Below are 56,800 nucleotides of genomic sequence, written 5' to 3'. Positions count from 1 at the left end.
CAACTCCGGGTGGTGATGTGCATTTAGCCTTAGCATTTAACCCATCTCACCTTGAGATTGTAAATCCAGTAGTTATCGGCTCTGTTCGTGCTCGTCAAGATCGCCTAGGCGACAAAGACGGCAGCATGGTACTGCCAATTACCATTCACGGTGACTCAGCGATTGCGGGTCAAGGTGTTGTGCAAGAGACTTTCAACATGTCTCAGGCGCGCGGCTTTAAAGTGGGTGGTACGATTCGAATCGTGGTCAACAACCAAGTTGGTTTTACTACCTCCAACCCACGCGATACCCGTTCAACCATGTACTGTACTGACATCGCTAAGATGGTACAGGCTCCGATTTTCCACGTGAATGCTGATGATCCAGAAGCGGTCGCGCTTGTAACGCAAATTGCGCTCGATTTCCGTAACGAGTTTGGTAAAGATGTGGTGATTGATCTGGTTTGTTATCGCCGTCATGGTCACAACGAAGCGGATGAGCCCAATGCGACTCAGCCATTGATGTACCAGAAAATCAAAAAACACCCAACGCCTCGCAAACTGTACGCGGATGTCTTGATTGAGCGTGACGAAAGCGATATTGAAACCGCTACGCAGATGATCAATGAGTATCGTGACGCGTTAGACCGCGGTGAAGTGGTGTGTAAAGAGTGGCGCCCAATGGCACTGCACTCAGTAGACTGGTCTCCATACCTCGGTCGCGATTGGGATGAAGAGTGGGGTGGCCAGGTTGGTACTGAGCGTCTTGTAGGTCTCGGTAACAAACTTGGACAGTACCCAGACAGTCATAAACTTCAAAGTCGTGTAAACAAGCTGTACAACGATCGTGCCGCAATGATGAGCGGCGAGAAAATGATCGATTGGGGCATGGCAGAAACGCTGGCTTACGCAACCCTTCTTGATGACGGTAAGCGTATCCGTATCTCGGGACAGGACTCTGGCCGTGGTACTTTCTTCCACCGTCACTCAGTACTGCACAACCAAGAAGATGCGAGTACCTATATTCCGCTTTGTAACCTTCACGACAAACAAGGTCCATTCCAGGTCTTTGATTCGGTGTTGTCAGAAGAAGCGGTACTGGCATTTGAATATGGCTATGCGACTGCAGAGCCTAGTGGTTTGACTTTGTGGGAAGCGCAGTTCGGTGACTTTGCTAACGGTGCTCAAGTTGTTATTGACCAGTTCATCTCTTCTGGTGAACAAAAGTGGGGTCGTCTGTGCGGTTTAACGATGCTGTTGCCACATGGCTATGAAGGTCAAGGGCCAGAGCACTCATCAGCGCGTCTAGAGCGTTACCTGCAGCTTTGTGCTGAACAAAACATGCAAGTGGTGATTCCATCGACGCCTGCTCAGGTCTATCACATGATTCGTCGTCAGGTGGTTCGTCCAATGCGTCGCCCATTGATCGTGATGTCTCCTAAATCACTGTTAAGACATCCGCTGTGTGTGTCCAGCATTGAAGACTTAGCAGAAGGCACATTTGAGCCGGCGATTGGTGAGATTGATGATATCAAGCCAGAAAACGTCAAACGTGTTGTGTTCTGTTCAGGTAAGGTGTATTTCGACCTGCTCGAACAGCGTCGCAACAACGAGCAAGACGACGTCGCGATTGTGCGTATTGAACAGTTGTACCCATTCCCACTGGATGATGTAAAAGCCAAGATTGCCGCCTACACCAATGCTCAAGATTTCGTTTGGTGTCAGGAAGAGCCTCAGAACCAAGGCGCTTGGTATTCGAGTCAACATAACTTCCGCGCAGCTATCCCTGCGGGCGCTGACTTGAAATACGCTGGTCGACCAGCATCTGCATCTCCGGCCGTTGGTTATATGTCGGTACACTTGAAACAACAGAAAGCGTTAATTTCTGACGCGTTGACCCTAGATTAAGAACTAGAAGAAAAAAGGAAGAAACAGATATGACTATTGAAATTCTGGTTCCAGACTTACCTGAATCAGTTGCAGACGCGACCGTCGCAACGTGGCACAAGAAACCAGGCGAAGCGGTAGCGCGTGATGAAGTTATCGTTGATATCGAAACCGATAAAGTAGTTCTTGAAGTACCAGCGCCAGAAGAGGGCGTTCTTGAAGAAATTATCGAAGAAGAAGGTGCAACAGTACTGTCTAAGCAGCTGATTGCTAAGCTTAAGCCAGGTGCAGTTGCTGGTGAACCGACGACGGACACCACTGAGTCTACTGAAGCATCTCCAGATAAACGTCATAAAGCTGCGCTAACGGAAGAGTCGAACGACGCTCTGAGCCCTGCGGTTCGCCGTTTGCTGGCTGAGAACGATCTTCAAGCATCAGACGTGAAAGGTACTGGCGTTGGCGGTCGAATCACTCGTGAAGACATCGAAGCGCACCTAGCAGCAGCGAAGGCAGCACCACAAGCTGAAGCACAGGCGCCAGAGGCTCCAGTACTGGCTCGCAGCCAGAAGCGTGTGCCAATGACTCGTCTACGTAAACGTGTTGCAGAGCGTCTACTTGAAGCGAAGAACAGCACAGCGATGCTAACGACGTTTAACGAAGTGAACATGAAGCCAATCATGGATCTTCGTAAGCAATACAAAGACCAGTTCGAAGAGCGTCATGGCATTCGCCTTGGTTTTATGTCTTTCTACGTGAAAGCTGTTACTGAAGCGCTAAAACGCTACCCAGAAGTGAACGCGTCTATCGACGGTGATGACATTGTTTACCACAACTACTTTGATATCAGCATGGCGGTATCTACGCCGCGTGGCCTAGTGACACCAGTACTAAAAGACTGTGACTCGCTAGGTTTTGCTGACGTTGAAAAAGGTATTAAAGAGCTGGCAATCAAAGGTCGTGACGGCAAGCTAACCGTTGAAGAGCTGACAGGTGGTAACTTCACCATCACTAACGGCGGTGTGTTTGGTTCATTGATGTCTACGCCAATCATCAACCCACCACAAGCGGCTATCTTGGGAATGCATAAGATCCAAGAGCGTCCAATGGCGGTAGATGGCAAAGTAGAAATCCTACCTATGATGTACCTAGCTCTATCTTATGACCACCGTTTGATCGATGGTCGTGAGTCAGTAGGCTTCTTGGTGACAATCAAAGAACTACTGGAAGATCCAGCACGTCTGCTACTAGATGTGTAACCAAGCGTTGTTTTTTATTTTGGATGTATAGACGTCCAAAATAAATGGAGCTAGACTGGCTCAACGTCTAGCTCCTTAGTAAGCCCACAAGAGGCGACTCTAACGAGTACTCCTACAGACGTACCGACAATCGGTATATGGAAATAAAAAATCCCTCAGGGATATAACAAATGGAATCGCACAATGAATTTGCATGAATATCAAGCCAAACAGCTGTTTGCAGAATTCGGATTGCCTGTACCAGAAGGCTACGCATGTGACACCCCACAGGAAGCGTTCGAAGCTGCTGGTCGTATCAGTACTGAAAAGAAAGTAGTTAAATGTCAGGTTCACGCTGGTGGCCGCGGTAAAGCGGGCGGCGTGGAACTTCACGACACCAAAGATGGTGTTAAAGAATTTGCTCAGAAGTGGCTAGGTAAAAACCTAGTGACTTACCAAACAGATGCGAACGGTCAACCAGTGACTAAAATTCTAGTTGAAGAAGCATCTAACATCGCTAATGAGCTGTACCTTGGTGCAGTGGTTGACCGCGCAACACGTCGCATCGTGTTTATGGCATCAACAGAAGGCGGTGTTGAAATTGAAAAAGTGGCGGAAGAGACACCGGAACTGATTCACAAAGCGGCGATCGATCCGCTCGTTGGCCCACAAGCTTACCAAGGCCGCGAGCTTGCGTTCAAACTTGGTCTTGAAGGCGACCAAATCAAGCAGTTCGTAAAAATCTTTATGGGTCTAGGCAACATGTTTGCTCAGTACGACCTTGCGCTGCTAGAAATCAACCCACTGGTTATCACTGGCGAAGGCAACCTTTTATGTCTCGATGGCAAGATCAACATCGACTCAAATGCACTTTACCGTCAGCCAAAACTTCGTGAAATGCACGATCCTTCGCAAGAAGATGAGCGTGAAGCGCACGCGGCTCAGTGGGAACTTAACTATGTAGCACTAGATGGTAACATCGGCTGTATGGTTAACGGCGCAGGCCTTGCAATGGGTACGATGGACATCGTAAACCTACACGGCGGTCAGCCAGCTAACTTCCTTGATGTAGGTGGCGGCGCAACCAAAGAGCGTGTAACAGAAGCGTTTAAGATCATCCTATCTGACAGCAACGTGAAAGCGGTACTGGTTAACATCTTCGGTGGTATCGTACGTTGTGACCTAATCGCTGACGGCATCATTGGTGCGGTTGAAGAAGTAGGTGTTGAAGTACCAGTTGTTGTTCGTCTAGAAGGTAACAATGCACCTCTAGGTTCACAAAAACTCGCGGAAAGTGGTCTGAATATCATTGCTGCAAGCTCGCTAACAGAAGCAGCGGAAAAAGTAGTTGCTGCAGCGGAGGGCAAATAATGTCTGTACTAATTAATAAAGATACAAAAGTTATCTGCCAAGGCTTCACTGGTGGTCAAGGTACGTTCCACTCAGAGCAAGCTATTGCTTACGGCACGCAAATGGTTGGCGGTGTTTCTCCGGGTAAAGGTGGTCAAACGCACCTAGGCTTACCGGTATTCAATACAGTACGTGAAGCGGTTGAAGTGACGGGTGCAACGGCGTCAGTTATCTATGTACCAGCTCCTTTCTGTAAAGATGCGATTCTTGAAGCGATTGATGCAGGTATCAAGCTTATCGTAACTATCACAGAAGGTATTCCTACACTTGATCTTCTAGACGTTAAAGTACGCCTAGATGAAGCAGGTGTTGTGATGATTGGTCCAAACTGTCCAGGCGTTATCACTCCTGATGAGTGTAAGATCGGTATCATGCCAGGCCATATCCACAAGAAAGGTAAAGTGGGCATCGTATCTCGTTCAGGTACGCTTACGTACGAAGCGGTTAAGCAGACAACAGATGAAGGTTTTGGTCAGTCTACATGTGTAGGTATTGGTGGTGACCCAATCCCAGGTTCAAACTTCATCGATATCCTGAAGCTGTTCGAACAAGATCCAGAGACTGAAGCTATCGTTATGATCGGTGAGATCGGCGGTACAGCGGAAGAAGAAGCGGCAGCATTCATCAAAGAAAACGTCACTAAGCCGGTTGTCTCTTACATTGCAGGTGTTACAGCGCCTCCAGGTAAACGTATGGGTCACGCTGGTGCAATCATCTCTGGCGGTAAAGGTACAGCGGAAGACAAGTTCGCTGCGCTTGAGGCGGCTGGTGTTAAGACGGTTAAGAGCCTTGCTGACATCGGTAAAGGTCTACGTGAAATTACCGGTTGGTAATGGCTCACATTAACTCTTGGTTTGAAATAATAGAGTTAAAAACAAAATGAAAAAGCTCCGGTCTTACGATCGGAGCTTTTTGTTTGTGTTTATGAATAAATTCGGCTTTAGTCTCTAGAAGGCACAAGCTGAGCAAGTAAGAAAAAGCCAGCAGCGCTAATCACTACTGATGGTCCCGCTGGTGTGTCGTAAAACCAAGATAGACTGAGTCCACAAAACACCGACACAATACCAATCGCGGAGGCGGTGAAGGCCATTTGTTCAGGAGTGGTGGTGAACTTGCGAGCAGTGGCTGCCGGAATGATAAGCAGTGAAGTCATAATCAGCGCACCGACAAACTTCATACCAATGGCGATGACCAGGCCGACCATCAACATAATAACCAAGCGCATTAGGTCAACATTCACGCCCTCTACAGCCGCCAGATCTTCGTTTACTGTCGTAGAAAGTAGTGGTCGCCAAAATACGAATAGCAAAGCGCCGATGAGAGTCACGCCAGCGTAGATGTAAATAAGATCAGTTGGTGAGACTGCCAGAAGATCGCCAAACAAATAGCTCATTAAGTCAACGCGGACGTTATCGAGAAAACTGACAGCGACCAAACCTAGTGACAGTGCACTATGCGCAAGGATACCGAGCAGTGTGTCCGTCGCCACGAGCTGCTGCTTTTGCAGCGTGACCAGAATAACGGCTAATGCCATACAGCAAATAACCAGTGCAAAGTACAGGTTGATATCAAACAAGAAACCAAGCGCAAGCCCCATTAAAGAAGCATGGGCAAGTGTATCGCCAAAGTAGGCCATTCTTCGCCAAACAACAAACGAGCCCAGTGGACCCGCGATCAAAGCGATTCCAATGCCAGCGATAATGGATGGAAGCAAAAACTCAATCATGATGAGAGTGCCCATGTTTATGATGTGAACATTGTGAAGCACTACCTTCAACAGGATCACCTGCCAAATCATGATGGTGATGGACGTGCTGATGTTGATAGAAAGCCAGTGTTTCTTGGGTTGCACTGCCAAACAGCGCTATGTATGAAGGGTGACGACTGACAGTTTGCGGTGTTCCTTGGCAGCAAATATGGTGATGAAGACAAATCACGTTGTCAGATTTTGCCATAACTAGATGCAAGTCGTGGGATACCATAAATACCGCACAGTTGAAACGATGCCTAAGTGCATCAATAAGTTCGTACAGATCGATTTGGCCTTGAACATCTACTCCTTGTGCTGGTTCATCAAGAACCAAAATATCAGGGCGATGCAATAGAGCGCGTGCCAGGAGCACTCGCTGGGTTTCCCCACCGGATAATTGATGCATGTTGCTGGAGATTAGATGCTCAGCGCCGACAAGCTTCAGCGCGTCTAATCGCTCCTGTGCACTGTATTTTCCCGCAAGTGCGAGAAAGCGCTCAACGTTCAGTGGCAAGGAATCGTTAAGTTTTAGTTTTTGCGGTACATAGCCAATTTTGAGCTTGTTAGCGCGGCGAATCGAACCTTTATAGCGCTTTTGTAACCCAAGAATGACTTTGACTAAGGTCGATTTACCAGCACCATTAGGACCTATGAGGGTTAAAATTTCCCCTCGGCTAATGGTTAAGCTAATGTTATCTAGAACCTTTCGTTTACTGAACTCGACAGAGACTTGGTCGAGTGTAATCAGTTCGGACATGAATAGAACTCATTTGCAATTACGTCTTGTTATAATGTAACATTCTGAGCTATTGCAAGCCAGAAGGATTTTAAGCCCTATGTATCGTTACATTCCAGTTGTAGCACTTACTTCACTGCTTTCGTTTCAAGCGCAAGCACTGCAAGTGCTGAATAGTATAAAGCCTTTTGAGATGATCTCCCATGAGTTGATCATCGAAGGGCAGTCTACCTCGTCGATTCTTAACGCGAACGCATCCCCTCACGACTATGCACTTAAGCCATCGGATGTGAAAAAAATCCGCGATAGTGAGGTTGTTGTTTGGTTTGGCGGAGATCTTGAAACCTTTTTAGCTAAGTCAGTAGAAGGCAACGCAAACTCACTTGCAGTACAAAACATCGAAGGTCTGTCCTTTCGAGAGTATGGCGGTGATGGTCACGATCATGGTCACGAAGGTCATGATCACGGTAGTTTTGACCCTCATGTTTGGCTCGGTCCAGAGCAAAGTCGTCAAGTTGCGCGTGCTATTTCAGTCAAGCTTCAATCTATTGACCCGGAAAACAAAGCAGCGTACCAAGAAAAGCTGGCCGCTTTCGAACGCACCTTGGATAAAACCATTGAAGAGATCCACGTTAAGCTTGAGCCAATACAAGACCAAGGTTATTACGTGTTTCATGATGCCTATGGTTACTATGAAGAATTCTTTAAAATGAACAACCTTGGCCACTTCACGGTAAGCCCAGAACGTAAACCAGGTGCCAAAACGTTAATCTCCATTAAAACCACATTGCGTGAACAACAAGTAAAGTGTGTTTTTGCCGAACCACAATTTACACCAGCCGTAGTGAACTCGGTGACCCGAGGCACTGGCACAAAAGTTGGACAACTTGATCCACTAGGTAGTGATATTCCGGTTGAAGATGGTAGCTACTTTGTATTCCTGAAGTCGATGGCAAATAGCTTTAGTCGCTGTTTAGCACAGTAGGTATCAGCCAAGCAAAGCTCAGCCTGAACAACAAGGTTTTATGTGTGTTTGGTTGAGTTTTGCTTGTGACCAATGAGCCATTTAGATGGTTTACGTGACCTTTTTTCTTTCATAACCCGCACAAATCCAGTAAATTTACGATATTTATCGATGCAAATTAACTGGGCTTCTTTTGATTTTTTCTGCTTCCTTATCACGCTGTTTTGATTTTGCTGTTGGCCATATAACGACCAGCATGCTCTCACGCGTGCGTAAGATCCTGAGCTGTGCCCCGTTATTGTTCACGTTATCGCTGCTGATCGCTCCGCTAGCGAGTGTCAGTAAACCGCTGCCTCCCGTGTTTTATCCACTTTCACTGCAAGCCAATGGTCAGTTTTTAGCCGCTAAGCAATTGTTTCCTGGTGTAGAAGGTGGACTATGGTCTATCGATGTACATAATCGCGTCCGTTTTTATGACGGTACCCGTTTTATCGAGCTCGACAACCTGGCGTTTGATAATAACGACGTGACTTTTTTTCGAGGACAATTTTGGTATGCCAAAGCGAATAAACTGTTTTCGCAGCAGCCACTTGGGGAAGTTAATCAAGTATTTACAACAAAATTAACTGAACACATTCAATCTCTTGGTCATGCTGGAGAGTACGTTTGGTTTTCAACTGACAGTCAGGTGTATCTCGGAAATGAGCATCCATCGAGGTTTGAAATTATCTCAATGGATGACTTTGAGCGTTTTTACGGTGGAGTCGGGGTGAAAATTACTGCCGCGATAGAAACCCGGGGAGCATGGTACATCGGCACCAATGTCGGTTTATACCGATGGCATTATGGAGAGTTAGAGTATGTTGGGACCGTGCATCGTGGCGCAATTTCTACATTGTTGCTTGAGCCAGAATCAAATCGTCTAGTGATAGGTTATCACTCTGGCGTTGAGGTATATCCCATTGATGAACCGATGCTTCGCTCCTTCTTCCCCCTTGGTCAGCATGTCCTCTCTTTAGAAAGTACAGAGAGTCATTTTTGGATAGGTACTGAGCAAGGCTTGTATTGGCTTGAACGCAGCACACTTGCTCTTGAACAGGTCGAGTTCAACCCTCTTGATGAGTTTGGTTTAGCCGGAGACAAGATCTATGCATTAGTTGCAGATGGTGCACTTGGGATGTGGATTGCCACAAACAACGGTGTTCGCTATTTCTCAGAGTATGGCAAGTTCTTTGAGCGTATTTCGGTCTCGATTGACGAAAACCTTAATCGCCTTGAGCCTAAGCTTGAGGTGATGGACAATCCGCTCGGAGGATATTGGGTTATCACAAGCAGCGCACTCTATGCCGTCGATGACGAGGGCGAGTCTACAATGATTTATTGGGGGAAAGTCTCTTCGCTGGCACAACAAGAGCAGCAGCTCTGGATAGCGACAGAGCGAGGCTTAATGCACCTTGACCTCAATGCTTATCAAATCACCGCCATGAGGCAAAAAGTCGATAAAATGCCCGCACAAGTAGAACACATTTCTCTTGGTAGTGGGAATACACTTTGGCTTAGCGACGGACTCCGGTTACTCAGTTTTAATATTGAAACTGAACGAGTCAATGACTATGGCGATAACTGGATCGTCAGTGAGCACTTACCGGCTAAAGTAACCGAAATATATGCGTTGAGCGAGAATAAAACGCTTATCGGTACTGACCACGGCTTATATATCATCGATGAAGGGCGCAGCCGTTATATCGGCGCCAGTGCACCATTTGGTAGTGTCACAGAGTTGGTCGCCGATGAGAATCGAATTTGGGCTGCGAGTAGTTACGGCGCGTTTTTGTATGATGATCAAGATAAGTTGTTCACAAGATTGGATTTGTTTCAAGATAGTACCCGCCCGGTATGTGTTACTCAAAGCGACGGTGTTTTCTGGTTAGTGAGCTCTGCCGGTCTTACCTCGTACACGGGCACGGGTGAGATTGTCAGCCACTTGGGCGCTCCATACGGCGTTATCAGTAACGAGTTTATCAACGGTAGTTGTGCGTACAGTGAGCAGAGTCAATCTATTGTAATAGGTTCACGCTATGGCATTGTAGAGTTTGATCCAAAGCGTATCCTTGATAACCCCGTGCCAACGCCTAGCGTATTGATATCTCAAGTGTCGGTGAGCAATACCGCCCGTCATCTTGGGGATGTTCAAGATACTATTCCTAATGTTGGTTATGGCGATTCGGTAGCGATTCAGTTTAGTTTATGGCCTTCAGCTCAAGCGCACAGTCTCGTGTATCGAACCCGAGATGGTAGCTGGCAAGACATGCAAGGCTTTCAGCTCAATATCGATAAACCCACTCCCGGGCTACACACTATAGAAGTTGCCGTAAAAGGGTATACCAATTCCGGAGCGGGGATTCCGTTTAGTTATCAGGTTAGTACCCCTTGGTATATGACAGGTATGTTCTACTTGTTGATAGCGATTACCAGTCTAATATTGGTCGGTGCGGTGATTTATTGGCGCTCGCGACGGATTCGTTTTATGAACCGCTCGCTTAAAACACAAGTCGCGTTGAAGACTGAACAGCTACAGCATCAAAGTCGTGTGTTAGTGGGTAATAATCAGCAATTACGTAAAGCGTTTAAAATTCGACAGCAATTGATACAAGAGTTGGTTGAGCAAGCAGCGCAGCATAGCGCCAACTTTAAACTTGAATCCTTGTCTAGCTTGAGTTCAAACTCCGTAGCGAGCTTTGATGGTTTAGACAACGTAAAAGCCATTTTTGATGAGCAAAGCTCCTATCCATTGGTGTGTTCAGTGTCCAGTGTGCTCAATTTCACTGTCGACGCTTGGAGAAAAGAGCTAGATAGTTACGGGATAAAAGTAGATCTAAAGCTGTTGGCAAGCAGTGACAATGTGGTATTGGATACCTGTAATCTCGACATCATTTTCAACTCTATCATCGCTAATGCATTGCGTAGAATGGTACGCGGGCAAGTGATCAGCATCACCGTAGATGATGATGGCAGTAAGCTAAATGTTACTTTTGAGGATAATGGGCTACCATTGCCCAACTTTAACTCCCAGAGCGCAACTCAATCATTTGATGTGAAAGAAAGTCAGCTCGATTTCAGTCCTTCGAGCCTACCATCCCACATTCATCGTTCTGGCGGAGAGCTTCAACCGGTTGAACGTGGAAACGCTAATCGTCTCACTTTGCGCTGGATGTTGTCTATTCAGCAGTCAACAGAAAAAATGCCTTCACAATCAATAAAGGCGCCTCTTGAAACCGAGAAATCATTGGTGAGTTTGGCTAATGAAAAAGAGAGTCATGTAGTCAAGCTGGACAAACATGAACAGTGGAAACGGCAAGTCACCCAGCTGGTGGCGGAGCAGTATCATGATGCCGAGTTTAGTACCGCATCAGCAGCCAGAGCGTTATTTATATCTGAGCGGAGCTTCCAAAGACGTTTCAAGTCTAAGTTTGAGAGTACCTTTACCGACTACCTCACTGATGTCCGGATGGAAAAAGCGTGTGAGATGCTACTTCAAGGGGAAAAAGTTTCAGAAGTTGCTTTTGCTTGCGGCTTTAACGATCCTTCCTATTTCTCTCAGCGCTTTAAAGTCTATTTTGGCGTACCACCGTCCAAATTTGCCATGATGGACATGACTGAGAGCGACTAGATATGAAATCTAAAGCTCAAAGTAGCGATAGAATGCCTGTTGCTTCAAACGTTCGAGAGCCAAGGTGCTGAGTTTAAAGCGAAGTTTCTCCCCTGGTCTTAGCTGCGCGGCTTTTGATAGGTCACGAAAGGCAACCACGCCTAGCTTTTGATAGCCACCTAAGGTTTGATGATCGCTAAGCATAATAATAGGGTTGCCATCTGGTGGTATTTGCACTGAGCCGGATATGATCCCTTCTGAAATCAATGAGGGCTGCGCTTGAGCTAGATGAATAGATTTACTATTACTGGACTCGAGCCTTACCCCCATCCGGTTACTCTGCGCAGATACGGTATAAACTTGGTCTAATAGAGCATCTCTTAGCGCGTTGTCAAAATTTTGAAACTGGAAACAGGGGAGTAAGTGCAAGGTTCTTACGCCTACATAACTCGGAAGCGCGCTTCTGGGAATAAGAGGTTCAGCGTGATGTTGAAGGTCGGTTAAGTTTTCAGATAAGCATGTTTTTTCAGATAAACATAGATTGATGGCTAAGCTGTCACCGCACGCGAGTGGTTGTCCTGGATTCAAACCTCCTACACCGTCACGTTCTACTGTTGAAGTACTGCCGAGGAAAGGCTCAATCGCGAAACCTCCTAATGCAGATAGGTAACTTCGACAGCCGCTGCGGGGCACTTTAAGGTGTAGTTCTTGGCCCTTCTTCAAACTAAAAGGGCGCCAACTTTGAATCAGATCAGCAACAATGTGTTGTGGCGAATGACGTTCTGCCAGACAATCTGCCCCTGTCAGTACCAAGGTTAAGTCTTGGTTGGCGCGAAACTTAACCCGACCTAAAACAATTTCTAGGCTGGTTGCGTTCATTGGATTGCCCAGTAACTTTTGCCCCCAACAATGCGCATGCCAATCCGCAGCGCCGCCTTGAGTCAATCCGTAGTGAGAGGCATTAGTGCGCCCTAAATCTTGTGTGGTGACGTGGTGTCGCGTGTTCATTACGACGAGTGCACTCATTGCTTACCTCCAAGGCTCAAGAATGTACCGTGGTCAATTGGCTCGAACCGCACTTTGTCACCAACACTCAGCAATGACTGCTCTGGCGAGGTTTTGTTAAATAAAGTTAGTGGGCAGTTACCGATGATTTGCCAGCCTCCGGGAGTATCACTGGGATAAACTGCCGTCTGATTGTTGGCAATACCAACACTCCCTTTGCGCACCCGAGTGCGTGGTGTTTGATGTCTTGGCATATGCAGTGCTTTTGGCAGCTCTGCGAGAAAAGCAAAACCAGGCGTAAAACCAATAGCACAGACTGTATATGTGGACCCGGTGTGCAGAGATATGACCTCATCGAGGCTTAGAGAGCAGTGCCGAGCAAGTGACGCCAAATCAGGTGCCACCTCGGTAGCGTAATAAGTAGGGAGGGTTTTGGTGTTCACATTACCTAAAGGCGGCTTATCAGTAAGATTAAGGCTTTGAATATAGTGGGTAAGTGCTTCTGCTGTACAGTATATAGGATGAAACTCGATCAGCAGGCTTGTGTAAGAAGGGGTACAGTTGACGAGTGTACTTGCAAAGGCTTGTTTTATCATGACAGTGTACTGCCCAATGAGATAAGGCAAATCAAGGTCAATCTTGTGACCAAAATCAAGCAGAATGGCCGATTCACCCACCGGAGATATCGAAGGCTTGCTCACTGTTTACCTCCACCTACTGCTTGAGCGCTATCAATACGGATACGCAGCGCCCTTGCCACATCAATTGATGCTTGGTTATCACCATGAACGCATAGTGTGTCGATGGCGAGAGTGAGTGGTTCCCCATCGAGAGTCTTAATGGGTTTACGGGTAATAAATGCATCGGCTTGTGTCAAAATCTGATCTTGCTGATGCAGAACAGCATTTTCCATACTTCGCGGTGCCAAAAGGCCTGAGGTCAAGTAATTGCGGTCAGCAAAACCCTCTAAGATAAGCGATACTCCATAATCTGCTGCAAGCGCTTGATGACGCACATGCTCCGTGGTTGCTAAGATCATTAGCGGTAAACTGAGTGATTGTGCTGCTGACAAGAGAGCTTCAAACACCTTGGCGGAGGACATCATGTCGTTATAGAGCGCGCCATGAGGTTTGATGTAGTTCACTGTCCCTTCTTGATGCTCGGCTATCGCCTTAAGCGCACCAACTTGATACAGCACCGATTGGGTGAGTGAATTGCTCTCCATCGTCATTGAGCGACGGCCAAACCCTTGTAAGTCGGGATAGCCGGGATGCGCGCCGATAGTGACTTTGTGTTTGAGACACAATGCAACGGTCTTAGACATGTGCTCTGGATCGGAGGCGTGAAAACCACAAGCGATGTTTGCCATATTCAGTAGAGGGATGAGATTGACATCATCACCCATACCCCAATGGCCAAAACTTTCTCCGACATCCCCATTTAACGTCAACATAAGGTCGCATCCTTGTTCCGCGTTTAGCTGAAATTTAAGGTTATTTAGTAAAAGATTATGTCTTTAGGGGAGGGGATTTACAATTTGTCAGCAGAGGATTTGTGAGGCAGTTTGGAGCATGCAAAAAAAATCGCGGCATAGCCGGGGGACCATACCGCGGGTGTCAATGACACCTTCGCTTGCTGCCGGAGTGATGTGGTCGCCCACATCACCTCTGGAATTTCGATTAACAGGAGCAGGTTGCTCTGTTGGGATTAACTATAAGTAATTCGACTTAATTTCCTTATAAAAAAAACGGCAACTTATCATGAGAATCCCGACATTTTAATTTTTTATACATAACGCGTTGTATTTTATGAGTTTTATATTTATTCAGGTTCGATTTGTGTCATTGTTTTGTCACGAGGATGAAGTTTTTGTCGATATTTTGACGTAATTGACGGACATGTTTTGACAAATAATACGTTTGCAATCCGGTTTAAATTGACATAGCGCAATGCGGAGAATAAGGTTACGCCTTTAAAATTACTGTTAATGTTAATATTTCTCATTACCAATTATAGTTTGGGTGAATAAGATGAAGCTTGCTGATTTGAACATAGGAAGCAGTGGAAAGATCACTGCGTTGACGGGACTATCGAGTGATGTCCGTAAAAAATTGATGGTAATGGGATTATTGCCGAATACAGAAGTAACAGTGATTCGACGCGCACCAATGGGCGACCCATTACAAATTGAAGTGCGTGGTGTCTCGTTGGCCGTTCGCCAAGCGATTGCACAATCAATCGAAGTGGAGCCTGCATAATGAACTACACCATTCTTACTGTAGGTAATCCAAATAGCGGCAAAACAACCTTGTTCAATGGATTGACTGGTGCCAAGCAGCAGGTGGGCAACTGGGCAGGTGTAACGGTTGAAAAGAAAACCGGTCAATACACGCATGCCGGAGATCAGTTCGAACTGACTGATCTGCCGGGTATCTATGCCCTAGACAGCGGCAACGATGGTAACAGTATCGATGAATCGATTGCGTCAAGAGCGGTTCTTACTCATCCAGCAGATCTGCTCATCAACGTGGTCGATGCGACGAGTCTAGAGCGCAGCCTTTATATGACCCTTCAGCTTCGCGAGCTTGGCCGCCCAATGGTCGTTGTGCTCAACAAGATGGATGCGCTAAAAAGAGAACGTATTAAGTTGGACATTGCAGGGCTTGAGAAAGCGCTGGGTTGTCCAGTGATGACATTATCTGCTACTGACAAAGATCAGGTTCGCGCACTAAAAGAGCGTTTGCACAAAACCGTTGTTCAAGGGCTGACTCTTGATGCACTCAGTATCAATTACGGTGCTGAGATGGAGCAGGCGATTGCTCAAGTAGAGCCTATCTTTGCTTCGGAATCCGTAAGCCCACGCGCGCTGGCGATTCGCGGCCTAGAAAATGACGTGATGGTGCTTAATGCACTATCGTCAGAGCAAAGAGATGAAATCGCGCTAGCGGGCAATCAAACTGGTGTGGATATTGACCTGCAAGTGGCTGATACCAAATATACTTATTTACACGAGCAGTGTAAGAAACTGCGTCGCAGCGAAGGCAAGCTGAGCCGTAGCTTTACGGAAAAAGTGGATGGCTTCATTCTCAATAAGTATGTCGGCGTTCCTTTCTTCTTCGTGGTCATGTATCTCATGTTCATGTTCTCTATCAACATAGGCAGTGCTTTCATCGATTTCTTCGATATCGGTGTCGGTGCGTTATTGGTTGATGGTGGACACTACCTTCTTGATGACCATTTACCAGTTTGGTTAGTGACGCTTATTGCTGATGGTGTTGGCGGTGGTATCCAAACGGTAGCGACATTCATTCCTGTAATCGCAGCACTGTATTTGTTCCTAGCAGTACTAGAGAGCTCTGGTTACATGTCACGCGCAGCGTTTGTGCTTGATAAAGTGATGCAAAAAATCGGCCTTCCGGGTAAAGCGTTTGTACCGCTGGTTCTTGGTTTCGGCTGTAACGTGCCTTCGATTATGGCGACACGTACACTAGACCAAGAGCGTGAGCGTAAACTCGCTGCGTCTATGGCGCCGTTTATGTCTTGTGGCGCTAGACTGCCAGTATACGCACTGTTTGCAGCGGCGTTTTTCCCAGAAAGTGGCCAGAATGTCGTGTTTGCACTTTACCTACTTGGTATTGTTGCCGCTGTTTTCACAGGCTTAGTGCTCAAGCACACCATTTACCCAGGCTCGAGTGACAGCCTAGTGATGGAGATGCCTGACTATGAATTGCCGACATTCCAAAACGTGATGATCAAAACATGGCAAAAGCTAAAGCGCTTTGTATTGGGCGCGGGTAAAACCATTGTTTTGGTCGTGACCATTCTAAGTTTCCTAAACTCAGTGGGTACTGATGGCTCATTTGGTAACGAAGACAGCGAAAACTCTGTTTTATCGAAAGCAGCTCAAGTAGTAACGCCAGTGTTTGCGCCTATGGGTGTTCAGCAAGACAACTGGCCTGCAACCGTGGGTATTATTACCGGTATTTTTGCGAAAGAAGCAGTAGTGGGTACATTAAATAGCCTTTACACCTCAAGCGAAGGTGAAGAGGGTGAATACGATTTATTTGCAAGCCTTCAAGAAGCGGTCGAGTCAATTCCAGCGAACCTAGCAGACCTCAGCTACTCTGATCCGCTAGGTGTTGATGTCGGTGACTTGTCTGACTCATCTGCAGTAGCGGAAGATCAAGAAGTCGATAGCTCTATTTTTGGTAACTTGAAAGGTTACTTTGTCACGAGTAATGCCGCGTTTGCTTACCTTATCTTCATCTTGCTGTACACGCCATGTGTCGCAGCGATGGGGGCTTACGTTAAAGAATTTGGTCAAAAGTACGCGCGCTTTATTGCAGTGTGGACTATGGGTCTAGCCTACGGCGGTGCAACGCTGTACTACCAAGTGACTCACTTTGCTCAGCACCCAATGACCAGTGCAGCATGGATTGCCGCTATCTTAGCTATTTGTGCCATCGTCTGGAAATTGCTTAAAAGCCAAGGTAAGAAACAGACCGAGCTGGAGATCCAAGTGGTATGATCCTGTTCCAGTTGAAAGCACACATTGAAGAAAACCCAGGCGTAAGTCGTCAGGACTTAGCAAAGCAGTTTGCTCTTAGTGAGGATGGTGTGGATGCGATGCTGGCGGTCTGGATTCGAAAAGGAAAGCTTTCAAGGACGGAAGACTGTGATAAGAAAGGTCAGGTGGTTCGTGTGAGGTATCATGTGAATCAGACAGATAGCCTCTCTTTGAACGTAACCATGTAGCGTTAAAAAGGTAATAGCAAAAAGCTCCGACACTGTCGGAGCTTTTTATTGGGTGATGTTTAAGTACGTCTGAACAATTACGCCTTTTTGAACAGCTCACTATTCAAAAGTTGTGCTTGGATGCGTTCAGCCAAACCTTGTTGCTCGTCATTGCTGCGATACTCACCTTTTGCATTACCCCAAAGTGGCCCAGGCCACGCCAAGTCATCTTTATATCTTACAATATGGTGAACATGCAGTTGCGGTACCATATTTCCCAGCGCGCCGAAATTGAGTTTGTCTGGAGTGAACAGTGCCTCTAGCGCCAAGTTAACTACTTCTGACTCAATCAAGAATTGCTGCTGCTCTTGCATTGGCAGGTGATGCAGTTCAGTTAGGTCTGCTTTTTTCGGGACGAGGATAACCCAAGGTACGGAGTTGTCACGGTGCAGTAGCGCCAGACTCAATGGAAATTCACCAAGTAGGGTGGTGTCTTTTTTTAGTTGCGGGTGCAGTTCAAAGCTCATTGCAGTTGCTCACATTAAACGGGATACAAAAAAGGCGAGCTGCTTACGCATCTCGCCTTCTATTATGAACGGTAATTCAACAAATTACATTCTTTCTAGTGTCTCGATACCCAGTAGCTCAAGACCTTGTTTGATCGTCTTAGCAGTCAGTGCAGCTAGACGTAGACGGCTTTGCTTAACCGCTTCGTCTTCTGCAACTAGGATTGGACATGCTTCGTAGAAGCTAGAGAATTGACCTGCTAGTTCGAATAGGTAGCTACACATGATGTGAGGCTGACCTTCACGAGCCACAGACTCAACCGCTTCTTCAAATTGCAGAAGCTTAGCAACCAGTGCTTTCTCTTTTTCGTCAGTGATCTTGATGTCGCCAGTAAGCTCATCCATAGATACACCAGCTTTAGCAAATACAGAGGCTACACGCGTGTAAGCGTACTGCATGTATGGTGCTGTGTTACCTTCGAACGCAAGCATGTTGTCCCAGTCGAACACGTAGTCCGTGGTACGGTGCTTAGAAAGGTCTGCGTATTTAACCGCTGCCATAGCAACTGTGTTCGCGATGTTTGCTTTCTCTTCGCTAGCAAGTTCCGGGTTCTTCGACTCGATAAGCGCGTTTGCACGCTCGATAGCTTCATCTAGAAGATCCGCAAGACGAACAGTGCCGCCAGCACGTGTTTTAAATGGACGACCATCTTTACCTAGCATCATACCGAACGCATGGTGCTCAAGCGTCGTTGACTCTGGCACGTAGCCGGCTTTGCGAACGATAGTCCACGCTTGCTGAAGGTGCTGATGCTGACGTGAATCGATAAAGTAAAGTACGCGATCAGCGCCTAGCTGTTCGTAACGGTACTTAGCACATGCGATATCAGTGGTGGTGTATAGGAAGCCGCCATCGCGTTTTTGGATGATAACGCCCATTGGCTCACCATCTTTGTTTTTGTATTCATCTAGGAATACAACTTGTGCGCCGTCATCTTCAACCGCTAGGCCTTTTTCTTGAAGATCTTTTACGATAGCTGGAAGCATGTCGTTGTACATGCTCTCGCCCATAACGTCTTCACGAGTGAGTGATACGTTTAGACGGTCGTAGTTACGCTGGTTTTGAATCATAGTGATATCAACCAGTTTCTTCCACATCTCAGCGCAGAACTCATCACCACTTTGCAGTTTAACTACGTAGTTACGAGCGCGTACTGCGAACTCTTCGTCTTCATCGTAAAGCTTTTTAGATTCACGGTAGAAGGCCTCTAGATCAGAAAGTTCCATTGAAACTTCACCAGACTCTTTTTGAACGCGCTCTAGGTTTGCGATAAGCATACCGAACTGAGTACCCCAGTCACCGATGTGGTTTGCACGAACAACCTTGTGGCCAAGGAACTCAAGAGTACGAACAACCGCATCACCGATGATGGTTGAACGCAGGTGACCAACGTGCATTTCTTTAGCTACGTTTGGTGCAGAGTAGTCAGCAACGATGGTTTGTTGAGCTTGTGTCGCGACACCTAGGCGAGCGTCTGCAAGTGCTTCATCAGCTTGCTGAGCGAGAAACTCTTCGCTTAGGAAGATGTTGATAAAACCAGGACCTGCAATTTCAGTTTTGCTAGCAATTCCATCTAGGTCCAAAACGTCCAGAACTTTTTGCGCGAATTCTCGTGGATTAGTGCCCAACTTCTTAGCAACGCCCATGACACCGTTTGCTTGGTAGTCACCAAACTGTGGTTTTGCTGATTGGCGAACAGCCGCAGGACTGCCTGCAGGTGCGCCAGCGGCTTCAAGAGCCTGAGATACTTTGTCGTTGATCAGTGCTTGGATATTCACACGCATTTCCTTCAAAACTTGGCTTCAATTCTTGGAATTGGATTTAATCTAGTAAATTGGCGCACATAATAGCAACTTTAGCGCCGCTCACCTAGGGGGAAAGTTTGTATTTTTTCTGATTCTAGCTCAATCCTGCTACTATTTGGCGTTTGATGACCAAAGTGAGCACGAAAAAATGCAACAAACCCTTTTAGAAAAAGGTCTAGTGCCTTCTGCAATGTTGAATAAAATCGATGATTTTCTGGATAATATTCAGGCTTTGTGCAGCCTATTAGCTATCGATTTATCTGCTTATCAAGCCGATCACATTGCGCTGCGTATCAACGATGGTGAGTTGGCAAAAGCGGCGCATTATGCATGGCTCGACTATGGCAAAGTGATCTCTGAGGCTCAAATTAATGGCCGCCCAATTATTGTACTGGAGTTTGATAATCCAATAGTAACCCGCTGTTGGACGATTGAGTGTTTAGAGTTGCCTTACCCAGCCGTTGGTAAAACACATCCGGTTGAAGACTGGGAGCATGTCGAGTTTGTGGTGCCATCGAAGGCGCAGACAGCAGACGTATTTTTGCAAGACTTGTATGCGAAGTTCCCTGATCTTGAAAGCCAGCTTGAGAAGGCAAAAGCGCAAGGTGTGAAAGTGAAGTTATCGAGCCCGAAAGGCGAAGGGGAGCGATTGGCCAACCCAACAGTTGCGTTTAAATTCAATAACATCTGTATCAAGTTACACCCACACAGTTTGAAAAATATCGTGGCTTCTGAGCAAGATTAGATCGTTACCGAAAGCAATGAGTACTAAAAAGCCCTTTACACATGCAGTGACAAGGGCTTTTTAACAGGAATAATTCTATAAGCTAGCGCTAAAGGATCACGGTCTTGTTGCCGTAAACGAACACGTGATCGTTAATCACTTTGTTGAGTGCTTTCGACAATACGTTTTTCTCAACGTCGCGACCTGCTTGCGCCATATCGGCGGCACTAAAGTTGTGGTCTACTGGAATCACGTCCTGCTTGATGATCGGCCCCTCGTCTAGGTCGTTGGTCACAAAGTGCGCCGTTGCACCAATGATTTTTACACCGCGGTCATAAGCTTGCTGATAAGGTTTCGCGCCGATAAAGGCTGGTAAGAAACTGTGGTGAATATTGATGATCTTATGGTGATACTTTTCAACGAAGGTTGGCGTAAGCACACGCATGTATTTGGCAAGCACTAGATAGTCAGCATCGTATTGGTCGATGGCTTCGAGCATTTTCGTTTCATGTTCTTCGCGGCTAAGACCTTCGTGAGAGACGCAGTGGTATGGGATATCAAACTTCTCTGTTAAGCCTTGAAGAATGTCATAGTTACCAATGACAGCGGCAATGTCGACATTTAGGCTGCCATCAAAGTTTTTCATTAAGATATCACCAAGACAATGTGCTTCTTTGGTGACTAGAATCACGACGCGTTTACGAGATGAGTCGACAAGCTTACGCTTGGTGCCTTTTGGAAGAGCGTGGTCTAGGTCAGCAAGGAAGGTCTCATCGTTGAAGTAGCCCTCAAGCTCAGTGCGCATAAAGAAATGACCGCTGGTGTTATCCACAAACTCATTGTTATGGATGATGTTGAGCTGGTGCTTGTAACAGATGTTGGTGATCTTTGAGATCAGTCCAGGCGCATCGCTGCAATGCGTAAGAAGGGTTTTCTTTTCCATGATTTACTGCTTCCGTGAAAATATTGTCGTTACCTCATGATGGTGAGTGGCTGCCAAGTCTTATGCTTAGGCGAACACAAACATTGAGTTGTGTTGGGCTCACATGAGGATTTAATTTGGGTGCGATCTATGAAGGTTGTACGCAATCTAACCGACATTATTAATCTATTCTGTGCAAGGTTTCAACAAAAGATGTGACCTAAACTGTTTTGTTGCCAGGCGCCAGAAGACAATTCGCTTTTCAGAGCCGCTTTTGAACGAGTGGATTTCAGTTTTTGAACTGCAAAGGGTTTGGGTATACTAGGCCAATTGTTTGCAATCAGCGGTGCCAAATGGGTTCACGTACAATCAACAAAGCTTTTGCCTCCGATGGAGCGCTGGGCTCAGTTATTCCGGGTTTTCAGCCTCGTCAACCTCAGCTTGATATGGCGAACGCCGTCGAGCAAGCGATTGCACATCAAACCCAATTGGTGGTTGAAGCAGGAACGGGGACGGGTAAAACATTTGCTTATTTGGTTCCGGCGCTGCTTAGCGGGAAGAAAACCATCATCAGTACTGGCTCAAAGAATCTTCAAGAGCAGTTGTTCCACCGTGATTTACCCTTAATGGTCGAAGCACTTGGTTTTCATGGACAAGTCTCACTGCTAAAAGGACGTTCTAACTATTTGTGCCTCGATAGACTGAGCCGCCAAATGGTCGAGAGCCACACCACCGAAACCCAGACTGATTTGCTGTCACAGTTGGTTAAAGTGCGTTCGTGGTCATCGGAAACCAAATCCGGAGATTTGGGTGAGTGTGACGCCATTGCTGAAGACAGCCCGATCATTCCAACCATCACTTCAACCAATGACAATTGCCTAGGCAAAGAGTGCCCAAGCTACGAAGATTGCTTTGTGCTTAAAGCAAGGCGACGCGCGCTCGATTCCGACGTTGTGGTAGTGAACCATCATCTGTTTATGGCCGATTTAGCTATCAAAGAGACCGGATTTGGCGAGCTTATTCCTGAAGCTGACGTATTCATCTTCGACGAAGCGCATCAGATCCCAGACATCGCCAGTCAATACTTCGGTCAGTCCATATCGAGTCGCCAAATTCAGGATTTGTGTAAAGATATCGAGATAGGTTATCGCACCGAAGCGCGTGACATGCGTCAGCTACAAAAAGCGGGAGAGCGCCTATCACAAGCCGCTATGGAGATGCGAATCATCCTCGGTGATACCGGATTTCGAGGCAACTGGCGAGATGCCATTGCATCGCCGAACATTAAGCGAGAAATGGAGCGCTTGATGGATGCACTAGAGTTTGTCATTGAGGTACTAAAGTTGGCATTGGGCCGTAGCCAACTCCTGGATACCGCGTTCGAACGTGCCAACTTAATCAAAGGGCGTCTAGAGCGTGTTTGTGATGTGACTATCATCGGTTATTCCTATTGGTACGACACCTCTCCGCGACATTTTAGCCTACATATCACGCCGCTCACCGTCGCAGACAAGTTCCATGAGCAGGTCGAAATGAAAGGCGGAGCTTGGATATTCACCTCGGCAACTCTCGCGGTTTCCGATGACTTTGGGCATTTCACGTCGCGTCTAGGCTTAGTGCCTAAGCAGCAGTTTTCTCTGCCGAGTCCGTTTGATTATCCCAAGCAAGCAAGGCTTTGTGTGCCGCGTTATTTACCGGAGCCAAACAGTCCGGGACTCGCCAATAAGTTGGTGAGCATGCTGGCGCCTGTGATTGAACAAAACCAAGGACGATGCTTCTTTTTATGTACCTCACACAGCATGATGCGTGAGCTGGGGGAGAAGTTTCGTGAAACCTTGTCACTGCCTGTCTTACTCCAAGGAGAGACCAGTAAACAAAAAACGTTGGCAGAGTTTATGGAGCTTGGCAACGCGCTGCTGGTGGCGACAGGCGCTTTTTGGGAAGGAATAGATGTTAGAGGTGACACCTTGAGCTGTGTTATCATCGACAAATTACCGTTTACCGCACCCGATGATCCCTTGCTTAAAGCTCGGATTGAAGATTGTAAACTGCAGGGCGGCGACCCGTTCCAGCAGGTACAAATACCGGATGCGGTGATTACCCTGAAACAGGGCGTGGGGCGTTTGATTCGCGATCAGAAAGACCAGGGGGCACTCATTATCTGCGATAACCGATTGGTGACGCGTGATTACGGTGCAACCTTTTTATCCAGTTTGCCGCCTATTCCACGCACTCGAGATCTTGGTGTAATAAAACAGTTTTTAGCTCAGGACATGGCGCCTGAAGCGACAGAAGAACAAATTGAGAAATAAATGACTTACAAAATACTCGCGATCGATACCGCAACCGAAAATTGCTCCGTGGCTTTGCTGGTGGGTGACACGACATACTCACGCAGTGAACTTGCTCCGCGTGACCACACTAAAAAAGTGCTGCCAATGGTGGATGAGCTACTTAAAGAAGCGGGCCTGACCTTGGCTGAGCTTGACGCTTTAGCGTTTGCTCGTGGCCCTGGTAGTTTTACTGGCGTACGTATTTGTATTGGTATCGCGCAAGGCTTGGGCTTTGGTGCTGATTTACCAATGGTTGGTATTTCGACGCTAAAAGCAATGGCGCAAGGCGCGTATCGTGTTGGCGGCGCAACAACGGTTGCAAGTGCGATTGATGCGCGCATGAGTGAGGTGTATTGGGGACGCTTTGAGCGTCTTGAGTCTGGTGATTGGCAGGATGTTGATCAAGAGCAAGTCGTACCGCCGAGTGTATTAGCTGAGAACTTAGTGAAAGACGAACACACTTGGGCAACAGCTGGCACAGGCTGGGAAGCATACGTAGAAACGCTATCAACCCTAGCTATCGACACTCAAGCCTCACAGGTTCAGTTCCCAGAAGCGCAAGATATCGCTTATCTTGCTCAGTTTGAGCTGGCAAAGGGCAATACTGTTCCAGCAGAAGAAGCGAGTCCAGTGTACCTACGTGATACTGTCGCTTGGAAAAAGCTGCCGGGCAGAGAGTAATCAAGGAGAGGGCTAGCTGGTACATCGCTAGCCCGACTAGACTATGGTTTCGATAAACGGCTTACCTTTCATACCCAACCAGCGTAAGACACAAAAAGCCAATGCAAAAAAGGCAGTGTCGAAGCCTTCCACGTCTCAATCTTCGCAACCAACAAGCCAATCTACTCAGGTTACCAAAGTCGCTCAAGCGGTAGCGCACTCGGTCAAACACCTATCCGACGCTGACCTGGCCAAGGCTCAGGTTCAGTATGATCTTCCAGAAGGCCGATCGAAGAAGGCTCTGGAAGAGTATATGAATGTCATGAATCGAGCTAAGCGCGAGGAACTCCAACAGTTGCTTGGTGTCGATATCTATATATGATAATAAGAGTCATTTGCTTTAAAGTGGATTTGCTTTAGAGCCAACTTGCTTTAATTAGGGTAAACCCAGTTATGAAAACACTTCTGAAACTCAGCAGTATTTTGGCATTAAGTGCCATTTTGAGTGCATGTGGCAGCCTTCCCGATACCTTAGCGACCACGAATGACAATGTAGTGGCGACCTATAAAGGCGTCATGGATACCAGCGATAACACTGAAGTCCGCCTGGGCGGTGTTATTGATACGGTAAAAAATCTCGCTGATCGAACGCGTATCGAGGTGGTCAACCTTCCGATTGATGAGTATGGAAAGCCCGACATCAGTGAAGAGCCTAATGGCCGTTTTATCGCCTACGTCGACGGTTTTGTTGACCCGATTACTTATGCTCAAGGACGTTTAGTCACAGTCGGTGGTTATAAAGAGGGGCTTGAGCGTGGCAAAATTGGTGAATATGAAGGCGATTTTCCTGTTATCAAAGCGTATGGCAATTACTTGTGGCGCGTTGAAGAGCGCTTAATTATCAACAGAGATTTTGGCGGTTATAGTTCTTGTTGGGGCTATTACTGTGATGGCTTCTACTATCATGGCGGCCCGAGTACCGGCAGAGTCATCAAAGAGGTGAAGTAGGATTGGACTCTAGCTTCAAAGAACAGTCGGTCAAGATAGATGACAGAATGGTTGCCTATCTTGAGCGCTCAGCGACAAAAACGGCCGCAAAGACGGTCGTTTTTATTCATGGTTGGATGGATAACGCAGCCAGCTTCCACGCACTATTTCCACTGGTTGAGCAGTATGCTCCCAACTGGCGAGTTATCGCGATTGATTTACCTGGTCATGGTCACTCGAGCCATAAGAGTGAGCATCACTTTTATAACTTTCATGACTACATTGACGATCTTCACCGCATTTTGGTTAAACTTCACGCGGTTGATGTGTGCTTGGTGGGTCATTCACTTGGTGCATTGATTGCGAGTTGCTATAGTGCAGCCTTTCCAGAAAAAGTGTCTTGTTTAGTTCAAATCGAAGCGCATATCCCACTTTCGGAATCACCGCAGCTGAGCCCTGAGCGTTTGAGAAAAGGCATCGAAAGCCGAGAGCGCTGGCGCAATAAAACCGCCAAATCCATCCCTTCAAAACAAGATGCGATTGCGATGCGTAAACGCGCGACCAAACTCCCAACCGAAGCGGTACTGCCGATTGTCGAGCGCGATCTCAGGCAATTGGGAGATAAGTGGGTTTGGCGACATGACAGTAAGCTCAAATGCGAGTCGGTCTATCGGATGAGTGAGCCGCAAGCCTTGGCGATTATGGAGGCAGTCACGGTGCCTCACCTGATCATACTTGGCCAGCGTGGGTACGCTTATTTACAGCGCCAAGAGTGTTTGCCGCCGCTTCGCAACGCGCAGATTGAGATGGTAGAGGGTGATCACCATTGCCATTTGGAATCACCTGAGCAGGTATTTGAACTAATACTTGGACGAGTTAACAAAAATTAAACAAGTGTTTGAGTCTTTCGTGCGCTAACTGGTCTGCTGTGTTGTAATGGCAGGAATAATAAAACATTCATAGTCCCATAAAGTGTTAACAATATTTTAAAGCAACACTGAAATCTGCCTATGAAACGAAAGAGTGACCTTACACGCAAGGAGTAGAATTGTGGATAAACCTTGGCTTTCTCGATACCCAAGCGATGTGCCTGAGCAAATCAATCCAGATCAGTACCCCTCTCTAGTCGAAATGTTCGAACAGTCGATTCACAAATATGCAGACCAACCTGCGTTTGTGAATATGGGTTCGGTAATGACATTCCGCAAACTGGAAGAGCGTAGCCGAGCGTTTGCAGCGTACTTGCAAAATGAGCTAAAACTGCAAAAAGGCGATCGCGTTGCGATCATGATGCCAAACTTGCTGCAATACCCAATCGCGCTATTTGGTGTACTGCGTGCCGGTCTTATTGCCGTGAACGTGAACCCTCTCTACACACCACGTGAGCTTGAGCACCAATTGAATGATGCCGATGCGAAAGCCATCGTTATCGTTTCAAACTTTGCCAGTACGCTTGAGCAAGTCGTTGATAAAACGCCAATCAAGCACGTGGTACTGACAAGTCTTGGCCAAATGCTGCCAACCGCAAAGGGGACGATTGTCGATTTCGTGGTTAAGTACGTCAAAGGCATGGTGCCTAAGTATGACTTGCCAGGTGCGATTTCATTTAAAAAAGCGCTAAGTAAAGGTCGCCGTTTGCAATACGTGAAGCCGTTTATGACGGGTGATGATATTGCTTTCTTGCAATACACCGGTGGTACCACAGGTGTTGCGAAAGGGGCAATTCTGACACACCGCAACATGATTGCTAACGTAATGCAGGCGAAGGGCATGTACGCGCCGGTGTTGAACGAAGGTCGTGAGCTAGTCGTTACCGCACTGCCGCTGTACCACGTATTCGCACTAACGGTAAACTGTTTGCTATTTATTGAAATGGGTGGGCAAAACCTGCTTATCACCAACCCGCGCGATATTCCGGGCTTTGTGAAAGAGCTGCAAAAGTACCCATTTACTGCGATTACGGGTGTAAATACCCTATTTAACGCACTCATCAACAATGAAGATTTCCATGAGCTCGACTTCCGCGGCCTTCGATTGGCTGTAGGTGGTGGCATGGCAGTGCAGCGCGCTGTTGCAGAGCAGTGGAAAAAGACCACAGGCTGCTTCCTGCTGGAAGGTTATGGCCTTACGGAATGTTCTCCATTGGTAGCTGCGTATCCGCACGATCTAACAGAATACAATGGCTCGATTGGCTTACCGGTGCCATCAACGGAAGTGCGCATTGTCGATGAAGACGGCAACCCAGTGGAAGGTGACGGCAAAGGTGAGCTGCAAGTTCGCGGCCCACAAGTCATGCAAGGTTACTGGCAGCGTGCTGAAGCGACAAAAGAGGTGATCAACCAAGAAGGTTGGTTGTCGACGGGTGATATCGTTGAGTTCGATAATGACGGCTTCTTGCACATCGTTGACCGTAAGAAAGACATGATTTTGGTTTCAGGCTTTAACGTCTATCCAAATGAAATCGAAGATGTTGTGGCGCTCAATGACAAGGTACTGGAAGTCGCTGCGATTGGTGAAGCGAATGAAGCTTCTGGCGAGATCGTTAAGATCTTCGTGGTTAAGAAGGACAACTCGCTGACCAAAGAAGAGATCATCGATCACTGTCGTCAGCATCTAACGGGTTACAAGATCCCGAAACGAGTTGAATTTAGAGACGATCTACCAAAGACTAACGTCGGTAAGATCTTGCGCCGCGTATTGCGTGAAGAAAACGACGCAAAACTGCTCAAGACCTCAGAGAAGACAGTTTAAGTTAACGTTTGATTACAATCAGTGCTAAAATGCCAGCCCGCAAAGCTGGCATTTTTTATGAAGAGAGATTGAGTGGAATACCAAATAGTAACAGAGTTTGCCGAGCTAGAGTCGGTATGCAGCAAGGCTCGTGAATCCGATGTCGTGATGCTGGACACTGAGTTTGTGCGCATTCGTACTTATTATCCTAAGCTGGGTTTGATTCAGCTTTATGATGGTGAACAGCTGTCTCTCATCGACCCACTCACAATCAGTGACTTCACACCGTTCATTGAGCTTCTTAAGGACACGTCAGTATTGAAGGTGCTGCACGCTTGTGGTGAAGACCTAGAAGTGTTTGCTAACAGCTTCAATTGCATGCCTTACCCTATGGTTGATACGCAGATCATGGCGGCATTTTTAGGGCATGGCTTGTCGACAGGCTTCGCTGCCTTAGTGCAAGAGTATCTTGATGTTGAGCTTGATAAGAGTGAATCTCGTGCCGACTGGGTTGCGCGTCCTCTGACTGATAAGCAGCTCGACTATGCAGCAGCCGATGTTTACTTCCTATGGCCACTTTACTTTAAGTTGTTTGCAAAAGTGGAAGCCAAAGAGTGGTGGGAAGCGGCGCAGCAAGAATCTGATCTCTTGATGCAAAAGCGCGGACGAACGCCTAATCCTGAGAATGCCTACCTAGATATAAAAGGAGCTTGGCAGCTTAAACGTAAACAGCTTGCAGTGTTAAAACCATTGGCGACTTGGCGTTTTAATGAAGCGTTAAAACGTGACTTGGCCTTGAACTTTATCATCAAAGAGCAAGAGCTGTGGACGGTTGCCCGTCACGGTTTGAAAAAGCCAAAGCAGATGGAGCAAGAGGGCATTGACCCAAGAGCTATTCGCCGACACGGTGAGCGTATTGCGGCCATCGTTAAACATGCTCAGCAAACGCCGGAAGAAGATTTCCCAGAGAAAATCGAACGTCTCATGGATTTCCCTGGCTACAAACAAGTCTTTAAAGTACTAAAAGATGAAGTGAAAAAAGCCGCCCAACACAGCGGTTTAGCGACGGAGTTTTTGGCGTCTAAAAAGCAGCTAAATCAGTATCTATCTTGGGTTTGGAAGCATCAGCGCGATCCTGCTAAGCTGCCGGATGTGATGCAAGGTTGGCGTTTGGAACTGTTTGGTCGTCAGCTTGACCAAGTAATGGACGCTTAATCACGCACGCAAGTTCACAGTGCTACTGACTAACAAAAAGGCTCGCCATTGCGAGCCTTTTTAGCATCTATTTTTCGTCTTCTGGAAGCTGCACGTTGAGCTCTAGAACCGAAATGTCATCGTCTTTGTGTTCGAACGACAGATCTACCATGGATGGGTCAACGTCGACGTACTTAGCGATCACTTTAAGGATATCTTCCTTTAATTGCGGTAAGTAAGACGGAGAAGGCGAGCCTTCACTGCGTCTCTCTGCAACAATGATTTGCAAACGTTCTTTCGCTAGGTTTGCTGAGGTCTTCTTCTGCGGGCGGAAAAACTCAAGTAAAGACATAGCTTACCCCCCGAATAGACGTTTGAAGATACCTTTCTTCTGCTCTGTTAAGAAGCGGAAGTCGACTTGCTCACCTAGTAGACGGTCAACGGTGTCTGAATACGCCATACCCGCATCAGACTCGTCATCAAAAATGACTGGCACACCTTTGTTTGAGGCATTCAGTACCGCTTGGCTCTCTGGAATAACGCCAAGCAGTGAAATGTGTAGGATCTCTTCCACATCTTCAACCGACAGCATTTCGCCTTGTGTTACGCGTGCTGGGTTGTAGCGAGTTAGCAGTAGATGCTGCTTAACCGGCTCTTTGCCTTCTTCTGCACGGCGCGACTTAGAATCAAGAATGCCAAGAATGCGGTCTGAATCGCGAACCGAAGAGACTTCTGGGTTAGTAGTTACAATCGCTTCATCAGCGAAGTACAACGCCATTAGAGCGCCTTGTTCAATGCCCGCAGGTGAATCACAAATCACGAAGTCGAAACCCATTTCATCTAGGTCGTCTAGCACGCGGCGCACGCCTTCTTTGGTTAGAGCGTCTTTGTCACGAGTTTGTGAGGCAGGCAGAATGAATAGGTTGTCAGTGCGCTTATCTTTAATCAGCGCTTGGTTTAGCGTTGCTTCGCCATTGATGACGTTAACAAAGTCATACACCACACGACGCTCACAACCCATGATTAGGTCGAGGTTACGTAAGCCGATGTCGAAGTCGATCACCGCCGTTTTTTTACCTTTGAGCGCAAGACCCGATGCGATAGCCGCGCTCGAAGTCGTCTTACCTACGCCGCCTTTACCCGACGTTACCACAATAATGCGTGCCATTTATTGTTTTCCTTAAAATTCTATATCGTGAGGATCTCGAAATCGAGTTGGTCGTCGGTCATCCCGAACAGCACCTTTTTACCCCAATATTCACGTTCAATCTGATCGCTGAGCCAGTAGTTCCCTGCTATGGAGACTAGTTCAGCTTGAAGGTTGTTGCAGAGAATTTTAGCATCGCGTGAGCCACTCGCCCCTGCGATTGCTCTGCCTCTGAGTGTGCCATGGATATGAATGGTGCCGTCAGCAATGACTTCGGCGCCCGCACTCACATGGCTTAATATGACAAGGTCACTGTTTTTGGCATAGATCTGTTGACCGGAGCGCACTGGGGTACGAACGATTTTGGTCGGTTCCATTTTAGCAGGCGCTTGAGGGGGCGCTTTACTCGCTGTCATCACTGCAAAACCTGCCTGCGAAGCGAGGTTTTGAATGCGTTTGTCCTGACAGCCAGTGATGCCTACAGCAATCATACCTATCTCTTCGATACCCAGTTTTAGGTCGACAAAGTTAAGGTCGCCCTCGACTTTGCTCACATTGATCACTACAGGAGCTGAGGCGAAAAAGGTGGGAGCTTGAGAGACTTTTTGCTGTAAAAATTGAACTGCTTTGGAAACATCGTTGTCAGAAAGATGCAACACCGATAAGGTGAAGCTACTGCCTTTCAGATCTGGGGATTGAGACATTGATGATCAAATCCTTGTGCCATTGACATTGCTTTTGATTAGGTTTGCCAATGTAACCGTATCTAGAGGTCACTTGGGAATATTCATGTTATATTTCAACACTAGATACAGCAAGCTATCTTGCTCTCAAATGGATAATTAACTCTCAATTTTCCATAAACTAACTCAATTATTTCTTCGACTTGAGAAGATAGGCAACCACAAGAGATACAACCATGCTTTGTTCAATCTATAAAAGCACTAAAAAAGACGGGGCATACCTGTACATTGCTAAGAAAGACGACTTTACACCAGTACCAGATGCGCTCATGGAGATGTTTGGCCGACCTCAGTTTGTGATGGTTGTGAACCTTGCTGGTCGCAAGTTGGCCTTGGTGGACGTGGAGAAAGTGAAAGCCTCGATCAACGAGGAGGGCTTTTTCTTACAATTGCCACCACCGCCAGAAAACTTGCTAGATAAATATAAAGAGCAGAAAGCTCAGCAAAAATAGTCCGAATGCTCAGGGGAGGGCACGGTGAAAACGATATTGTCAGTGATACTAGGAGCAAGCCTAGCCACAAGCGCAGCAGCGCAACAAAAGGAATCCTTCGAGGAGTATGTCGCAGGCCTCAAGCAAGAAGCACGTGCCAAAGGGATTTCCGAGCAAATTTTAACAGAAGCCTTTGCTGGGGTTGAATATAAACCTAGAGCGGTAAAAGCCGACCGCAACCAGCCCGAGAAAAAACTCACTTTGGATGAATACATTCCAAGAGCGGTGCCAGACTGGAAAGTCGAACAGGCGAAAGAGCTGCACGATAAGCACTACGCTGAGCTAAAACGTATTGGCGATGAGTATGGCGTCCAGCCGCGCTTTATTGTGGCGCTTTGGGGTGTGGAAAGTAACTTTGGCCGCTTCACAGGGAATTACCGCGTCATCGATGCGCTGTCGACCATGGCTTATGAAGGGCGACGCGAAGCCTTCTTCCGCAGTGAAGCACTTGCCGCTCTGACTATTCTAGAACAAGGGCATATTGCACCAGCGGACATGAAAGGGTCTTGGGCTGGGGCGATGGGTCAAAGTCAGTTTATGCCAAGCTCTTTCTTGAACTTTGCTGCCGATGGTAACGGCGATGGTAAGAAAGACATTTGGGACTCGGAAGCAGACGTATTTGCTTCAACTGCGAACTATCTTGCGCAATCTGGTTGGGATGATAAATACACTTGGGGTCGTCAAGTCAAAGTGCCACAAGGTTTTTCTCCAGAGCTGCAAGGTCGTGAGTCTGAAAAAGGCAAGCTACTGCAAGAGTGGAGCAAGTTAGGTGTCACCAAATACGATGGTCGTCCGTTGCCACAATTGGATGAAGACATCAAAGCATGGCTCATTATGCCCGATGATGAAAATGGTCGTGTCTACTTGGTATACAACAACTACAACGTACTCATGAAGTGGAATCGCTCGTATTATTTTGCTTTAGCGGTGAGTCATTTAGCTGATCGTATTGCGATGAAGTAGTCGTGGTTGAAGGCGCTCTTTGAGTGTTCGTGCCGCGCAATAATCAACAGAAAAGGGCTCAACGTACTCAGGCCGCGTACGTTGAGCCCTTTAATTATCTTAGCCAGTCACTTTTTCTAAGAAACTCGCCAACTCATCCACTGCCTGCTTATTGGCAGATTGAACTGTGACTTCAGTGCCTTTTACTAACTGCAGTGTTTGCAGTTTAAATAAGTTTTTGGCGGTGGCCGTTTTCCCTTTTGATACTATTTCGACATCTTCAGCGTACTGCTTCGCTTGTTTAACAAACTGTGCTGCAGGTCTGGTGTGTAGGCCACTTTCCGCTGTAATTACGGCATTTTTCTTATACATAGCGTTGTCCCCTCTTTAGTCGACGAATATCTCTGACTCTGTTTGTACCTAACGCGAGGTACGAATACTGTGACAAAGAGGCAAAGTTTCTAAAACAAGGGCGATGTGTAGGAGAAATTGAGAGGGAGTTAACGTTATATGACTGATTTTTAGAGGGAAAGCTCGTGCGACAAGCTGGGAGGTAACAGTAAGGGAGCGAACTCCCTTACTTCATGGATTACTTCTTAGCAGTGTGGAACTGCTCGCACGCAATCATAGTGTTCTCAATCAGGCTTGCCACCGTCATAGGACCAACGCCGCCAGGAACTGGGGTAATGAAGCTTGCGTTGTCTTTGGCAACATCGTACTCAACGTCACCAACTAGGGTGCCATTTTCCAAACGGTTGATGCCCACATCGACCACAACCGCGCCTTTTTTGATCCAGTGACCAGGAACAAAGTTTGGCTTACCAACAGCCACAACGACCACGTCCGCTTGACGCACGTGACTCTCTAAGTCTTTAGTGAATCGGTGACAGGTTGTTGTTGTACAACCAGCCAACAACAGCTCTAGCGTCATTGGGCGACCAACAATATTAGATGCACCCACAATCACCGCGTGCTTACCACGAAGTTGAATGTTGTAACGATCAAGGAGAGTGATAATGCCTTTCGGCGTGCACGAGCGTAGCTTAGGAATGCGTTGCGCTAGACGGCCCACGTTGTATGGGTGGAAGCCATCGACATCTTTTTCTGGGATGATTCGCTCAAGAACGTGAGTCGTATCGATACCTGCAGGAAGCGGCAATTGCACCAAGATCCCATCAACCTCTGGGTCATTGTTCAGCTCATCAACTAGGCTTAATAGCTCTTCTTCGGTTGCGCTAGCTGGCAAGTCGTAAGACTTAGAAACAAAGCCTACTTCTTCACACGCGCGGCGCTTGCTGCCCACATAAACCTGCGAGGCTGGGTCTTCACCCACTAAAACAACGGCTAACCCCGGCGCTCGAAGTCCTGCGTCCGTTCTCGCTTTAACACGAGCGGCGACTTCTGAGCGTACAGTTTGAGAAATGAGTTTCCCATCAATGTTTTGAGCAGACATAATTTTCCTTGAGAAAGTTAATTGACTGTTATTTTTGTGTGCATTGTCCCAGAAAACTATTTCAAAAGCTACAACGCAAACGTTTGCATCGGTGTGTTTTTCGTCTTTTGCTGATATGTTGACTTTTTTTTGGGCGTTTAAACCGCTCAAAGCAATAAAGCCATTGATTTACCTCTCCTAACTCGTATAATTCTTTCCCTGTAGCGCGCCCTTAGCTCAGCTGGATAGAGCACGTCCCTTCTAAGGATGTGGTCGTAGGTTCGAATCCTACAGGGCGTGCCATTATTTAAGACCCCTGATAGCTCTATGAGTTGTCAGGGGTTTTTCGTTTTAATTCTTAGGATCTGCTACACTTTTTGCAATTAATCATCTGAGAACTCGTGATGTCTTTTTCTAACCTCGGCTTAAGCCAACTTATATTGGATGCAGTAGCATCGCTTGGCTATCAAAAGCCAACCACGATTCAATCAAAAGCAATTCCGATTGTCCTAAAAGGTGAAAACCTGATTGCAGCGGCACAAACTGGTACTGGTAAAACGGCGAGTTTTGTGTTGCCTATTCTAGAGAAGCTAAGCCAAAGCGAAACCCAGCGAAAGAAGCGTGCTCGCGCGATCATCTTAACGCCGACTCGTGAACTAGCACTGCAGGTAAACCAAAGTATTGAAGCCTACGCACAGCATTTGCCTTTAAAGTCGATGGCAATGTTTGGTGGTGTGGATTACGCTCCACAAAAACAAGCGCTGATTGATGGCGTTGATATTGTCGTTGCCACTCCTGGCCGCTTGATTGATTTGTACGGTCAGCGCGCGATTCATTTTGATGAACTCGAAGTACTGGTGTTAGATGAAGCCGATAAGATGCTTGATATGGGTTTTATCGAAGCCATCAACAAAATCATCGCACGCGTACCAGAAGATGCACAAAACCTGCTGTTTTCGGCAACGCTGTCTAACCCAGTTCGGGAGTTAGCAAAATCGGCGATCCGCGATCCTGAAGAGATCTCGATTACCAAACATAGCGCGTCAAAGAGCAACATCAAGCAGTGGATTGTCACGGTCGATAAAGATATGAAATCTTCGCTGCTAAGTCACATGCTACAAACGAATGACTGGAAGCAAGCACTGATTTTTATTGAGACTAAACACGGCGCTGCTAAATTAGTTAGCCAGCTTGAAAAGCGTGGCATTGTCGCCGAAGCGTTCCATAGTGGTCGTAACCAGAAGGTTCGTCAGCAATTGATTGAATCGTTTAAGGCTGGTGAAATCCAGTACCTAGTCGCAACGGGTGTTGCTGCGCGTGGTATTGACATTGAAAACCTACCTGTGGTTATCAACTATGACTTACCATTCCCTGCGGATGAATATGTGCATCGTATTGGTCGTACAGGTCGCGCTGAAGCTGAAGGAGAGGCTGTATCCTTGGTCTCTAAAGATAACTTCAAAAACCTTTGCATGATTGAAAGTCGTTTAGGCCATTTGCTTGACCGAGTAGAGATTGAAGGTTTTGCACCACGAAAACCGGTGCCAATCTCGATTTTGAATTACGTACCAAAGCACAAACGCGAAGCAAAAGATTGATGAAAAAATGCCCCTGATTTGTGTCAGGGGCATTTTTTATTCGGCTTTTTCAATCAGCTCTTTCAATCAATAGCGTAATGCCATCCACATCGATGACTTTGACTAACGTGCCAGAGGGTAAGGCTTTGTCACTGTAGGCAGACCAAGAGGTATCACCTAATTTGATACGGCATTTGCCACGATTGATGTCTTCTTCAAGTACGGTGGTTTGCCCAAGCAATTGCTTGTCTTTTTGGTTGAGGTCACGCTGCTGATCGGAGTGTTTGTCGACTTTATGTTGTTTGCGCCACCAAAGCCAGGTAAGGGCGAGAGAGAACACACCAAAACTCACCCATTGAAGCTGCCAACTGATGGGCACAAACGCCAATACAATGCCAACCAGCATCGCTGAGATACCGAGCCACAACATATACCCAGCCGTACCAAGCAGCTCGCCGCAAAGCAGCAATAAACCTAGGGCTAACCAGTGCCAATAGTTAACTTGGCTGAGTAATTCAATCACGCTTTGTCCTCATTGCTGCTTGCTTTCGATTGGTTGAACATTTCCGCAATACCGGCAACAGAGCCCATTAGGCCAGTCGCTTCAAGCGGTAGCATGATGATCTTACCGTTTTCAGCCTGACCGATAGATTTCAGAGCATCGGTATATCCTTGAGCGATAAAGTAGTTTACGGCCTGCATATCACCTTGAGCAATCGCGGTTGATACCATTTCGGTTGCTTTCGCCTCTGCTTCGGCGGCACGTTCACGCGCTTCTGCTTGAAGTATAGCAGCCTGCTTTTCACCTTCAGCTTTGAGGATCTCAGATTGCTTTTGACCTTCAGCACGCAGGATTTCAGCCTGACGAACACCTTCTGCCTCTAGAATTTCCGCTCGTTTATTACGCTCGGCTTTCATTTGCGCATTCATCGCTGCAGTTAGGTCAGCGGGTGGCTGAACGTCACGGATTTCAATACGAGTGACTTTTACGCCCCAAGGGTTGGTGGCCTCATCGACGATAGAAAGCAGTTTGGTATTGATGGAATCACGCTGACTGAGCATTTCATCTAGCTCCATAGAGCCAAGTACGGTACGCATGTTAGTTAGTGTTAGGTTACGAATCGCATGTTCAAGGTCGTTAACCTCATAAGCGGCTTTTGCGGCATCGACGACTTGTACAAAACAAACCGCATCAATAACGACGTTGGCGTTGTCACGTGAAATAACCTCTTGCGGTGGAATATCCAGTACGCGTTCCATCATATTCACTTTGTTACCGACACTATCGATAAAAGGAATGATGAGGTTTAGACCTGGTTTGAGTGAGTGGGTGTAGCGTCCAAATCGCTCCACCGTCCAGTTGTTGCCCTGTGGAACGGTTTTTACCCCTGCGACGATAAAGACAACAGCAACAAGAATAAATCCGCCAATCGTGATCATTGCATCAATAGCCATGACAATTTCCCTGTATTAAAAATGTACACATTCGCAATAGTATACAGTTTAGTTGAGACATTTATGTGTAATGAAGTGTATTTTTGCGATGGGTAATTATTAGTTGTATCAGTAGTTTATACGGCAGGTTACCAAGTGTTGCTCACACTAATATGACAAAGGGACGCAAAGGTCCCTTTCATGAATCACGGAGTGTCTTACGACTAGTACAGCAAAGAGTATAGCTGACGGCGATATTTCGCAGCAATTGGGTTGCCTTGACCGAGTGCCGACAAGATATCCATAAATGACTTTTTCAAGTCGCCATCAAGGGCATTGAGGTTGCAGCTTAGCGGTGTCCACATAAGCTCAAGTGCCTCTTCATCACGGTTTACTTGGTGATATTGAAGCGCCAGTTCAGCCACGATTTTGAGGTCTTCTGGATTTGCTTGCAGTGCCGCTTCTAGTGATTGAATTTCCGGGCTGTCCGCCGCTTGTTTGTGCAGCTCAAGTTTCGCAATCAAGCTCTTGTAGAAGTTGTCTTTGTACTCCATTGGGATGGCATTAAGGACCGCTTCTGCTACGTCAAACTGATTGGTTTCCAGTAGACACTGCGCAAGCGCGAGTTTGATTTCGCCTTTTTGTTTGTACTCTTCTGATAGGTTGTTCAGTAACTCAATCGCGGTGTCGTACTCACCTTGCTGAGATAGCTCTAGTGCTTTGCGTGCATTAAGCTCATCTTCACTTGGTAGGTGCTTAGCTAGCATGGCTTTTACCGCTTCGATAGGCTGAGGACCGCCTAGGCCGTCAACAGGCTGGCCATTAACAAATAGAGCAATGGTGGGTAGCGCTTGAACACCAAACTGCCCTGCGATAGCTTGTTGCTCTTCACAGTTGAGCAGTGCTAGAGAGAAGGCTCCGGCGTATTGCTCAGTCAGCGCTCGAAGTGATGGGATGATTTGCGCGCTTTCTTCACTCATTGGTGCCCAAAAATGGATTAGCACAGGCGCGGTCATCGAGCCTTCTAATACTTGGCGAAAGTTTTGTTCGTTTAACTCAACAATGGTCGCAGGTTGCATTGAGTGTTCCTTGTAGGTGATGTCTATCGTTCTTAGTTCAAGATTGGTATCAATGACCGAAAATTCAAGGTTATGCGCAGAGAAATGGGAAGATTAGATGCCAAAACGCCGCACTATAAAGCGCGGCGTTAATGGATTCCAGAACGGCAGCAAGCAAAGGTGTCTAGAACATTACGAAGTAAGCTAGTGTAACCCCCACAGCTAACCAGTTAAGCTGATTTAGCGTCATTTTCGTTGTAATCCACGTGAATGCTGTGAGTTAGATATTGTTTTGGCATTTTGTCTTCAGGTAGCGATACCAGAAGAAGTCATGCGCAGTGTGGTTTCACCACGGTGGTTAATATAACGTTTAATTGTGACACTAAAATTACAAGTGATCGTTTTTTATGCAGCCTTTCGCAGAATAGGATCTAACCACTTGCTAGGAAGGATCCGTTTGAGTACGGCGAACACTTTGGTTGGCGTAGTAATACGATAGCGCAGTTTTGGTGACTGAGATTCAAGCGCATGCAGCAAAGGCGGTACGCAAGACTCTGGTGGTAGCACAAATTGGTTACCAGAGGCGTCTGCAGATAGGCGGGTAAGTTGCTGCTCGTATTGCGCTCGATGCGGGCTTGATTCTACGTTAATCCATTGTAAAAACGCACGCTTAGCATTGGCTCTAAATTGGGTTTCGATAGGGCCAGGCTCAATCAGTGAAATGTGTATACCGGTTTGGTGCAGTTCTAGACGCAATGTATCTGTCCAGCCTTCAAGGGCAAATTTGGAGGCGTTGTACGCGCCGCGATACTTCATTGCGGCAAACCCAAGCACTGAGCTGTTTTGTATGATGCGGCCTTCACCTTGCGCACGCATGATAGGGAGAATTTGCTTAGTGAGTTCATGCCAGCCAAAAACGTTGGCTTCGAATTGCGCTCGTAGCGCGTCGGTTGGCAGATCTTCTAATGCACCAGGCTGGCCGTAAGCACCGTTGTTAAACAGGCCATAGAGTCGTCCTTCAGTCAGGGCAAGGGTTTTTTGAACGGCCAGTTTAATGCTCTTGGGATCTGAGAGATCAAGCTGTATGCAGGTCAATCCTTCTTGTTGAAGTTGTGTTACATCCGCTTCTTGGCGGCATGACGCGATGACTTGGTATCCTTGTTTTTGAAGTGCATGCGCGGCGACATAACCGATGCCGCTAGAACATCCTGTGATGAGTACTGACTTGGCCATTACTTAACTAACCCTATGATTTGTTTTCAACTACCTTACCGACACTTCATAGGGCGTAGCAAGTATTACCGTGCATTAGTGATAATGTTTTTTAAAGCGGTATCGATATGAGGAAAAGAGAAGTTAAATCCCATCTCGGTGAGCTTCTTAGGCTTTGCTCGAACGCTATCAAACAACAGGCATGAAGACTCGCCCATTGCGAGTTTCAATGCCCATTTGGGCGTCATTAAGAAGTGCGGTCTTCCCAATGTGCTTGCTAGTGTTTTGCTGAATGTTGCGTTAGAAACGGCGTGGGGCGCACAGAGATTGTAAGGACCGACGGCATGATCGGTCTCAAGCAAGAAAACAATCCCACGCACCATATCCAGAAGGTGGATCCACGGCATATATTGTGCGCCATCACCTATAGGGCCACCAACCCCCAATTTGTATGGCAGCATCATTTTCGCCAAGGCGCCGCCGCCATCACCGAGTACCACACCCGTTCTTAGTACGCACACGCGAGTATGATCCGATTGGGCACGCATAGCGATCTGCTCCCAACGATCACACACCGTATGAGCGAAATTGTTGTGGTGTACTTTTAAGCTTTCATCAAAAGGGTGATCTTGTTGATCGCCATAGTAGCCCACCGCCGATCCGCTGATGAACGTTGATGGTGGTTTGGTACTGGCATGGATCAACTCAACAATCTTTTCTGTTACCTTCCAGCGACTGTCGCAGATACGCTGCTTTTGTGCTGTATTCCAGCGTTTATCGGCGATAGGCTCTCCAGCCAAGTTGATGACGGCGTCAAACTCGTTGAGGTCACTGTAAGTATCAAGGGAATCAATGTAGTCAATGTTGCCAACGTCGGTGTGATTGAGGATACGTTTAGCTGCAGCAACATCGCGGGTAAGCAGCGTCACACTATGGGTAGTGAGATGCTTGAGTAGTTCACGTCCTATAAAGCCGGTCCCGCCGGTTAATAACAGCTTCATTCTCTCTCCTCTAAAAGTAGCTCTCTGCTACTAAGACACGCCTCGTCGCGGGCATTTGGGTTTAAATATAGCAATGAATCAGGGAATTAACTAACCCAACTGCAGCGGATCATTGTATGTAGCACAGGCGCTTTGGTTCACAAAAACAGCACTCTTTTCGTGGCAGCACCGACAGTGTCATCTGTGTCACACTTTCTTACATTTTTCTTTGCCATCATTATATTAGTGAAGGCTGGATAAGGGAGGTGCCCATGCAAGGTTTGAAATCACTCCTTGGCGCTATGATAAATAGCTTTAAGGATCTTATGCCCATCGTCCTTGTCGTTTTGTTCTTTCAGCTCGTAGTTCTTCAAGAGCCTCTCCCTAATGTCCTCTCGATTCTATTCGGCTTACTGCTGGTTGTACTTGGTCTGACTTTCTTTGTCTTTGGTCTTGAAATGGGATTGTTTCCCATTGGGGAGACTATGGCGCAATCATTCGCCCGTAAAGGGAGCGTGTTTTGGCTCATGGTGTTTTCTTTTTGTCTGGGCTTTGGCACTACCATTGCTGAACCGGCGCTTACCGCTGTTTCTGCTGAAGCCGCAGAGGTCGCTGCCAAGGGCGGTATTATCCCCATGACCGAACACTCAATGCAAAGCTATGCCGATGGACTGCGCCTATCTGTGGCGATTTCTGTTGGGTTAGCCATCGTACTTGGCGTGCTGAGGATACTTAAAGGTTGGCCTATTCATGTGTTGATTATCGGCGGTTATATTGGCGTCGTGGTGTTAACTTGGTTTGCCCCAGAATACATTATCGGTGTTGCCTATGACTCGGGAGGGGTGACGACCTCAACCATAACCGTCCCCTTAGTTACGGCGCTTGGGGTTGGTCTGGCAAGCACCATTAAAGGCCGGAATCCTATGTTGGATGGCTTTGGACTGATTGCCTTTGCGTCCTTGTTGCCCATGATGTTTGTGATGGTTTATGGGATGGTGATGGTATGAGCTTTGTTTGGGAGTTTTTAAACACGTTACTAATGACCATTCGCGATGTCACGCCGATCATGGTCATCATCTTTGGTTTTCAATTTGCCATTCTCAAAAAGCCTATCGCCAACCCGGTAAAAGTCATGATTGGCTTTGGTTATGTCATTGTTGGCCTTAGCTTATTTTTGGTCGGTCTAGAGCTTGCGCTGTTCCCATTGGGTGAAACCATGGCAATGCAGCTCACTGCACCAGACTTTCTCAATCAAGTGCGTATTACTTTAGGCGGTACTCTCGAGTGGATAGATTACTACTGGGTTTTCTTGTTCGCGTTTTGTATTGGGTTTAGTACGACTATTGCAGAACCTTCACTGCTTGCCGTTGCGATCAAAGCGAATCAAGTGTCTGCAGGGGCAATATCGGTGAATGGTCTTAGAATTGCAGTTGCCCTTGGCGTGGCGGTTGGTATTGCTCTAGGCAGTTATCGTATTGTTGTCGGCGATCCTATTCACTATTACATCATTGCCGGTTACATAGTGGTGGTGATCCAAACCTATTACGCGCCGAAATTTATTGTCCCACTTGCTTATGACTCTGGTGGGGTGACAACGTCAACGGTAACGGTACCGCTTGTGACGGCACTTGGCCTTGGCTTAGCATCAACAGTCCCTGGTAGAAACCCAATGATAGATGGCTTTGGTCTCATCGCTTTTGCCAGCCTATTTCCGATTATCTCTGTAATGGCGTATGCCCAGCTTACGCAATATTTAACGGCTCGTTCTTCTGTCGATCATAGTTCTACAGAGGAGCAGGACGGCGAAGATCATCTTACTTCTAAGGAGAAGAACAATGCGCTTTAAACTGATCCTTGCGTTCGTAGAAGATAGCAAGACAGAGCAAGTATTGGACGCGGCTCGTGACGCGGGCGCGACCGGTGCAACAGTCATTAACAATGCGAGAGGTGAAGGCCTCAATAAGAAGCAAACCTTTTTTGGTCTGACCTTAGAGGTGCAAAAAGATGTGGTGTTGTTTGTGGTCGAAGAGCATTTATCTCGCCACATATTGGAGACAATTAGCCAAGTAGGGGAGTTTGACCAAACGTCGGGACAAGGGATAGCAGTGCAAATAGATATAGAAGATGCAGTGGGTGTCGCTCATCAAGTAGAGACATTGACCAAAGTTGTGGAGGACGAACTATGACTCAGCAGAAAAGGGTAAGCGTACGCGATGTGATGGCCAACACTTATGTGATGGTCGATGGACTAAAGACGGTACACGATGGGATTGTGCTGGCGAAAGAGCACCGAGTGAAAGCGCTGGTGGTTGAAAAGCGCAGCGATGATGACGAATTTGGTATTGTGCTCATGAACGACATCGCTAAAAAGGTGTTGGCGCGCAACCGTTCTCCGCAGCGTACTAATATCTATGAAATCATGACTAAGCCTGCTTTGTGTGTCGATCCGAATATGAATGTGAAGTATTGCGCCCGATTGTTTGAGCGATTTGGAATCAGTAGAGCACCAGTGATTGAAGACGGGCGTGTGATCGGTATGGTTAGTTACAATAACATTGTTGTGAACGGGATGCTCGGGATCGATTAGCTCTGTACCGTGTGGGTAAGTTCGATACAATAACCACAAAGAAAGTGTTGGAGAAAAATCAATGAAACTGTTCTTTGCGTCGGACTTACACGGCAGCCAAGAAGCCACCGAGCAAGTATTGGAGCATTACCGCCGCTCAGGGGCTGAACATCTGGTGATTTTGGGGGATGTCCTCAATCATGGTCCAAGAAACCCAGTACCAGGTAGTTATAACCCTCCGAAGGTCGCAGAGCTTCTTAATGCACATAAGCAAGAGATCATTGCGGTTCGTGGTAATTGTGACAGTGAAGTGGATCAGATGCTGCTTGAGTTTCCAATGATGAGCGATTACACCTGGGTGATGTTGCCGACCGGGCAGCGTTTATTTCTAACCCATGGTCACTTGTACAACAGTGATAAGCGTCCGCCGCTCAAGCAAGGCGATGTCATTGCCCATGGTCATACTCATATTCCCGTTGCCGAGTGGCAAGGCGAGCAAATCATCTTTAATCCGGGGTCGATAACTTTCCCGCGCAATGAGTTTGCGGCGAGCTTTGGTCTGCTGGAAGATAATCGACTCAGTGTTCAAACCTTCGATGGTGAAGTGCTGGCGTCTATAGAGCTATAACTGTCTTCTTTGCCTCAAACCCCTTCTATGAACTTAACCATCCCGAAGTAACGAGTCATCCCCTTGAAAAAGGGGATCTCACACAGCGCGTGGCAAACGATAATTATGCAACATAGTCTTTATTGACCAGTTAGTTACGCGGTTTAATAGATCTTCACGTGCGTGAAGATGACGGCGGACTTCGATTTTTGACGAATGAATGCCAAACAGCAGGCATAAAAAAACGCAGCGATTAAGCTGCGTTTTTTCTACTTCGAGAGAACTAATTACTTAGTTACACGTAGTACAGGTGTTTCGCCAACAGTCACGGCACCAGCAAGCTTGTTAAGCTCTTTGATTTCGTCCATGTTAGAGATAACTACAGGCGTTAGCGTTGACTTCGCTTTCTCTTCTAGAAGAGAAAGATCGAATTCAATGATAGTGTCGCCAGCTTTCACAGTTTGGCCTTCTTCAGCGATACGCTTGAAGCCTTCACCTTTCAGTTCAACAGTGTCGATACCGAAGTGAACAAATAGCTCGATGCCGTCGTCAGATTCGATTGAGAACGCGTGGTTCGTTTCGAAGATCTTACCGATAGTACCGTTTACTGGAGCTACCATTTTGTCGCCAGCTGGCTTGATTGCAATACCGTCACCAACGATTTTCTCAGCGAATACTACGTCTGGCACATCTTCGATGTTTACGATTTCACCAGATAGAGGTGCGATAATTTCGATTGCACCAGTGTCAGCGCTGTCGTCAGATACTAGCTTCTTCAGTTTGTCAAACAGACCCATGTCGTGCTCCTAAAGGTTTGATTTTAATCCAGTCAATTATATTAGCTGTTTGTCTTTTCTGCGATAAATTTTTCGACGTGTGCCTCAATTTCTGCAGCAGTCGCCATTTCTAGCGCTTCATCAGCCATTGCTTTTACTTCTGCGAAGTTAGCGTTGCGGATAACTTTCTTAACCTTAGGAATCGAAATACCGCTCATACTAAACTCATCTAGGCCCATGCCTAGTAGAAGTAGAGTCGCACGTTCGTCGCCAGCAAGCTCACCACACATACCTGTCCACTTGCCTTCTTTATGAGAAGCGTCAATCACTTGCTTGATCACTGTTAGAACAGCAGGTGATAGTGGGTTGTAAAGGTGAGAAATCAGCTCATTACCACGGTCTACAGCTAGAGTATACTGAGTTAGGTCGTTAGTACCAATACTAAAGAACGAAACTTCTTTCGCTAGGTGGTGTGCAATCGCAGCAGCAGCAGGCGTTTCAACCATTACACCGATTTCGATGTTTTCGTCAAAGGCTAAGCCTTCAGCGCGAAGTTCTGCCTTGTACTCTTCGATAGCTGCTTTCAGTTCACGAATCTCTTCTACAGAGATGATCATTGGGAACATGATGCGTAGCTTACCGTGTGCAGATGCACGCAGGATACCGCGTAGCTGGTCACGAAGGATTTCACGACGATCCAAGCTAATACGTACTGCACGCCAGCCAAGGAATGGGTTCATTTCTTGAGGTAGGTCTAGGTATGGTAGATCTTTATCACCACCGATATCCATAGTACGGATGATTACCGCGTGACCGTGCATTGCTTCCGCAACTTCTTTATAAGCTTGATACTGCTCTTCTTCAGTCGGAAGAGAAGTACGGTCCATGAATAGGAATTCTGTACGATACAGACCAACACCTTCACCGCCATTACGGTTGATGCCATCGCAGTCTTTCACTGTACCGATGTTACCGCAAACTTCTACACGATGGCCGTCTAGAGTTTCTGCAGGTAGGTCTTTAAGTTTTGCTAGTTCCTCTTTTTCTGCAAGGAACGCTTCACGTACCGCTTTAGCTTCGTCAATCTCAGCTTGTGTTGGGTTTACGATGATCTTGTTGTTCATCGCGTCAAGAACCAACATGTCGCCGTTGTTCACTTTCTTAGTGATGTCGTTAGTACCAACAATCGCAGGAAGTTCTAGTGAACGTGCCATGATAGAAGTGTGCGAAGTACGACCGCCGATGTCACATGCGAAACCTAGTACGTAATCAAGGTTGATTTGTGCAGTTTCAGATGGCGTTAGGTCGTAAGCGACTAGAATAACTTCTTCATCGATATCACCTAGTGAAACGATGTTGATGCCTAGTGCATTTTTAACAAAACGAGTACCGATATCACGGATATCAGTTGCACGTTCTTTAAGGTATTCGTCATCTAGAGATTCTAGTGCAGTTGCTTGCTCTTCAATTACTGTGTGAATCGCGTTGTCTGCAGATAGTTTGTCTTTCTTGATGAGTGCTAGGATTTCCTCTTCTAGCTCTTCATCTTCAAGAAGCATGATATGGCCTTCGAAGATAGCCTCTTTCTCTTCACCAAAAGTCTCAAGCGCTTTTTGCTTAACGACTTCTAGCTGTTGAGCTGACTTGTTGCGAGCGTCAAAAAAACGTGCAACTTCTGCTTCAACTTGGTCATCTGAAATAGTCGACGTGTTTAGAACAATTTCGTCTTCTTGAAGTAGTAGTGCTTTACCAATAGCAATACCAGGAGATGCTAGGATGCCTGAAATCATAGCTTTACCTTTATATGGTCTAGTGTGTTAAAGATTGGATAGTTATTAGCCACTTATTATGTGTAGCTGATAGCTAGAGCTATTTCCAATAAAGCCATTCTGTTTTCACAAAATGGCTTTAAGGAGAACTGGGTTCTTAGTGAAGCTCAGGGATTAGAGCTACTAGGTGGTCTACTGCTTGTTGAGCTTGTGGGCCTTCAGCAGCGATTGTGATAGTAGTGCCTTTAACTAGACCTAGAGTTTGTAGTTTGAATAGGCTTTTTGCGCTAGCGCTTTTGCCGTTAGTAGCCACAGTGATGTCAGCGTCAAATGCTTTTGCTTCTTTAACGAACTGAGCAGCCGGACGAGTGTGTAGGCCGTTTTCTGCTGTGATTTCTACTTGCTTCTCGTACATTTTTTATACCCCAATTGATTTATTTTATGTTTAGTTTCTAGACCAAACAAAGCTTACCGTTAAATGTTACGCCTCGCTATAGTACGAAAGTCATAACTGTTAAGAATTGTGTCGGACTAGAATTGTAGGACATGATTGCAGTCTTCGCTGTATGTATGTCTTACGAAATTCTGTATTCAGCCTATTTATTTTTAGGCTTAAAATAAAACTGCCCTGATATTACCAAAGGCTGACAGAGATTCAACAAAAAAGCCCCTTAAAGGGGCTTTTTTCGTGCAAAAATTGATTTGGCTACATATTACTGCTGAATCTCTTTGTCAGTAAATATACCTGCGAACAATGCTGAACTTAGGTAACGCTCACCTGAGCTTGGTAGTACAGTTACAATTGTTTTTCCTTTAAATTCAGGGAGTTCTGCTAGTCTGTTGGCTGCCACAACCGCTGCGCCTGAAGAAATACCAGCAAGGATACCCTCTTCTTCCATTAGGCGACGTGCCATTTCGATAGCTTCTTCCGAAGTTACCTGCTCAACACGGTCTAGAAGCTCAAGATCCAAGTTTTCTGGGATAAAGCCTGCGCCGATACCTTGGATTTTGTGCGGTGCTGGTTGGATCTCTTCACCTGCTAGTGCTTGAGTGATAACTGGTGACTCTGCTGGCTCTACTGCAACAGAAACGATAGCTTTACCTTTCTCACCTTTAATGTAGCGGCTAGTACCTGTGATAGTACCACCAGTACCAACGCCTGCTACAAATACGTCCACTTCACCATCAGTTGCATCCCAGATTTCAGGACCCGTTGTTTTCTCGTGGATTGCAGGGTTTGCAGGGTTGTTGAATTGTTGAAGCAGTAGGTACTTCTCTGGGTTAGAAGCAACTATTTCTTCTGCTTTAGCAATCGCACCTTTCATGCCCTTTGCCGCTTCCGTTAGCTCAAGGTTTGCGCCTAGTGCTTTAAGAAGTTTGCGACGCTCAAGACTCATAGATTCTGGCATCGTTAGCGTTAGTTTGTAGCCACGAGCTGCTGCAACGAAAGCAAGTGCGATGCCTGTGTTACCACTGGTTGGCTCAACAAGTTCTACGCCCGCTTTTAGACGACCGTCTTTTTCTGCTTCCCAGATCATGTTAGCACCGATACGGCACTTAACGCTGAAGCTAGGGTTACGCGCTTCTACTTTAGCAAGAACGTTGCCGTTGCTTACTTTGTTTAGGCGAACTAGAGGGGTGTTACCAATCGTCAGGGAGTTATCTTCGTAAATCTTGCTCATTCTATGTTCCTTCATTCAACCGTGGTGGTTATTGATTACCTGATAAGAATATGACTTTGTTTGGCAACGTAAAAGAACCAAATAGTTATATATTATGGAAGAAAGTTTATCGGCAGGCGTTTGAAGTGCTGTAGGAATGGTGGAAAGTCCCTTAGTGGCTAGGCGCCAGCGCGGCAAGCCACTAAGGACTGGGATTAAGGTTTACGACGTAAAACGCCAAAACCAAGACACAGTGCTACCCAAATATAAAGTGGCCAGCTGCCAACTTCGCGGTACCAGGTTGTACCATCCGTTGGGGTAACGTCTGTGCGGAGAACCGCGGTTTCAAACTGAGGGGCCTCGGCAATGATGTCACCTTTATGGTCGGTGACCGCTGTCACGCCATTGTTGGTTGAGCGGATCAATGGCAAACCGAGCTCCAATGCTCGCATACGGGCAATTTCCATATGTTGCAAAGGACCGATTGAGCGACCAAACCAAGCATCATTGGATAGAGTGAGCAGATAGTCAGTGTCGTCAGTCACGTTTTGTCTAACTTGCTCCCCAAAGATGATCTCGTAACACAGAGCGGGCGCGAGATGCATACCATTAGCCACAATGTTTGGTTGTACATAAGCACCACGACTGAATGACGACATCGGCAAGTTAAAGAACGGTGCGATGGGTCTTAGAATGTCGCCAAAAGGTACAAACTCGCCAAACGGTAGTAAGTGATGTTTGTGGTAACGCTCATCCAAATCCATTTCGTAATCACCATAAGGCGTTTGGCCGACGACTAAGATGCTGTTGTAGTATTCTCCAGAATCCGTTCTGTTGATAACGCCTGTAATCACCGCAGAGTGGTTCATCTTAGCGGCGGAATCTAAGTTGCTCAAAAATGAAGGCAACTCGAATTCCATGGCAGGGATCGCTGCTTCTGGCCAGATGATAATATCCGCATCCCAGTTTTCTCGACTGAGATCGGTGTACTTCATAATGGTTGGCCAGCGATGATTAGGAAGCCACTTTTGCGCTTGGTCGACATTACCTTGAATCAACGCGACGGACTTGGTTCTTTGAGGAGCGGGCATTACCCAATCATAGTTTCGAAGACCAAATCCCGTTGCTAACACCACCATAGGAATGAGTAGCAATTGCCATTGTTTGGTAACGGTAAGGTAAGTAAAACTACCTGCCATGATGATAAGAAGCAGTGTAATGAGCTCGACGCCGCCAATAGGTGCAAAATTGCCTAGGGGAGAGTCTATTTGGCTGTAACCCAGCCACAGCCATGGGAACCCTGTCATCACCCAGCCTCGTGCCCAATCAAATATGAGCCACAATGTGGGCGCAGCGACAAAATAGCGGGTTTTACTATCCGATGGGAAAAAGCGATTAAGCGACCATGCAAAGAGCGCAGAATAGATAGACAGATAGCCGACAAGCAGTGCCATCAGAAATAGGCTGGCTATTTTGGGCATACCACCAAAGGTATCAATGCTGACGTGAACCCAACTGATCCCGGTAGCAAATTGACCAAGTCCCCACGCGTAACCCGTCCAAAGTGCGCTTTTGCTGCTTCGGCCACGGATAAGTAGCATAAGAAGGAATGGGCTGACAATGGCAAGAGGCCAAAGCTGATAGGGCGCGAAGGCAAGAGTTGTGCTTGCGCCAACAAAAGCGGCCCCAATGGGCCGCAGTAGTCGAAGACTTTTCTTCATTTATGATTTTCTCACTTATTCGGTGAGCTCAAGGTTGAGGTGGGTGTTTACTCTTCAACGCTTGAAGCGGTTTCTTGATCCGGGATAGTCACTTGGACTTGGACCACACGACGGTTATCCGCCGCTGTCACCTTAAAGTTGTAATTTTCTATTTCAACCACTTCACCGCGAGTCGGTAAGTGACCAAATGCAGTCATGACTAAGCCACCAACGGTATCCACTTCTTCATCACTAAAGGTAGAGCCGAACGTATCGTTAAACTCTTCAATTGTGGTGAGCGCTTTCACAGCGAACGTGTGCTTACTCAGTTTTCTGATATCTAGCTCATCATCGTCATCGAACTCATCTTCGATTTCACCAACGATTTCTTCAAGAATATCTTCGATGGTCACCAGACCTGATACTCCGCCGAATTCGTCAACAACAATGGCCATGTGATAACGCTCTTCACGGAACTCTTTCAGTAGGCGGTCTACACGCTTACTTTCAGGAACCACTACAGCAGGGCGGATCACTTCTTCAATATCAAATGGGGCGCTGTCAGAGCCCAAGTAACGGAGGAGGTCCTTAGCTAAGAGGATGCCTTCTACATGGTCTTTATCTTCACTTATGACTGGGTAGCGTGAGTGCTGTGCATCGGTCATTAGTGCGATCAGTTTATCGAGGTTATCGGAACGTTCGATAGTGACCATTTGCGAACGTGGCAACATAATGTCGCGTACTCGCATTTCAGAAATTTCCATAACACCTTCAAGCATGTCGCGGGTGTCATGGTCAATTAGGTCGTTTTCTTCAGAGTCGCGGATAACATCCACTAGCTCTTGGCGATCTTTTGGTTCGCCTTGAAAAATTTGACCTAGGCGCTCAAAGAAGGACTTCCTACTCGGACCTTCAGATTTTTTACTGTTTCCCTCTGGTTGAGAGGGAGAAGACTCTTCGTTCATGACTTCTCAATTCAGAATGCTATCAGATGTGTGATAGCGCACATGTGCAGGGGCGAGATTAGCCTCTACTCCTTTTCTGCAAGATATGGGTCTTCAAAGCCCATTTCAAGCATAATTTCAGTTTCCAAAGCTTCCATTTCTTCGGCTTCTTCATCTTCAATATGATCATAACCTAGCAGATGAAGACTGCCATGTACAACCATATGTGCCCAGTGTGCGTTCAAGGGCTTTGACTGCTCAATCGCCTCTTTTTCGACCACTTGGCGGCAGATAATCATATCGCCAAGGAGGTTCATCTCTACGCCTGGAGGTGCTTCGAATGGGAATGAAAGCACGTTAGTGGGCTTGTCTTTGCCACGATACTCGTGGTTGAGTTGGTGGCTTTCTTGCTCGTCAACGATACGGATAGTGAGTTCCGCTTCTTTTTGAAAAGGAATAATCGTCTTGTCTAACCAGCGCTGAAATTCATCAGCGCTTGGCAGGCCTTGTTCTGATTCGACAGCAAGTTGTAAATCCAGTTCAATGCTCATTATTTACTTTCCGAAGGTGTGCTTGTCGCCGCGGCTTTGTCGAGCAGCGCTTGTGCTGCTTCTCGTTCTTCACGACGTTTGCGCTCTATCTCTTTGCGAGCTTTCGCATCTTCCGCTTCCCATTTTTCGTAGGCGTTAACAATGCGAGCGACAACAGGGTGGCGCACGACGTCGTCTGATTGGAAGAAGTTGAAGCTGATTTCGTCAACTTCGTTAAGCACTTCGATAGCATGACGAAGACCAGACTTCGCGCCTCGTGGCAAGTCAATCTGAGTCACGTCACCGGTGATAACTGCGCGCGAGTTGAAGCCAATACGGGTCAAGAACATCTTCATCTGTTCAACCGTTGTGTTCTGGCTTTCATCGAGAATAATAAACGCATCGTTAAGAGTACGACCACGCATGTAAGCAAGCGGTGCAACTTCAATCACGTTTCGCTCAATCAGTTTTTCAACACGCTCAAAGCCAAGCATCTCGAACAGCGCGTCATAAAGTGGACGCAAATATGGATCGACTTTTTGGCTAAGGTCACCCGGTAGGAAGCCAAGTTTTTCACCGGCTTCAACCGCAGGTCGAGTCAATAGAATACGGCGGATCTCTTGGCGCTCTAGCGCATCCACAGCGGCGGCAACGGCAAGGTATGTTTTACCAGTACCTGCAGGACCAATACCAAAGCTGATGTCATGAGTGACCATGTTCACTAGGTATTGCGCTTGGTTTGGGGTACGTGGCTTGATGATGCCTTTTTTGGTCTTAACAAAGACCTCTTTACCGTGAGCAATTTCAGATTCGGTATTTTGCTCTAGTACTCCAGACTCTTTTACCGCTAGGTGGATCTGCTCTGGTTCGATGTCAGGAAATTGACCACGTACTGGCGCAGTATCAACGTAAAGTGATTTGAGAATGTCGAGAGCTGCGGCACTGGTATGCGGTTTGCCAACAATAGTGAAGTAATTACTTCTATGGTTGATTTCGACACCTAAACGGCGTTCTAAGTGTTTGATATTGTCATCGAAAGGACCGCACAAGCTGGACAGACGGCGGTTGTCTGAAGGTTCTAGATTGATTTCTAGAGTTACGATTTGATTACTCAATGTTGCCTCGCATTTTGCCCTTTGAGGGCGATGAACGGAGTCCGATTTTGACCGGACTCCACATTTCTTCCCATGTCACTCCAAAATAGCACAATGGAGCGTATTGGGTATAGGCGTTAAGGCGTAAAGGTAGCCACACCTAGCTCATCTTCGCGTTTGGTTTTCGCCATCATTTGCATTGGTGAAATTACCGAGCGAAGATCCATATCTTTTTCTGTTCTTACGAGTTCACCGCGTAGAGAGTTCGCAAACACATCAGTAATTTTTACATCAACAAATTGGCCGATTAGCTCAGCGCCACCTTCGAAGTTTACGACACGGTTGTTTTCAGTACGTGCACGCAGTTCCATCAGGTTTTTCTTCGATGGGCCTTCAACAAGAACGCGTTGCTCAGTGTCTAGCATGAGACGAGAGTAGCGCATCGCTTGCGTGTTAACTGTTTGCTGTAGCTCGTACAAACGGTCTTTCTTGGTTTGCTCTGGTAGATCACATGGGTAATCTGCCGCAGGCGTACCTGGACGTGGTGAGAAGATAAAGCTAAAGCTCATATCGAAATCCACATCTTTGATTAGCTTCATGGTGTCTTGGAAGTCTTTGTCTGTCTCACCAGGGAAACCAACAATGAAGTCAGAGCTGATTTGAATATCAGGACGCGCTTTACGAAGCTTACGAATAATAGACTTGTACTCAATTGCCGTATGAGGACGCTTCATCATCGTTAGGATGCGGTCTGAACCACTTTGTACCGGAAGGTGCAGGAAGCTTACAAGCTCAGGCGTGTCTTCGTATACTGCGATGATGTCATCGGTAAATTCTAGCGGGTGGCTAGTTGTGAATCGAATACGGTCAATACCATCAATGGACGCGACTAGGCGCAACAGTTCTGCGAATGAACAGATGTCGCCATCATGCATTGGGCCGCGGTACGCGTTAACGTTTTGACCTAGAAGGTTCACTTCACGCACGCCTTGCTCTGCAAGCTGAGCGATTTCGAATAGAACGTCATCCATTGGACGGCTAACTTCCTCACCACGCGTGTATGGTACAACGCAGTAAGTGCAGTATTTTGAACAGCCTTCCATAATAGAAACGAATGCCGTTGCACCTTCAGCACGAGGCTCAGGCAGACGGTCGAACTTCTCGATCTCTGGGAACGAGATATCCATAACCGGAACTTCGTCGTTTTGCGACTGTTTGATCATTTCAGGTAGGCGGTGCAGAGTTTGCGGGCCAAAAATCACGTCTACGTATGGTGCTCGCTCGCGGATGTGATCACCTTCTTGAGTCGCTACGCAGCCACCAACACCGATCACAACGCCGTCTTTCTTGTCTTTAAGTGTTTTCCAGCGACCAAGTTGGTGGAAAACTTTCTCTTGCGCTTTTTCACGGATCGAACAAGTGTTCAATAGTAGTACGTCTGCTTCCTCTGGCACTTCAGTTAGCTCGTAGCCATTTGCAGCATTAAGCAGATCGGCCATTTTTGATGAATCGTATTCGTTCATCTGGCAACCCCAGGTTTTAATTAGCAGTTTCTTACTCATCACTATCGCTCGTCAGTTATGTAAATCTTATGTTGAACTATTGTTCAAATTATAGCCACCATCTCGGCGGTAAGCGGCGTATTGTACTGCTTTAAAAACCGCCTGACTAGGGGTAGGGAAAAATCTCTTTGAGAGCTTATATTTCAATTGGTGCACGTCGAAATTAGCCCTCACAAAAGCAAGGATTTTGACGGGGAAAAAACTCGCGCTTTAGTAAGTCGCTACGTACAATGAGAACACATTGATTTTAAGACAGTATTAGCACTATGGAACAGTATGAAATAGTCGTCGTTGGCGGTGGAATGGTAGGAGCGGCTCTTGCTCTCGGTCTTGCAAAGCAGGGGCGGTCCGTTGCTGTTATTGAGAAGTTCACACCGGAACCATTTGACCAAGCCCAGCCGATGGATTTACGCGTATCTGCTATTTCATATCGTTCTGTCGATCTTCTGCAAGCTTTAGATGCTTGGAACGCAATTAACGACACCCGTGTGTGCCCATATGCAAGGCTTGAAACTTGGGAAGCAGACAACTGTCGAATTCGATTTAATGCTGATGAACTTGCCCTTCCACAGTTGGGCTATATCGTTGAAAATCGCATGATTCAATTAGGTCTTTGGGCTCAGTTTGCACGTTACGAGAACTTAAAAGTTATTGAAGGTGATGGTGTTGAAAGGCTAGCGCCTGTTCCAAATCATTCCAATATTACGCTTGAATCTGGCAGGGTGATTAAGGCTCATTTAGTGGTGGGCGCAGACGGCGCTAACTCAAGAGTGAGACAAGCGGCGGGTATTGGTATTACCGCTTGGGACTATCGCCAAGAATGTATGCTGATCAATGTTGAAACTGAGCTACCGCAACAAGATATTACATGGCAGTGGTTTACACCAAGCGGCCCTCGTTCGTTTTTGCCTCTGTGTGGTAATCAAGGCTCGCTGGTTTGGTATGATGCTCCTAAGCGTATTCGACAGTTGAAGAATATGAGCCCTGCTCAGTTGGAGTCTGAGATCGCTACTTACTTTCCGGCTGAGCTTGGGAAAGTGAAAGTACTACAACACGGTTCATTTCCACTGACCCGCCGTCATGCTCAAAGTTACCACAAGCAGGGGTGTGTTATCGTGGGTGACGCTGCACACACGATTAATCCTCTAGCGGGACAAGGGGTCAACCTAGGCTTTAAAGATGTAGAAACACTGCTCGATTGTTTTGAGTCTAAAGGGGTGACACAACAGGCGCTGATTCAATACGAGCGTTTACGCCGCCCAGACAACCTGCTAATGCAAACAGGTATGGATGTGTTCTACAAAGGCTTTAGCAATACGTTGCCGCCGTTGATATTTGCACGTAACGCCATACTTAAGTTGGCTGAGCACTCAGGGCCAATAAAACAACAAGTGCTGAAATACGCTATTGGCTTAAAGTAATCAACTAAGTACTAATTACTATGCATGTCGGGGCAATAACATCAGGTAAGTCTGAATGCCAGTTTGGCTTACCTGTTTGAGGATCGAGCTTAAATATCGAAACGTTGTTCGAATGTTGATTGGCCGTGAGCAACCAATTACCCTCCGGCGTGATACTGATATCTCTAGGAAACACCCCATGCGCCTCGACATAGCCTCGATACATAGGACGCTCGGGTTCTCTCACGTCAAACCAACTTATCACTGAATCACCACGACTGGTTAAGTACACAAAACGCTCATCGGCTGAGAGCTTGATGGCTGCTGCTGCTTCGTGGCATGCGTGCTCTGGAAATGCGGCGATAGTGGTGACTATTTGCCACTGTTGTTTTGTTCGGGCAATCACTGTCAAAGATTCGTCTAGTTCACATAATACAAAACCAAATAGACCATCTTGGGTAAAGCTGGCATGTCTTGGCCCGCTTCCTGGTGGTAATTCCAAGCGTTGGGACTGTTGAATTTGTTTGCCTTCACAGTGGTAGAAGGTAAGCAAATCGATACCAAGATCGACCGTGACCAATTGGGTCGTATTAGGAATAAACATCACTTGATGACTGTGAGGTGATAATTGGCGTGTAGCATGAGGGCCTTGGCCATAGTTGGATAGCTTGGCTATCCGTTGTCCTATTTTTCCTTCTGATTCCAAAGCAAACAGTTCAAAATCTCCCGTGCCATAATGGGCAACAGCGACTCTATCAAGCTTATCGGAAATTGCGACATGACAGGGCGCATCTCCGTCGAGCTCAACCTTTTGAGGATATTGCTCATCGTTTGCAAGAAAATACAACCCAGCCCCTTCAGCTTGATAAACCTCAGAGACGACATAAAGGCCATGTTGAGAGTGAGCGAGGTAAGAAGGATTAACGATATCAGTTTTGACCGAGAACGAACTAGCGGTTCCTACTTTTCCGAATTTAACTTGAGTAAAGCCAAGGTGGCCTTGCTGTGAATATTGACCAATATGTACGTTAGCCTGCATATCGCTGTGAACCACTTCAATAAATAACCATATGGAACAAGGATCTGCGTGACGTTGCAATTTGGATAGGGGCAATGGGAAAATCTGTGATGAGTGTTGCGAAAGATAATACGAGTCAGTTACTTTTAGCGGGATATTGAGTGATTACTCACTTTGTTATAGAGATGAACGAAAGAATCGTAGAAAGAAAAAAGGCTCGTCAAATGACGAGCCTTTCTAATGATGGTGCGGAAGGAGAGACTTGAACTCTCACACCTTGCGGCGCCAGAACCTAAATCTGGTGCGTCTACCAATTCCGCCACTTCCGCAACAAAACTTATGGTTAAGAGAGTAATTGGTAAAACTCAATCTTAACGTTGTACTTGAAGGCGAACCTGCAAGTTGTAATAAATGGTGGCTACGACGGGATTCGAACCTGTGACCCCATCATTATGAGTGATGTGCTCTAACCAGCTGAGCTACGTAGCCACTCGAGGCTTTCGCCATTTGTTCTTTCAAAAGAAAGATGGTGCGGAAGGAGAGACTTGAACTCTCACACCTTGCGGCGCCAGAACCTAAATCTGGTGCGTCTACCAATTCCGCCACTTCCGCATCAATTTATAGTCTTAGCCGATGATTGGTGAATCAACTAGACGTTGTTATGGCTGGGCTACTTAGAGCCGAACCAGGGACAATGAATGGGGCATCAAAAACATGTGCTCCAACACTGGACCTTTAAATAGTGGCTGGGCTACCTGGATTCGAACCAGGGAATGGCGGCATCAAAAGCCGCTGCCTTACCACTTGGCGATAGCCCAACAGGATTGTTTAAAGTGTCAATCACACTAAAAGATGGTGCGGAAGGAGAGACTTGAACTCTCACACCT

54 protein-coding genes and 5 tRNA genes (1 of these 59 cut by a window edge) are annotated in these 56,800 nt (G+C 46.8%); 27 read left to right on the top strand and 32 right to left on the bottom strand.

Annotated features, from left to right (window positions below):
* From sucA to sucD, 4 genes are all read left to right on the top strand, one after another.
* Nucleotides 1-1,886, top strand: the 3' portion of a protein-coding gene (gene sucA, locus ACJB0T_RS08135; RefSeq protein ID WP_479288906.1) for a 2-oxoglutarate dehydrogenase E1 component. It extends 922 nt beyond the left edge of the window; the window shows 1,886 of its 2,808 coding nt (coding positions 923-2,808); its start codon lies beyond the left edge, outside the window; its stop codon occupies nt 1,884-1,886.
* A 29-nt stretch (nt 1,887-1,915) separates the two neighbouring features.
* Complete coding sequence (odhB, locus tag ACJB0T_RS08130) at nt 1,916-3,121, top strand: 2-oxoglutarate dehydrogenase complex dihydrolipoyllysine-residue succinyltransferase (protein ID WP_479288907.1); 1,206 nt, start codon at nt 1,916-1,918, stop codon at nt 3,119-3,121.
* 183 nt (nt 3,122-3,304) lie between these two features.
* Nucleotides 3,305-4,471 (top strand): ADP-forming succinate--CoA ligase subunit beta, encoded by a 1,167-nt coding sequence (gene sucC / locus ACJB0T_RS08125; protein ID WP_042476405.1) that lies wholly within the window; start codon nt 3,305-3,307, stop codon nt 4,469-4,471.
* Nucleotides 4,471-5,343, top strand: coding sequence for a succinate--CoA ligase subunit alpha (sucD, locus tag ACJB0T_RS08120; RefSeq protein ID WP_042476406.1), 873 nt, complete (start codon nt 4,471-4,473; stop codon nt 5,341-5,343). Before sucC ends, sucD begins: the two co-directional genes overlap by 1 nt.
* 107 nt (nt 5,344-5,450) lie before the next feature.
* Here the strand turns inward: sucD and znuB are convergent, their stop codons facing one another.
* Both znuB and znuC read right to left on the bottom strand, forming a co-directional pair.
* Nucleotides 5,451-6,236 carry a zinc ABC transporter permease subunit ZnuB gene (gene znuB / locus ACJB0T_RS08115; RefSeq protein ID WP_479288908.1) on the bottom strand — a complete coding sequence of 262 codons (786 nt, stop codon included), beginning with the start codon at nt 6,234-6,236 and terminating at the stop codon, nt 5,451-5,453.
* On the bottom strand, nt 6,229-7,017 hold the full coding sequence (gene znuC, locus ACJB0T_RS08110; protein WP_479288909.1) for a zinc ABC transporter ATP-binding protein ZnuC: 789 nt from the start codon (nt 7,015-7,017) through the stop codon (nt 6,229-6,231). The genes znuB and znuC overlap by 8 nt, the downstream gene beginning before the upstream one ends.
* 79 nt (nt 7,018-7,096) lie before the next feature.
* Between znuC and znuA the strand changes: the two genes are divergently transcribed.
* Nucleotides 7,097-7,981, top strand: coding sequence for a zinc ABC transporter substrate-binding protein ZnuA (znuA, locus tag ACJB0T_RS08105; protein ID WP_479288910.1), 885 nt, complete (start codon nt 7,097-7,099; stop codon nt 7,979-7,981).
* Nucleotides 7,982-8,216: 235 nt separating this feature from the next.
* Nucleotides 8,217-11,630 (top strand): helix-turn-helix domain-containing protein, encoded by a 3,414-nt coding sequence (locus ACJB0T_RS08100; RefSeq protein WP_479288912.1) that lies wholly within the window; start codon nt 8,217-8,219, stop codon nt 11,628-11,630.
* Between the two features lie 9 nt (nt 11,631-11,639).
* Here the strand turns inward: ACJB0T_RS08100 and ACJB0T_RS08095 are convergent, their stop codons facing one another.
* The 3 genes from ACJB0T_RS08095 to ACJB0T_RS08085 are packed head-to-tail and all read right to left on the bottom strand — an operon-like array spanning nt 11,640 to nt 14,067.
* Nucleotides 11,640-12,635 (bottom strand): 5-oxoprolinase subunit C family protein, encoded by a 996-nt coding sequence (locus tag ACJB0T_RS08095; RefSeq protein ID WP_479288914.1) that lies wholly within the window; start codon nt 12,633-12,635, stop codon nt 11,640-11,642.
* On the bottom strand, nt 12,632-13,315 hold the full coding sequence (gene pxpB, locus ACJB0T_RS08090; RefSeq protein ID WP_479288916.1) for a 5-oxoprolinase subunit PxpB: 684 nt from the start codon (nt 13,313-13,315) through the stop codon (nt 12,632-12,634). Before pxpB ends, ACJB0T_RS08095 begins: the two co-directional genes overlap by 4 nt.
* A complete protein-coding gene (locus tag ACJB0T_RS08085) occupies nt 13,312-14,067 on the bottom strand; it encodes a 5-oxoprolinase subunit PxpA (RefSeq protein ID WP_479288918.1) in 756 nt (251 codons plus the stop codon). The genes pxpB and ACJB0T_RS08085 overlap by 4 nt, the downstream gene beginning before the upstream one ends.
* Before the next feature lie 577 nt (nt 14,068-14,644).
* Here ACJB0T_RS08085 and ACJB0T_RS08080 point away from each other — a divergent pair.
* The 3 genes from ACJB0T_RS08080 to ACJB0T_RS08070 are packed head-to-tail and all read left to right on the top strand — an operon-like array spanning nt 14,645 to nt 17,369.
* Nucleotides 14,645-14,872, top strand: a complete 228-nt coding sequence (locus ACJB0T_RS08080) for a FeoA family protein (RefSeq protein ID WP_479288920.1) — start codon at nt 14,645-14,647, stop codon at nt 14,870-14,872.
* Nucleotides 14,872-17,142 (top strand): Fe(2+) transporter permease subunit FeoB, encoded by a 2,271-nt coding sequence (gene feoB / locus ACJB0T_RS08075; RefSeq protein WP_479288922.1) that lies wholly within the window; start codon nt 14,872-14,874, stop codon nt 17,140-17,142. The genes ACJB0T_RS08080 and feoB overlap by 1 nt, the downstream gene beginning before the upstream one ends.
* Nucleotides 17,139-17,369, top strand: coding sequence for a FeoC-like transcriptional regulator (locus ACJB0T_RS08070; protein WP_479288924.1), 231 nt, complete (start codon nt 17,139-17,141; stop codon nt 17,367-17,369). The genes feoB and ACJB0T_RS08070 overlap by 4 nt, the downstream gene beginning before the upstream one ends.
* A 77-nt stretch (nt 17,370-17,446) precedes the next feature.
* On the opposite strand, the gene ACJB0T_RS08065 is transcribed toward ACJB0T_RS08070, so the two are convergent.
* Complete coding sequence (locus ACJB0T_RS08065) at nt 17,447-17,875, bottom strand: HIT domain-containing protein (protein WP_479288925.1); 429 nt, start codon at nt 17,873-17,875, stop codon at nt 17,447-17,449.
* An 84-nt stretch (nt 17,876-17,959) separates the two neighbouring features.
* A complete protein-coding gene (argS, locus tag ACJB0T_RS08060; protein ID WP_479288927.1) occupies nt 17,960-19,693 on the bottom strand; it encodes an arginine--tRNA ligase in 1,734 nt (577 codons plus the stop codon).
* Nucleotides 19,694-19,868: 175 nt separating this feature from the next.
* On the opposite strand from argS, the gene ACJB0T_RS08055 reads away from it, so the two are divergent.
* Nucleotides 19,869-20,465 (top strand): VOC family protein, encoded by a 597-nt coding sequence (locus ACJB0T_RS08055; protein ID WP_479288929.1) that lies wholly within the window; start codon nt 19,869-19,871, stop codon nt 20,463-20,465.
* Between the two features lie 88 nt (nt 20,466-20,553).
* Here ACJB0T_RS08055 and purU read toward each other — a convergent pair whose 3' ends face one another.
* Nucleotides 20,554-21,387: a formyltetrahydrofolate deformylase gene (gene purU, locus ACJB0T_RS08050; RefSeq protein WP_479288931.1), complete on the bottom strand. Its 834-nt coding sequence runs from the start codon at nt 21,385-21,387 to the stop codon at nt 20,554-20,556.
* Nucleotides 21,388-21,719: 332 nt separating this feature from the next.
* Between purU and yoaA the strand changes: the two genes are divergently transcribed.
* The 7 genes from yoaA to rnd all read left to right on the top strand — a co-directional run bounded on the left by yoaA (nt 21,720) and on the right by rnd (nt 29,291).
* Nucleotides 21,720-23,678, top strand: a complete 1,959-nt coding sequence (gene yoaA, locus ACJB0T_RS08045; RefSeq protein ID WP_479288933.1) for a DNA repair helicase YoaA — start codon at nt 21,720-21,722, stop codon at nt 23,676-23,678.
* Nucleotides 23,679-24,380: a tRNA (adenosine(37)-N6)-threonylcarbamoyltransferase complex dimerization subunit type 1 TsaB gene (tsaB, locus tag ACJB0T_RS08040; protein WP_479288935.1), complete on the top strand. Its 702-nt coding sequence runs from the start codon at nt 23,679-23,681 to the stop codon at nt 24,378-24,380.
* Nucleotides 24,381-24,423: 43 nt separating this feature from the next.
* Nucleotides 24,424-24,741 (top strand): chromosome partitioning protein ParA, encoded by a 318-nt coding sequence (locus ACJB0T_RS08035; RefSeq protein WP_479288937.1) that lies wholly within the window; start codon nt 24,424-24,426, stop codon nt 24,739-24,741.
* 71 nt (nt 24,742-24,812) lie between these two features.
* Complete coding sequence (locus ACJB0T_RS08030; RefSeq protein WP_479288939.1) at nt 24,813-25,367, top strand: Slp family lipoprotein; 555 nt, start codon at nt 24,813-24,815, stop codon at nt 25,365-25,367.
* 47 nt (nt 25,368-25,414) lie between these two features.
* Complete coding sequence (locus tag ACJB0T_RS08025) at nt 25,415-26,236, top strand: alpha/beta fold hydrolase (protein ID WP_479292200.1); 822 nt, start codon at nt 25,415-25,417, stop codon at nt 26,234-26,236.
* A gap of 160 nt (nt 26,237-26,396) precedes the next feature.
* Entirely contained in the window at nt 26,397-28,097 is a 1,701-nt protein-coding gene (gene fadD / locus ACJB0T_RS08020) for a long-chain-fatty-acid--CoA ligase FadD (protein ID WP_479288940.1), read from the top strand.
* A 72-nt stretch (nt 28,098-28,169) separates the two neighbouring features.
* Nucleotides 28,170-29,291, top strand: coding sequence for a ribonuclease D (gene rnd / locus ACJB0T_RS08015; protein ID WP_479288942.1), 1,122 nt, complete (start codon nt 28,170-28,172; stop codon nt 29,289-29,291).
* Nucleotides 29,292-29,358: 67 nt separating this feature from the next.
* Here rnd and minE read toward each other — a convergent pair whose 3' ends face one another.
* The 3 genes from minE to minC are packed head-to-tail and all read right to left on the bottom strand — an operon-like array spanning nt 29,359 to nt 31,121.
* On the bottom strand, nt 29,359-29,622 hold the full coding sequence (gene minE / locus ACJB0T_RS08010) for a cell division topological specificity factor MinE (protein WP_042476441.1): 264 nt from the start codon (nt 29,620-29,622) through the stop codon (nt 29,359-29,361).
* Nucleotides 29,623-29,625: 3 nt separating this feature from the next.
* The gene (gene minD, locus ACJB0T_RS08005; protein WP_042500940.1) at nt 29,626-30,438 is read right to left on the bottom strand and encodes a septum site-determining protein MinD; all 813 of its coding nucleotides are present in this window, start codon (nt 30,436-30,438) and stop codon (nt 29,626-29,628) included.
* A 20-nt stretch (nt 30,439-30,458) separates the two neighbouring features.
* Nucleotides 30,459-31,121, bottom strand: coding sequence for a septum site-determining protein MinC (gene minC, locus ACJB0T_RS08000; RefSeq protein ID WP_479288944.1), 663 nt, complete (start codon nt 31,119-31,121; stop codon nt 30,459-30,461).
* A gap of 215 nt (nt 31,122-31,336) precedes the next feature.
* Here minC and ACJB0T_RS07995 point away from each other — a divergent pair, with 215 nt between their 5' ends.
* Both ACJB0T_RS07995 and ACJB0T_RS07990 read left to right on the top strand, forming a co-directional pair.
* Nucleotides 31,337-31,612 carry a YcgL domain-containing protein gene (locus ACJB0T_RS07995; protein ID WP_042500946.1) on the top strand — a complete coding sequence of 92 codons (276 nt, stop codon included), beginning with the start codon at nt 31,337-31,339 and terminating at the stop codon, nt 31,610-31,612.
* A 24-nt stretch (nt 31,613-31,636) separates the two neighbouring features.
* Complete coding sequence (locus ACJB0T_RS07990; protein WP_479288946.1) at nt 31,637-32,614, top strand: lytic murein transglycosylase; 978 nt, start codon at nt 31,637-31,639, stop codon at nt 32,612-32,614.
* 99 nt (nt 32,615-32,713) lie between these two features.
* Here ACJB0T_RS07990 and ACJB0T_RS07985 read toward each other — a convergent pair whose 3' ends face one another.
* Together ACJB0T_RS07985 and folD are read right to left on the bottom strand one after the other, a co-directional pair.
* Nucleotides 32,714-32,965 (bottom strand): HPr family phosphocarrier protein, encoded by a 252-nt coding sequence (locus ACJB0T_RS07985; RefSeq protein WP_112461249.1) that lies wholly within the window; start codon nt 32,963-32,965, stop codon nt 32,714-32,716.
* A gap of 217 nt (nt 32,966-33,182) precedes the next feature.
* Nucleotides 33,183-34,046 (bottom strand): bifunctional methylenetetrahydrofolate dehydrogenase/methenyltetrahydrofolate cyclohydrolase FolD, encoded by an 864-nt coding sequence (gene folD / locus ACJB0T_RS07980; protein ID WP_042501001.1) that lies wholly within the window; start codon nt 34,044-34,046, stop codon nt 33,183-33,185.
* A 205-nt stretch (nt 34,047-34,251) separates the two neighbouring features.
* On the opposite strand from folD, the gene ACJB0T_RS07975 reads away from it, so the two are divergent.
* Together ACJB0T_RS07975 and ACJB0T_RS07970 are read left to right on the top strand one after the other, a co-directional pair.
* Nucleotides 34,252-34,328: transfer RNA gene (locus ACJB0T_RS07975), tRNA-Arg, on the top strand.
* 101 nt (nt 34,329-34,429) lie between these two features.
* On the top strand, nt 34,430-35,623 hold the full coding sequence (locus ACJB0T_RS07970; protein ID WP_479288947.1) for a DEAD/DEAH box helicase: 1,194 nt from the start codon (nt 34,430-34,432) through the stop codon (nt 35,621-35,623).
* A gap of 49 nt (nt 35,624-35,672) precedes the next feature.
* Here the strand turns inward: ACJB0T_RS07970 and ACJB0T_RS07965 are convergent, their stop codons facing one another.
* The 5 genes from ACJB0T_RS07965 to ACJB0T_RS07945 form a co-directional block, all read right to left on the bottom strand.
* Nucleotides 35,673-36,125, bottom strand: a complete 453-nt coding sequence (locus tag ACJB0T_RS07965; protein WP_353498061.1) for an NfeD family protein — start codon at nt 36,123-36,125, stop codon at nt 35,673-35,675.
* Nucleotides 36,122-37,057 carry an SPFH domain-containing protein gene (locus ACJB0T_RS07960; RefSeq protein ID WP_479288949.1) on the bottom strand — a complete coding sequence of 312 codons (936 nt, stop codon included), beginning with the start codon at nt 37,055-37,057 and terminating at the stop codon, nt 36,122-36,124. The genes ACJB0T_RS07965 and ACJB0T_RS07960 overlap by 4 nt, the downstream gene beginning before the upstream one ends.
* Nucleotides 37,058-37,260: 203 nt before the next feature.
* Nucleotides 37,261-38,115 carry a co-chaperone YbbN gene (locus ACJB0T_RS07955; protein WP_479288951.1) on the bottom strand — a complete coding sequence of 285 codons (855 nt, stop codon included), beginning with the start codon at nt 38,113-38,115 and terminating at the stop codon, nt 37,261-37,263.
* Nucleotides 38,116-38,499: 384 nt separating this feature from the next.
* Nucleotides 38,500-39,327, bottom strand: a complete 828-nt coding sequence (locus ACJB0T_RS07950) for an SDR family oxidoreductase (RefSeq protein WP_479288953.1) — start codon at nt 39,325-39,327, stop codon at nt 38,500-38,502.
* Between the two features lie 65 nt (nt 39,328-39,392).
* Complete coding sequence (locus ACJB0T_RS07945) at nt 39,393-40,307, bottom strand: TIGR01777 family oxidoreductase (RefSeq protein WP_479288955.1); 915 nt, start codon at nt 40,305-40,307, stop codon at nt 39,393-39,395.
* A 251-nt stretch (nt 40,308-40,558) separates the two neighbouring features.
* On the opposite strand from ACJB0T_RS07945, the gene ACJB0T_RS07940 reads away from it, so the two are divergent.
* From ACJB0T_RS07940 to yfcE, 5 genes are all read left to right on the top strand, one after another.
* Nucleotides 40,559-41,293, top strand: a complete 735-nt coding sequence (locus ACJB0T_RS07940) for a DUF1538 family protein (protein WP_479288957.1) — start codon at nt 40,559-40,561, stop codon at nt 41,291-41,293.
* Nucleotides 41,290-42,132 (top strand): DUF1538 domain-containing protein, encoded by an 843-nt coding sequence (locus ACJB0T_RS07935; RefSeq protein WP_479288958.1) that lies wholly within the window; start codon nt 41,290-41,292, stop codon nt 42,130-42,132. The genes ACJB0T_RS07940 and ACJB0T_RS07935 overlap by 4 nt, the downstream gene beginning before the upstream one ends.
* Nucleotides 42,122-42,472 carry a P-II family nitrogen regulator gene (locus ACJB0T_RS07930; RefSeq protein ID WP_042503323.1) on the top strand — a complete coding sequence of 117 codons (351 nt, stop codon included), beginning with the start codon at nt 42,122-42,124 and terminating at the stop codon, nt 42,470-42,472. The genes ACJB0T_RS07935 and ACJB0T_RS07930 overlap by 11 nt, the downstream gene beginning before the upstream one ends.
* The gene (locus ACJB0T_RS07925; RefSeq protein ID WP_479288960.1) at nt 42,469-42,873 is read left to right on the top strand and encodes a CBS domain-containing protein; all 405 of its coding nucleotides are present in this window, start codon (nt 42,469-42,471) and stop codon (nt 42,871-42,873) included. The genes ACJB0T_RS07930 and ACJB0T_RS07925 overlap by 4 nt, the downstream gene beginning before the upstream one ends.
* Nucleotides 42,874-42,934: 61 nt before the next feature.
* Nucleotides 42,935-43,480: a phosphodiesterase gene (yfcE, locus tag ACJB0T_RS07920; RefSeq protein WP_479288962.1), complete on the top strand. Its 546-nt coding sequence runs from the start codon at nt 42,935-42,937 to the stop codon at nt 43,478-43,480.
* 266 nt (nt 43,481-43,746) lie between these two features.
* Here the strand turns inward: yfcE and crr are convergent, their stop codons facing one another.
* The 9 genes from crr to miaB form a co-directional block, all read right to left on the bottom strand.
* Entirely contained in the window at nt 43,747-44,256 is a 510-nt protein-coding gene (crr, locus tag ACJB0T_RS07915) for a PTS glucose transporter subunit IIA (protein ID WP_479288964.1), read from the bottom strand.
* Between the two features lie 41 nt (nt 44,257-44,297).
* Nucleotides 44,298-46,025, bottom strand: a complete 1,728-nt coding sequence (gene ptsI / locus ACJB0T_RS07910; protein ID WP_479288965.1) for a phosphoenolpyruvate-protein phosphotransferase PtsI — start codon at nt 46,023-46,025, stop codon at nt 44,298-44,300.
* A gap of 136 nt (nt 46,026-46,161) precedes the next feature.
* Nucleotides 46,162-46,419: an HPr family phosphocarrier protein gene (locus ACJB0T_RS07905; RefSeq protein WP_479288967.1), complete on the bottom strand. Its 258-nt coding sequence runs from the start codon at nt 46,417-46,419 to the stop codon at nt 46,162-46,164.
* A gap of 298 nt (nt 46,420-46,717) precedes the next feature.
* The gene (gene cysK / locus ACJB0T_RS07900) at nt 46,718-47,686 is read right to left on the bottom strand and encodes a cysteine synthase A (protein ID WP_042503316.1); all 969 of its coding nucleotides are present in this window, start codon (nt 47,684-47,686) and stop codon (nt 46,718-46,720) included.
* Between the two features lie 194 nt (nt 47,687-47,880).
* Nucleotides 47,881-49,386 (bottom strand): apolipoprotein N-acyltransferase, encoded by a 1,506-nt coding sequence (gene lnt, locus ACJB0T_RS07895; protein WP_479288969.1) that lies wholly within the window; start codon nt 49,384-49,386, stop codon nt 47,881-47,883.
* A gap of 47 nt (nt 49,387-49,433) precedes the next feature.
* Nucleotides 49,434-50,330 (bottom strand): CNNM family magnesium/cobalt transport protein CorC, encoded by an 897-nt coding sequence (corC, locus tag ACJB0T_RS07890; RefSeq protein ID WP_112461267.1) that lies wholly within the window; start codon nt 50,328-50,330, stop codon nt 49,434-49,436.
* A 65-nt stretch (nt 50,331-50,395) separates the two neighbouring features.
* Nucleotides 50,396-50,860 carry an rRNA maturation RNase YbeY gene (gene ybeY, locus ACJB0T_RS07885; protein ID WP_479288970.1) on the bottom strand — a complete coding sequence of 155 codons (465 nt, stop codon included), beginning with the start codon at nt 50,858-50,860 and terminating at the stop codon, nt 50,396-50,398.
* Nucleotides 50,860-51,954, bottom strand: coding sequence for a PhoH family protein (locus ACJB0T_RS07880; protein ID WP_112478972.1), 1,095 nt, complete (start codon nt 51,952-51,954; stop codon nt 50,860-50,862). The genes ybeY and ACJB0T_RS07880 overlap by 1 nt, the downstream gene beginning before the upstream one ends.
* Nucleotides 51,955-52,070: 116 nt before the next feature.
* A complete protein-coding gene (gene miaB, locus ACJB0T_RS07875) occupies nt 52,071-53,495 on the bottom strand; it encodes a tRNA (N6-isopentenyl adenosine(37)-C2)-methylthiotransferase MiaB (protein WP_479288972.1) in 1,425 nt (474 codons plus the stop codon).
* Between the two features lie 266 nt (nt 53,496-53,761).
* On the opposite strand from miaB, the gene ACJB0T_RS07870 reads away from it, so the two are divergent.
* Nucleotides 53,762-54,916, top strand: a complete 1,155-nt coding sequence (locus ACJB0T_RS07870) for a 2-octaprenyl-3-methyl-6-methoxy-1,4-benzoquinol hydroxylase (RefSeq protein WP_479288974.1) — start codon at nt 53,762-53,764, stop codon at nt 54,914-54,916.
* Nucleotides 54,917-54,920: 4 nt separating this feature from the next.
* On the opposite strand, the gene ACJB0T_RS07865 is transcribed toward ACJB0T_RS07870, so the two are convergent.
* From ACJB0T_RS07865 to ACJB0T_RS07845, 5 genes are all read right to left on the bottom strand, one after another.
* On the bottom strand, nt 54,921-55,934 hold the full coding sequence (locus ACJB0T_RS07865; RefSeq protein ID WP_479288976.1) for a lactonase family protein: 1,014 nt from the start codon (nt 55,932-55,934) through the stop codon (nt 54,921-54,923).
* 223 nt (nt 55,935-56,157) lie between these two features.
* Nucleotides 56,158-56,242: transfer RNA gene (locus ACJB0T_RS07860), tRNA-Leu, on the bottom strand.
* A gap of 83 nt (nt 56,243-56,325) precedes the next feature.
* Nucleotides 56,326-56,402, bottom strand: a tRNA-Met gene (locus ACJB0T_RS07855).
* 38 nt (nt 56,403-56,440) lie between these two features.
* Nucleotides 56,441-56,525: transfer RNA gene (locus tag ACJB0T_RS07850), tRNA-Leu, on the bottom strand.
* A 131-nt stretch (nt 56,526-56,656) separates the two neighbouring features.
* Nucleotides 56,657-56,731: transfer RNA gene (locus tag ACJB0T_RS07845), tRNA-Gln, on the bottom strand.
* Between the last annotated feature and the right edge of the window lie 69 nt (nt 56,732-56,800).

This window comes from Vibrio sp. CB1-5 (genome assembly GCF_059412285.1).
Note: the sequence above shows the minus strand (reverse complement) of the source record. Positions and strands in the feature narration are given on the sequence as shown.

Bases quoted from the DNA above. Each gene is read 5' to 3' on its own strand.
- purU (WP_479288931.1), bottom strand. From the start codon at position 21,387: ATGGAAAAGAAAACCCTTCTTACGCATTGCAGCGATGCGCCTGGACTG.
- ACJB0T_RS07870 (WP_479288974.1), top strand. From the start codon at position 53,762: ATGGAACAGTATGAAATAGTCGTCGTTGGCGGTGGAATGGTAGGAGCG.
- ACJB0T_RS07960 (WP_479288949.1), bottom strand. From the start codon at position 37,057: ATGGCTATTGATGCAATGATCACGATTGGCGGATTTATTCTTGTTGCT.
- sucD (WP_042476406.1), top strand. From the start codon at position 4,471: ATGTCTGTACTAATTAATAAAGATACAAAAGTTATCTGCCAAGGCTTC.
- ACJB0T_RS08055 (WP_479288929.1), top strand. From the start codon at position 19,869: ATGCAACAAACCCTTTTAGAAAAAGGTCTAGTGCCTTCTGCAATGTTG.
- tsaB (WP_479288935.1), top strand. From the start codon at position 23,679: ATGACTTACAAAATACTCGCGATCGATACCGCAACCGAAAATTGCTCC.
- corC (WP_112461267.1), bottom strand. From the start codon at position 50,330: ATGAACGAAGAGTCTTCTCCCTCTCAACCAGAGGGAAACAGTAAAAAA.
- ACJB0T_RS07950 (WP_479288953.1), bottom strand. From the start codon at position 39,327: ATGGCCAAGTCAGTACTCATCACAGGATGTTCTAGCGGCATCGGTTAT.
- yoaA (WP_479288933.1), top strand. From the start codon at position 21,720: ATGGGTTCACGTACAATCAACAAAGCTTTTGCCTCCGATGGAGCGCTG.
- ACJB0T_RS07985 (WP_112461249.1), bottom strand. From the start codon at position 32,965: ATGTATAAGAAAAATGCCGTAATTACAGCGGAAAGTGGCCTACACACC.
- ACJB0T_RS07955 (WP_479288951.1), bottom strand. From the start codon at position 38,115: ATGCAACCTGCGACCATTGTTGAGTTAAACGAACAAAACTTTCGCCAA.
- ACJB0T_RS08095 (WP_479288914.1), bottom strand. From the start codon at position 12,635: ATGAGTGCACTCGTCGTAATGAACACGCGACACCACGTCACCACACAA.
- ptsI (WP_479288965.1), bottom strand. From the start codon at position 46,025: ATGATTTCAGGCATCCTAGCATCTCCTGGTATTGCTATTGGTAAAGCA.
- znuB (WP_479288908.1), bottom strand. From the start codon at position 6,236: ATGATTGAGTTTTTGCTTCCATCCATTATCGCTGGCATTGGAATCGCT.
- odhB (WP_479288907.1), top strand. From the start codon at position 1,916: ATGACTATTGAAATTCTGGTTCCAGACTTACCTGAATCAGTTGCAGAC.
- crr (WP_479288964.1), bottom strand. From the start codon at position 44,256: ATGGGTCTGTTTGACAAACTGAAGAAGCTAGTATCTGACGACAGCGCT.
- feoB (WP_479288922.1), top strand. From the start codon at position 14,872: ATGAACTACACCATTCTTACTGTAGGTAATCCAAATAGCGGCAAAACA.
- ACJB0T_RS07970 (WP_479288947.1), top strand. From the start codon at position 34,430: ATGTCTTTTTCTAACCTCGGCTTAAGCCAACTTATATTGGATGCAGTA.
- ACJB0T_RS08080 (WP_479288920.1), top strand. From the start codon at position 14,645: ATGAAGCTTGCTGATTTGAACATAGGAAGCAGTGGAAAGATCACTGCG.
- sucC (WP_042476405.1), top strand. From the start codon at position 3,305: ATGAATTTGCATGAATATCAAGCCAAACAGCTGTTTGCAGAATTCGGA.
- ACJB0T_RS07925 (WP_479288960.1), top strand. From the start codon at position 42,469: ATGACTCAGCAGAAAAGGGTAAGCGTACGCGATGTGATGGCCAACACT.
- ACJB0T_RS08030 (WP_479288939.1), top strand. From the start codon at position 24,813: ATGAAAACACTTCTGAAACTCAGCAGTATTTTGGCATTAAGTGCCATT.
- lnt (WP_479288969.1), bottom strand. From the start codon at position 49,386: ATGAAGAAAAGTCTTCGACTACTGCGGCCCATTGGGGCCGCTTTTGTT.
- ACJB0T_RS07995 (WP_042500946.1), top strand. From the start codon at position 31,337: ATGCTTTGTTCAATCTATAAAAGCACTAAAAAAGACGGGGCATACCTG.
- miaB (WP_479288972.1), bottom strand. From the start codon at position 53,495: ATGAGTAAGAAACTGCTAATTAAAACCTGGGGTTGCCAGATGAACGAA.
- minE (WP_042476441.1), bottom strand. From the start codon at position 29,622: ATGTCTTTACTTGAGTTTTTCCGCCCGCAGAAGAAGACCTCAGCAAAC.
- ACJB0T_RS07935 (WP_479288958.1), top strand. From the start codon at position 41,290: ATGAGCTTTGTTTGGGAGTTTTTAAACACGTTACTAATGACCATTCGC.
- ACJB0T_RS07940 (WP_479288957.1), top strand. From the start codon at position 40,559: ATGCAAGGTTTGAAATCACTCCTTGGCGCTATGATAAATAGCTTTAAG.
- cysK (WP_042503316.1), bottom strand. From the start codon at position 47,686: ATGAGCAAGATTTACGAAGATAACTCCCTGACGATTGGTAACACCCCT.
- ybeY (WP_479288970.1), bottom strand. From the start codon at position 50,860: ATGAGCATTGAACTGGATTTACAACTTGCTGTCGAATCAGAACAAGGC.
- znuC (WP_479288909.1), bottom strand. From the start codon at position 7,017: ATGTCCGAACTGATTACACTCGACCAAGTCTCTGTCGAGTTCAGTAAA.
- ACJB0T_RS07865 (WP_479288976.1), bottom strand. From the start codon at position 55,934: ATGCAGGCTAACGTACATATTGGTCAATATTCACAGCAAGGCCACCTT.
- ACJB0T_RS08100 (WP_479288912.1), top strand. From the start codon at position 8,217: ATGCTCTCACGCGTGCGTAAGATCCTGAGCTGTGCCCCGTTATTGTTC.
- znuA (WP_479288910.1), top strand. From the start codon at position 7,097: ATGTATCGTTACATTCCAGTTGTAGCACTTACTTCACTGCTTTCGTTT.
- ACJB0T_RS07905 (WP_479288967.1), bottom strand. From the start codon at position 46,419: ATGTACGAGAAGCAAGTAGAAATCACAGCAGAAAACGGCCTACACACT.
- ACJB0T_RS08085 (WP_479288918.1), bottom strand. From the start codon at position 14,067: ATGTTGACGTTAAATGGGGATGTCGGAGAAAGTTTTGGCCATTGGGGT.
- minD (WP_042500940.1), bottom strand. From the start codon at position 30,438: ATGGCACGCATTATTGTGGTAACGTCGGGTAAAGGCGGCGTAGGTAAG.
- ACJB0T_RS07930 (WP_042503323.1), top strand. From the start codon at position 42,122: ATGCGCTTTAAACTGATCCTTGCGTTCGTAGAAGATAGCAAGACAGAG.
- ACJB0T_RS08070 (WP_479288924.1), top strand. From the start codon at position 17,139: ATGATCCTGTTCCAGTTGAAAGCACACATTGAAGAAAACCCAGGCGTA.
- yfcE (WP_479288962.1), top strand. From the start codon at position 42,935: ATGAAACTGTTCTTTGCGTCGGACTTACACGGCAGCCAAGAAGCCACC.
- folD (WP_042501001.1), bottom strand. From the start codon at position 34,046: ATGTCTGCTCAAAACATTGATGGGAAACTCATTTCTCAAACTGTACGC.
- ACJB0T_RS08035 (WP_479288937.1), top strand. From the start codon at position 24,424: ATGGTTTCGATAAACGGCTTACCTTTCATACCCAACCAGCGTAAGACA.
- ACJB0T_RS08025 (WP_479292200.1), top strand. From the start codon at position 25,415: ATGGTTGCCTATCTTGAGCGCTCAGCGACAAAAACGGCCGCAAAGACG.
- ACJB0T_RS07945 (WP_479288955.1), bottom strand. From the start codon at position 40,307: ATGAAGCTGTTATTAACCGGCGGGACCGGCTTTATAGGACGTGAACTA.
- minC (WP_479288944.1), bottom strand. From the start codon at position 31,121: ATGTCTCAATCCCCAGATCTGAAAGGCAGTAGCTTCACCTTATCGGTG.
- ACJB0T_RS08065 (WP_479288925.1), bottom strand. From the start codon at position 17,875: ATGAGCTTTGAACTGCACCCGCAACTAAAAAAAGACACCACCCTACTT.